Here is a 57,671-nt window from a genome sequence, read left to right on the forward strand (position 1 = left end):
CGACCACCCGAATCACGATATTGCCGCAAAACAGATGACCGGGTTTGGCGGGATGATTTCCTTTGTGCCACGGGGAGCCCGTTTTGAGGATGCGGTCCGGATTGTCGAAAACCTCCGGGTTTTCACCCTGGCGGAGTCGCTGGGCGGAGTGGAGAGCCTGGCGGGTCATCCGGCAAGCATGACGCACGCCAGCATCCCCAAGGATGAACGCGAGAAAAGCGGGGTAACCGATTCGCTGATCCGGCTCAGTGTGGGGATCGAGGATGCGGCCGACCTGACGGAAGATCTGGAAAGGGCGCTGGCGGCCATGAATCGGGATTGAAAGATTTGTAATTGAAGCCGCTGTGACGCGCTTCGATTGACGATTTTGTAAAAATATATGGGTCAGATTATGAAAAACCCATAATTTTGCGCGTATATTTTTGATTCAACAATCTCAGAAATTAATCATATGGCTGATTATAAAGACAAAATTGATGCCTTTATGGAGGAGGTTACCTCCCGGAACGGGCACGAGCCGGAATTCATCCAGGCCGTTCAGGAAGTAGCCGAAACGGTTATTCCCTACATCGCCGAACAGGAAATTTACAGCGGGAAGAACATCCTGCTGCGCATGGTGGAACCCGAACGGTTGATTTCCTTCCGGGTAGCCTGGGTGGACGACGACGGGGAAATCCACGTAAACCGCGGCTACCGGATCCAGATGAACTCGGCTATCGGACCATACAAAGGCGGCCTGCGTTTCCACCCTTCCGTTAACGCCAGCATCCTGAAATTCCTCGCCTTTGAACAGGTATTCAAGAACAGTCTCACCACGCTCCCGATGGGCGGGGGCAAGGGGGGCTCGGATTTTGACCCCAAAGGCAAGTCGGACGATGAGGTGATGCGCTTCTGCCACGCCTTCATGACGGAGCTTTGCCGGCACATCGGCCCGAATACTGACGTCCCCGCGGGGGATATCGGGGTAGGTGCGCGGGAAATCGGCTTCCTGTTTGGAATGTATAAGAAAATCCGCAACGAATTTACCGGTGTCCTCACCGGGAAAGGGCTCTCCTGGGGCGGCTCCAAGATCCGGCCGGAAGCCACGGGCTACGGCACAGTGTATTTTGCACAAAACATGCTCGAAACCCGAAACGACAGCATCGAGGGTAAAACGGTTGCGGTTTCGGGCTCCGGGAATGTGGCGCAATACGCAGCCGAGAAGGTATTGCAACTCGGCGGCAAGGTAGTAACCCTTTCGGATTCCGGGGGGCACATCCACGATCCGGACGGGATCGATGCGGAGAAACTCGCCTGGGTGATGGATTTGAAGAACAACCGGCGTGGCCGCATCTCCGAATATGTGAAACAATATCCGGGGGCAAGCTACCACAAAGGGAAGGCACCCTGGCATGTAGCCTGCCAGGTAGCCCTGCCGTGTGCCACACAGAATGAGCTGAACGGGGAGGACGCCAAAACGCTGATTAAAAACGGATGTATCTGCGTGGCAGAGGGCGCCAACATGCCCTCGACCCCGGAAGCGATCCACGCTTTCCACGACGCACGCATCCTCTTTGCACCCGGGAAGGCTTCGAATGCCGGCGGGGTGGCAACGTCCGGTCTGGAAATGAGTCAGAACTCCCTCCGCATCAGCTGGACGCGTGAAGAGGTGGACCAGCGCCTGAAAGGGATCATGTCGGATATCCACGACTCCTGCATTGAATACGGCAGGGAAGACGACGGATACTGCAACTATGTGAAAGGGGCCAATATCGCCGGCTTTGTCAAAGTTGCCGATGCCATGCTCGCCCAGGGGGTAATCTGACCGGACCTGGAAAACGGAACTCACAAACGCCTTTCCGGCCCAGTGCCGGGAAGGCGTTTTTTCTCTGGAAGGGGGTCCCTATATTTACGCCTCCATAGCGACACCCATGCCAACCTCCACCAAAGCCATCGTCCTGAGTTCCCTGAAGTACGGGGAATCCAGCCTGATCGTCAGGATGTATACGGAGGCCTCCGGCCGGCAAACCTATATGCTGAAGGGGATCCTCAAGCGGCGCAAGGGCGGGTTGCGACCCGGGTTTTTCCAACCGCTGACCCAACTGGAAATCGTGTCGGGAACGGTGCGTCCCGGCAGGCTGGGCTACCTCCGGGAGGCGTTGATCGCCTACCCGTATGCCACAGTCCACAGCGACATCCGCAAAGGGGCCATAGCCCTTTTCCTTTCCGAAGTACTCTCCGAGAGCATCCGGGAAGAGGAGACCAACCCGGAGCTCTTCAGCTACCTGGAACACACGCTCCAGTGGCTCGACCAGCACCAACGAATAGCCAATTTCCACATCCGTTTTCTGATGGGCCTGACGCGGTACCTCGGGTTCTATCCGGACCAGACGGACAGCCATGCCCCGTATTTTGACCTCTCAGAAGGAGCCTACTGCAGCAAGCCCGGCCTGAACCCCGTTCTGGCAGACGGGAACCTGGAAGCATTCAGGAATATTTTAGGCACAAATTTTGATGCAATTCACACGGTTGAATTGACACAGGCGGAGCGGCGCGAATTGCTGAATTCACTGATCCTGTACTATGAGATTCACCTTCAGGGATTCAAAAAACCACGTTCGTTAACGGTACTCGATGAAGTTTTTTCCTAACCGACCCATTCCAATCTGGCTCCTTTTTCTTTGGGCACCCCTGTTTATGGGCGCCCAGCAAATTACCATCCTGGATCGCGAAACCGGCGAACCGGTTGCGGATGTTGCGGTGTTTAACGCCCAGCGCAGCACGTCTGCCATCTCGGATGCCTCCGGGCAGGTGCCGATTTCGGGATTCGGGATGCGGGAACGCATCTTTTTCAGGCATATCGGCTACCAGCCCCTGAACCTTACCCGGAGGGCAATCGAGAACCAGGGGAACCGGGTGTATCTGGAAGTACAGGCCGAACAGTTACAGGAAGTGGTCATGTCCGTTTCCAAATGGCAGCAGCAGAAGCGGGAAGTCCCCCAGAAAATCGAAACGATCGGGGCGGCAGACGTCGCTTTCGGGAACCCCCAGACCGCTGCAGACCTGTTGCAGCAATCCGGTAAAATATTCGTCCAGAAAAGCCAGTACGGGGGCGGGAGCCCCATGATCCGGGGGTTTGCAACCAACCGGGTGCTGCTTGCCGTGGACGGGGTGCGCATGAACAATGCGATTTTTCGCGGGGGCAACCTCCAGAATGTCCTGTCCATCGACCCCTTCGCGGTTCGGAAAACCGAGGTGCTGTTTGGACCGGGATCGGTGATTTACGGCAGCGATGCAATTGGGGGCGTCATGAATTTCTACACCCGGGATGCGCTGCTTTCCCCGGGGGATTCCCTGATGGTGGCCGGCAGCCTGGAATACCGGACCGCCACGGCCTCCGGCGAACATACGGCCCATGGCCGGGTCAACCTCGGGTTCGAAAACTGGGGGATGCTCACAAGCCTTACATACAACCATTTCGGCGACCTGCGGATGGGCAGCCACGGGCCGGATTCTTACCTGAGGCGCCGCTACGTGGTGACGGAAGGGGGTACGGATCGCCTGGAAGACAACCCGAACCCGCTCCGCCAGGTACCCAGCGGATACGATCAGGTAAGCCTGATGCAAAAATTCCGGTATAAGCCGGCCCGCCAATGGGACTTCAACCTGGGGGTGCACTTTAGCGAAACCTCGGACTATGCCCGGTACGACCGCCTGATCCGCCCGGATTCCGACGGGGACGGCCTCCGGTCTGCCGAGTGGTATTACGGCCCCCAGAAATGGTTTATGGGGAATATCCGCATGGCCCATACGGGGGGGAACAAGTTTTACGAGGGCATGAAACTCAGCGCGGCCTACCAGTTTTTTGAAGAGAGCCGCAACGACCGGGATTTCGGGGAAGACATCCTGTATTCCACCCGGGAACGCGTGGGGGCCTACTCCCTGAACCTGGATTTTGAAACCCGTAAGGTCGGCGACCTGCGGTTGTACTACGGGGCCGAGTATATCGGGAATTCCGTCCGGTCCGACGGATCGGAGACCAACGTGCAGTCCGGTGTGCGGGATGGAGGCGCTTCCCGCTACCCGGATGGTTCCTCCTGGCAAACGGTGGCGGCCTACGTCAACGGGTCGTATCGGTTCAAGCCCAACCTGACGCTGCTGGCTGGGATGCGTTACAGTCACGTCTGGATCGATGCGGAATTCGACCCGACCTATTACGACTTCCCTTTTGAGGATGCAAACCTGGACAACGGGGCGCTCACCGGCAGCCTGGGAATCAGTTGGTTCCCCGGGAGGAATACCCAGGTCACCCTGAACGGTTCTACGGGTTTCCGGGCGCCGAACATCGACGATATCGGGAAGATATTCGATTCGGAGCCCGGTTCGGTGGTAGTGCCGAACCCGGACCTGGAACCCGAGTACGCCTACAACGCCGAATTGGGGGTGCGGCAGAATATCCGGGACCGGCTGGTTGTCAAAGGCTCGGTTTACTACACTTATCTGGTAGACGCGCTGGTACGGCGGGATTTCACCTTTAACGGGGAACGCACCATCCCCTACAACGGGGAACCCAGTAATGTACAGGCCATCCAGAATGCGGCCAAAGCCTATGTATACGGGGTGGAACTCGGTTTCGACGCCTCCCTGGCGGAACACTGGAGCCTGCTGGGCAACTACACGATTACCGAAGGGGTTGAGGAAGAGGAGGACGGCAGCGAGTCGCCCGCGCGGCATGCAGCCCCGGATTTTGCAGACCTGCACCTGGTCTATAGCAAATACCCGCTTAAGGCGTCCTTCTTCCTGAATTACAACGGGGAAGTACCCTTCGAGGACCTGGCCTTTTCCGAACGTAGCAAAACCTTTATTTACGCGTCGGATGCCGGGGGCAATCCCTTCAGCCCGGCCTGGTATACGCTGAATTTCCGGTCTTCCTATACCTTTCCGGGCGATTACCGCCTGACCCTCGCGGTAGAAAACCTCACAGACCAGCGCTACCGGCCGTATTCCTCCGGGATCGCAGCGGCCGGCATCAACGTCATTGCCGGGTTGTCCATGCGGTTCTAAAAAAAACCCGGGACCTGAAGGTTCCCGGGGTATTTAAATGGCGTTGGCTTCCACCGACATACAATTAGTTGTCGTCCACCGCGTCTTCCAGTTCCTCGCCGGCTTTCCGGATGCCTTCGCCTACTTTTTGGGCGCCCTCCTTCATGCCTTCACCAACCTCCTCGGCGCCTTCTTTCAGCTCTTCGCCGGCTTTTTCCATGGTATCCATGGTGTTCTCCAGGCCTTCGCGGATTTCATCGCTGTTCTCCTTGAGGTTTTTGCCGGCTTGTTCCAGGGATTCACCCACGGACTCGGCAGCTTCCCCTGCCTTCTCGGGGGTGTCGCGGCAACCGGTCATCAGACCCCCGGCCAGGGCAACTATCGCAAATGGTATCAGTAACTTTTTCATGATTTTAGTGTTTATGGTTCCTGCTACTATATACGGTTCCGGGCCCGTATTTGGATGCGCTGTGGTTGCCCGGCCCCGGCCCGCATCCATTTTCAGCCGGTTCAGGAACCGTCCTTACGGCTAAATTCACTAATTTTGCGCACTTTAACCGCACGATACAGCGCTCCGGATATGAAGAAGTTCAACGAGCACAAGCAACTGGACCTGCCCCGGGAAGCCGCGGAAATCCGCCGCTTCTGGAAGCAACACGACATCTTTGAAAAAAGCGTGTCCACCCGGGCCGATGGGAAACCGTTTATTTTCTACGAGGGCCCCCCTTCCGCCAACGGGATGCCGGGAATCCACCATGTGATGGCGCGGACCATCAAGGATATCTTCCCGCGGTATAAAACCATGAAGGGTTTCCAGGTAAAGCGGAAGGCCGGCTGGGATACGCACGGCCTCCCGGTGGAACTGGGCGTGGAGAAGGAGCTGGGCATCACCAAGGAGGATATCGGCACCAAAATCTCCGTTGAGGCATATAACGAAGCCTGTAAAAAGGCCGTGATGCGGTATACGGATGTCTGGAATAACCTGACCGAGCAGCTCGGCTACTGGGTGGACATGGAAGATCCCTATGTCACCTACAAGTCCAAATACATGGAAACCGTATGGTGGCTGCTAAAGCAAATCTACGATAAGGGGCTGATCTACAAAGGCTACACCATCCAGCCGTATTCCCCCAAGGCCGGAACGGGCCTGAGTTCGCACGAACTGAACCAGCCGGGGACCTACCAGGATGTGACGGATACCACGGTGACGGCACAGTTCCTGACGGTACCCGAAACCCTGCCGGATTTCCTTAAGGAAGCGGGGAAACCGGTTTATCTGCTGGCCTGGACCACTACCCCGTGGACGTTGCCTTCGAATACGGCCCTCACCGTGGGCGCCGATATCGATTACGTCCTGGTGGACACGTACAACCAGTACACTTTTGAGCCGACGCGGGTGGTGTTGGCAGAAGCCCTGGTAAGCAAGCAGTTTGGACCGAAATTCGAGGCGCAGGAGGCCGGGGAAGACCTGCCCGCTTACGACGGCAGCTCAAAAAAAGTCCCGTACAGGGTGTTGAAGTCGTTCAAGGGGAAGGAGCTGTTGGGAATCCGTTACGAGCAATTGCTCGACTACGCCCAGCCCTATCAGAACCCGGAAGATGCTTTCCGGGTGATCAGCGGGGACTTTGTCACTACCGAGGACGGAACGGGGATCGTCCATACGGCCCCGACTTTTGGGGCAGACGACATGCAGGTGGCCCGCGAAGCGAATCCGCCCATTCCCCCGATGCTCGTGTTGGACGAGCAGGGGAACCCGGTGCCGCTTGTGGACCTACAGGGGCGGTTCCGCCCGGAGATGGGGGACCTTGCCGGGAAATACGTAAAAAACGAATACTACGACGACGGGGAGGCCCCTGACCGCTCTGTGGACGTGGAAATCGCCATCCGCCTGAAGGAGGAGAACAAGGCCTTCAAGGTGGAAAAATACACGCACAGCTACCCGAATTGCTGGCGTACGGACAAGCCGATACTCTATTACCCGCTGGACTCCTGGTTTATCCGGATCACCGAGGTTCGCGACCGGATGTACGAACTGAACCAGGAAATCAACTGGAAACCCCGGGCCACCGGGGAAGGCCGGTTTGGCAACTGGCTGGCATCCGCCAACGACTGGAACCTGTCCCGCTCCCGGTACTGGGGGATTCCGCTGCCCATCTGGCGGACGGAAGACGGGAAAGAGCAGCGCATCATCGGCTCGGCGGCCGAGCTGAAGGAAGCGATCGGGGAGGCTGTGGCAGCCGGTATTATGGAGGCCGACCCCTTCCCGGATTTTACCCCCGGGGACTTGTCCGAGGAGAATTACGAACACATCGACCTGCACAAGAACAAGGTAGATCCGATTGTGCTGGTGTCCCCCTCCGGGAAACCCATGCGGCGCGAAGCGGACCTGATCGACGTGTGGTTTGACAGCGGCTCCATGCCCTATGCCCAGTGGCATTACCCGTTTGAGAACGCCGACCTGATCGACCAGGGGGCCTGCTTCCCGGCGGACTTTATCGCCGAGGGCGTAGACCAGACCCGCGGCTGGTTTTACACGCTCCACGCTATCGGCACGCTCGTATTCGATTCCATCGCTTATCGGAACGTGCTGTCCAACGGCCTGGTCCTGGACAAAGAGGGCAAGAAAATGTCCAAACGCCTCGGCAATGCCGTAGACCCGTTCCAAACCATGGACGACCACGGGCCGGATGCGACCCGTTGGTACATGATTGCCAACGCGAACCCCTGGGACAACCTGAAATTCGACATGGACGGCATCCTGGAGGTAAAACGCAAGTTTTTCGGGACGCTCTACAACACGTATTCCTTCTTTGCGCTCTATGCAAACATCGACCGGTTTACCTACGGGGAACCCGAGGTGCCCTACGTGGAACGCCCGGAAATCGACCGCTGGATTCTCTCGGAACTCAACACGCTTATCCTGAAGGTTGACGAGGCTTACGCCCAGTACGAACCCACCCGGGCAGCCCGGGCCATTTCGGACTTTGTCCAGGAAAACCTCAGTAACTGGTACGTTCGCCTCTGCCGGCGCAGGTTCTGGAAGGGGGAATACGGCCCGGATAAGATTTCCGCCTACCAGACCCTGTATACCTGCCTAGAAACTGTCGCGGCCCTGATGGCCCCCATTGCCCCGTTCTACTCGGACCGGCTCTACCAGGACCTTACCGGGGGAACCTCCCGGGAGGCGGCGGAAAGCGTCCACCTGGCCCGATTCCCCGAGGCGGATACCGGCCTGATCGACAAGGCCCTGGAAGACCGGATGGAGAAGGCCCAGACCATTTCCTCCCTGGTGCTTTCTATCCGGCAGAAGGAGAAGATCAAGGTGCGGCAACCGCTTCAGAAAGTGATGATCCCCGTGTTGGATCAGGCGCAGCGCCAGGCCATCGAGGCCGTATCCGACCTGATCCGGTCCGAGGTAAATGTCAAGGAAGTAGAATTGCTGGACGACGCCTCGGGAATCCTGGTGAAACGGATCAAACCGAACTTTAAAACCCTGGGCCCCCGGTTCGGCAAGGACATGAAAGCCATTGCCGGGGCGGTATCCCGTCTCGGGCAGGAGGATATCCAGAAAATTGAACGGGAAGGCGAAATTGTGCTTGAACTGGAAAATAAAAACATTATATTACAGTTACAAGATGTTGAGATCAGTTCCCAGGATATCGAAGGTTGGCTTGTGGCCTCCTCGGGCCCGATTACGGTGGCCCTCGATATCACCATCGACGAACAACTCCGGAAGGAAGGTATTGCGAGGGAGCTGGTCAACCGAATCCAGAACCTCCGGAAAGAGTCCGGCTTTGAGGTGACGGACCGGATTGACATAAAAATTTTAAAAGACGAAACCATTGAGAATGCCGTAAGGAGCAACCTGCAGTACATCAAATCCGAGACCCTCACTGCCCACCTGCAGTTCGAGGAACAGCTGGATGAGGGTACGGCGATTGCATTTGATGAAATCAACACGAAATTGCACATCCAAAAACACTGAGATTATGGCACAAGAAGATATCAAAGTTCGCTACTCGGATAAGGACCTGGAGGAATTCCGCGTGCTCATTGAGCAAAAGATCGAAAAGGCCAAGAGCCACCTGGAGCTCCTCAGGAGTTCCTATATGAATGACGGCAACAACGGGACGGACGACACGTCGCCCACCTTCAAGGCGTTTGAGGAAGGGTCGGAAACCATGAGCAAGGAAGCCAACACCCAGCTAGCCATCCGGCAGGAAAAATTTATCCGGGACCTGAAAAACGCCCTGTTGCGCATCGAAAACAAGACCTATGGCATTTGCCGGGTTACGGGCAAGCTCATCAATAAGGAACGGCTAAAACTCGTACCCCATGCCACGCTCAGTATCGAAGCGAAGAACATGCAGAAATAACCGCAAACGCCCTCCGGGGCGTTTTTTTGGCTACCTGCTCCTGGTTTTGATCCTGCTGGGGGGAGCCGGGATGCCGGGTGCCCTCGCCCAGAAACGCGTTGTAAAAACGCTTCTGGAACCGGAAATCCGGGACATCGCAATCGACGGCAGCCAGTGTTTTGCCATCTCCCTGGAAACCGCCCGCACCGACCGGGTCACCGTGGAGGCGAGCATGGAGGGGGAGTACCAGAGCGAGGTAGTTGTCCAGACGGAAAATGCCGGGAGCACGCTGATGATCCGGACGGGTTTCACCCCCGGTTTTGACTACCCCAACGACAAACTCGGCGCCCATAAGGTGCTCTCTGTACGCCTCCGGGTGGTCCTGCCCGAAGGCCAGCGGGTACGGCTTTCCGCCGGTCGGTGCCAGGTGGAGGCTTCGGGCAGCTACGAGCTGCTCGATGTGCATATCGAATCGGGGGGGTGCCGGATGGACCACCGGGCCACCACTACCCGCGTACAAACTTTTTCGGCCCCGATCACTGCCCGCATCGAAGAAGGGGATGTCTCGGCGGAATCCCGTCACGGTAAGGTCCGCGTCGATCCGATTCCCGGCGGCGACCCGAGCTATGAGCTGAAAAGCCACCTCGGGGATATCCGGGTGCATGCCGGCCGCTAAACCTTCAGGTGGAAAACCCCCCGGGTTTCCATATAATCCCTATTTTTGCCCCTATCAATTAGGCAGGATGCACCTGAAAAAATCCCTCTTCCTGGTCGCGGCGGTCCTGATCGTCGATCAGATCAGCAAAATCTACGTAAAAACCCATTTCCACCTGGAAGAATCCGTGGAGGTGTTTTCGTGGTTCAAAATTTACTTCATCGAAAACGAGGGAGCCGCCTGGGGGACCAAGCTCAGTGACATATTCCCCGTTTCCGAACGGAAAGCCAAACTCTTCCTGACACTATTCCGCTTACTGGCCATCGCGGGAATTGGCTACTGGTTGTGGGACCTCCTGAAGAAGCAGGCCAACCGGACCCTGGTCCTGGCCGTCAGCCTTATTTTCGCCGGGGCCGTGGGCAATATCATCGATTCGGTTTTCTACGGGGTGCTCTTCGACCACAGCTACGGGCAGGTGGCCACCTTTCTGGCAGAGGATAACTACGACAGCCTGTTCTACGGCAAGGTGGTGGACATGCTTTATTTCCCGATCATCGACAGCCGGTGGCCCGAATGGGTCCCCTGGCTGGGCGGCGATTCCTTCCGCTTTTTTGCCCCTGTGTTCAATATCGCCGATACGGCCATCAGCACCGGTGTCGGCATCCTGCTTGTCTTCAACAAAAAAGCGTTTTCCCCTGCCGGGGATGCTACGGCCCGGGAGGTGCAATAAGGCGGGGGGTTAAGAAGAAGCGTATGAAACGGCAGGAATCGATCTATTGGGAAGGAAGCGATCTAATCGTAAGAAAGCCGAGATTCGAACCTGCTTCAGCCCGCGCAATCAGAATTCATAAATAGTTTCCGGGGTAACGGCATAGTGCATCTGCAGGTCGCCGTCGTGCAGGTCTTCGATGGCAGGTACCGGGCCAAAGAACGACAAGCCGATCCGCAGGGCATCTTCCCGGCAATGCTGCAGGAAACGGTCGTAGTATCCCCCGCCGTAACCCACCCGATGCCCGCCGGCGTCAAATGCGAGCAGGGGGATAAAAACCACGTCCAGGGACTCCGGCGGAACTTCTTCCGCGCCTTCGGGTTCCGGAATCCCCCAGGGGCTCGTTATAAAGCGGGTTTCCGGGGTGGTCAGGTAGTGCTTGAGTTCCCCCTTGCCGACAACCCGGGGGATGACGATCTCCTTGCCCCGTTTCCGGAGTTCCGCTTGCAGGTAAGCCGTGTCGATTTCCTTTTTCGACCGGATCGGCAGGAAGAGGTGAAACCGGGTTTTCCCGGAGACAGGCAAATGAAAAACCCGCTCAGCAATTGCCTTGCTGGCGGCTTGATAGGTAGTGTCTGCTAGATTTTGCCGGAGTTGCAAAAAGTTCAATCGAAGCTCATTTTTCAACATCGCCCGTCGATTAAACGCCTGTTGTGGGGTGGGGGAGCATTTAATACAACTAGTCCTTAGCGGAAACCGCAAGGTAGATCTTGAAAAACAGCATCAATATGAGGTACATCCCCAGCGTAACGAGGTAATTATCCATATAAATGCCCGATTTTGACGCTTTAAAAATAAGTAAAAAAATCATCAGGGAAACTTTAAACGGTAATAATTTATCGATGAAATGCACAATTTTGACATTATTTTAACTTTTATGTGTGTAAAACAACACTTTTAAGGCCGTGCGCCATTCAATTCTCTGATCCTGAAGCCATGCCGGCTGTTTATCCTGAATATATTCCTGCCCTGTGCAAACTCCATGCAGTCCTTCCCATGCCCCTGCCCGGGAATGCAGGGCCGGAATTTCCGCCAGCCCGATTCCAGGACCCGGTATCCCGGCGAAATCTAAGGAGCTGTGAATTGGCCGAACCGTATCCATCTAAAATTGCCGGAAGCGTATCTTTGTAAGGAAAGCCGAGCAATGAGCCAAACCCCGCTGGAAATCCAATTGAAAACGCTGCCCGAAAGCCCGGGGGTGTATCAATTCTATGACGCAGACCAGCGAATGCTCTACGTCGGGAAAGCCAAGAACCTGAAGAAACGGGTCGGCTCCTACTTTACCAAGAAGCACGACAGCGGGAAGACCCGGGTACTCGTGAAAAAAATCCGTTCGATCCGGCATATCGTTGTGCCCACCGAATCGGATGCGCTGTTGCTCGAAAACAACCTGATCAAGGAACACCAGCCCCGGTACAACGTGCTCCTCCGGGATGATAAGTCCTATCCCTGGCTCTGTATCAAAAACGAACGCTTCCCCAGGATTTTCCCAACGCGGAACCGGATCGAAGACGGGTCTGAATATTTCGGGCCGTATACTTCCATGAAAACGGTGCGGGCACTCCTGGAGCTCATCCGGAGCGTCTACCCCCTGCGCACCTGCAACTACGACCTGGCCGCGGAGAAGATCCGGGACGGAAAGTACAAGGTATGCCTGGAATACCACCTGGGGAATTGCCTGGGACCCTGCGAAGGGTTGCAGGACGAGGCCTCCTACATGCGGCAGGTAGACGATATCCGGCAGATTATCCGGGGGAATTTCGGTTCGTCCCTTCAGTATTTCCGGCGCAGGATGAAGCAGCTGGCCGGGGAGACGCGGTTTGAAGAGGCCCAGCAGATCAAGGAGAAGGTGGAAATCCTGGAGAATTACCAGTCAAAGTCCACGGTGGTCCACCCCAAGATCACGGATGTCGATGTGTTTTCGATTGTGTCGGACCCCACCCATGCCTATGTGAACTACATGCAAATCGCCCACGGCCTGGTGGTCCGATCCCACACCATCGAGATAAAGAAAAAGCTCGAGGAGTCCGACGAGGACCTGCTGGCCCTTGCAATCGTCACACTCCGGGAGCGCTTCGGTTCGGATTCCGAGGAAGTCTACCTGCCCTTTGAAGTGCCGGTGGCCGGCCCGGTGCGGGTTACGGTGCCCAGCCGGGGCGACAAGCGCAAGATCGTGGAGCTATCCCTGCGCAACGCGAAGTTCTTCCGGCAGGAACGCTTTAAGCAGATCCGGATTACGGACCCGGACCGGCACGTGAACCGGCTGATGGAACAGATGAAGAAGGACCTGCGCCTATCGGAGGAGCCCCGGCATATTGAGTGTTTCGACAACTCGAATATCCAGGGGAGCAATCCCGTGGCGGCCTGCGTGGTGTTCCGGGACGGAAAGCCCTCGAAAAAGGAATACCGGCACTTCAATATCCGGACCGTGGAGGGACCGGACGATTTCGCATCGATGACTGAAGTGGTCCATCGCCGGTACCGGCGGATGCTCGACCAGGGGGACTCCCTGCCGCAACTCATCGTGGTCGACGGGGGAAAGGGCCAGCTGTCTGCCGCGCTGAAGAGCCTCGACGTACTCGGGTTGCGGGGGACCATTGCCATCATCGGGATCGCCAAACGGCTCGAGGAGATCTATTTCCCGAAGGATCCGATCCCGCTCTATCTGGACAAAAAATCGGAAACCCTCCGCGTTATCCAGCAACTGCGCAACGAGGCGCACCGGTTCGGGATCACCCACCACCGCAAGAAGCGCAGTATGGCGGCCATCAGCTCGGCCCTTGAACAGATTGACGGGGTGGGCGAAAAAACGGCCCGGCAGCTCCTGAGAAAATTCAAATCCGTAAAGCGGATACGGGCGGCTTCCGAGGCGGAACTCGCAGCCGAAGTAGGGCCTTCAAAAGCCCGGAAAATCTATGAAAGTTTGCGCGAATGAAGTACCTTCACACCATGCGCCCTCTGCCTATTATCTGCCTCTTACTGCTGGGTTTGGTCACCGGATTCGCCCAGGAAAATACTCTGGATGGAGACCTGAAGGTCGGGTTGGTCCTCAGCGGGGGCGGGGCCAAGGGGCTCGCCCATATCGGGGCGCTGCGGATGATCGAGGAGGCGGGTGTCCGGATTGACTATATCGGCGGTACGAGCATGGGGGCGATTGTCGGGGCGCTATATGCCTCCGGGTACTCGGCCCGGAAACTGGACTCCCTTTTCACAAATACGGATTTTACCAACCTCATCCAGGACAACCTGCCGCGAAGCGCCAAATCCTTTTACGAAAAAGAGGATACGGAGCGGTACGCCCTCACCCTGCCATTCACGGGCTTTAAAGTGTCTTTTCCTCCGGCGATTTCGGGGGGTCAGAACATCTACAACGAATTGGTGCAGGCGCTCTATCACGTAAAGGACGTGGAGGATTTCAGCCGCCTGCCGATCCCCTTCTTTTGCATCGCCACCGACGTGGAAACCGGGGAGGAAATCCTGCTGGACAGCGGTTACCTGCCGGAAGCGATCATGGCCAGCGGCACCTTTCCCTCCCTCTTTGAACCTACGGAGGTAGACGGGCGGATCTTAATCGATGGGGGCGTGCTCAACAACTACCCGGTGGACGAGGTCCGGGAACGTGGGGCCCAGGTGGTAATCGGGGTGGATGTGCAACACGGGCTCCGCGACCGGGAGGCGCTTTTGTCGGCCACGGAGATCCTCCTGCAAATCAACAATTACCGGACGGTCGGGAACATGGAGGAAAAAAGGGCGCGCACGGACATCTACATCAAGCCGGATATCCAGTCGTATTCCGTAATCGATTTCGGCCTGCGCGACACGATCATCGCCTCCGGGGTAAAAGCCGCCAAGAAACAATTCGACGAACTCCGCCGGGTGGCGGCCCGCCAAACCCGGAAACCCAGTCGCCGCCCGAACCTGCCTGTTGCGGATTCCATCGTCATCAACCGCCTGCTCATTACGGGGAACAACAACTACACCAGGGGATACGTCAAGGGAAAACTCCGCTTTGACCTGGCCGAGCCCATCCCCTTTGAGAAACTGCAACAGGGGATCAGCAACCTTTCCGCCACCGGAAACTTCAAGACGATCCGCTACAAACTGGTGTCCAACGGCCTGGGCCAGGACCTGATCCTGCAGTTGCAGGAAAACCCGACCAAGACCTTTATACGTATCGGGGCGCACTACGACGACCTCTACCAGAGCGCTGCCCTGATCAACCTGACCCGGAAGAGCTTCCTGTTGGATGATGACGTGGGTTCCCTGGACGTGATCCTGGGAGACAACATCCGGTACAACGCCGAGTACTACGTGGACAAGGGCACCTACTGGAGCTTCGGGCTGAACTCCCGCTTTAACGGGTTCGACCAGGAGATCAACTACGACCTGATCCGCAGCAACTTTGACGTGCCGGACGACGAGAACATCAACAACATCAACCTGGAGGTGGTCGACCTGACCAACCAGTTGTACCTGCAAACGGTGCTGCGGGAGGAATTTGCCTTTAGCCTGGGGTTGGAGCACAAGCTTTTAAAATATTCCACGGAGACCCTGAACCGGGTTCAGGAGCCCGGGGAGAACCCCCCGGCGCCTCGCGGCGGGCGGGTTTATTTTGAAAACAGCAATTATTTCAGCACCTACGGCAAACTGACCCTGGACACCTACGACGACCGGTATTTCCCCACACGCGGCCTGTACTTTGACGGGGATTTCCACTTCTATATCCTCTCTTCGGACTTTACGGGCAATTTCAAGGAGTTTTCCATCGCCAAGGCCCGGATGGGAACGGCCTTTCCGCTGGCGGGGAACCTGAGCCTGAACCTGGAGACCGAAGGCGGCTTTAAACTGGGGACCTCCAATGTTTCTACCTTCGATTTTGTCCTCGGGGGATACGGGAGCAGCCTGATCAACAATTTCACACCCTTTCTGGGCTATGACTTTCTGAGCCTGCCGGGCAACAGCTACGTGAAGGCCTATGCACGCGCCGACTGGGAATTCACCCAGAAAAACCACCTGCTGTTTGCCGCCAACTACTCGAACGTAGCCGACGACCTCTTCCGCACGGGCGATTGGTTTACGGCACCGGATTATTCGGGTTACGGCCTCGGGTACGCCTGGGAATCTTTTTTCGGCCCGGTGCAGGTGCTTTATTCCTGGTCGCCGGAAGGCAAGGACAATTTGTTCTTTGTGAGCATCGGTTACTGGTTCTGAATCCGGTGGCCGGCCAGCCGTGCGGTTGAAACGCAGCGTCTTTTTTACGATATTTGCAAAAAGCACAATATGAAGGGCAAACGGATCGATATCAGCTCCCACCTGCGGGCCATGTGGTGATGGAACTGCCTACCCTGCGATCCTGATGGGCCGCCCGGCCCGCAAGTGCTAATCTTATACCAAAATACCATGTCAACAAAAGATAATACTTCCCTGAATCTGCCGGTGGAAAATCCCGAGGCAGAGGATTTCCTGCCCTTGTTGGGTACGGACCACGTCGAACTCTATGTCGGGAATGCCAAACAGGCGGCCCATTACTATATGTCTGCCTGGGGATTCCAGCCGGAAGCCTATGCAGGCCTGGAAACCGGCCTCAAAGACCGGGTCTCCTACGTGCTCCGGCAGGACAAAATCCGGCTGGTGCTTACTTCGCCCCTGAAACCGGGTGGCGATATCAACCGGCATATCGAACGCCACGGGGATGGGGTCAAGGCCATTGCCCTGTGGGTGGACGATGCTCGCAAGAGCTTTGAGGAAACCGTCAAACGCGGGGCGGAACCCTATTTGGAGCCTGAAATCCGCGAAGATGACAACGGGAAAGTGACGCTTTCCGGTATCCATACCTACGGGGAGACCGTGCATATCTTTGTGGAGCGCTCGGGTTACGACGGCCCCTTCATGCCCGGATACCGGGCCTGGGAGCCGCATTACCGGGCGGAACCCACCGGCCTGAAATACATCGACCACATGGTGGGGAATGTCGGTTGGAACGAGATGAACAAGTGGTGTGAATTCTACGCCAAAGTGATGGGGTTTGCCCAGCTGATCTCCTTTGACGACAAAGATATTTCCACGGAGTACACCGCCCTGATGAGCAAGGTGATGAGCAACGGGAACGGCCGGATCAAATTCCCGATCAACGAGCCCGCCGAAGGCCGGAAGAAATCCCAGATCGAGGAGTACATCGAATTTTACAACGGGGCCGGGGTGCAGCATATGGCCCTGGCCACGGACAACATCATCAAGACGGTATCCGACCTGCGCGACCGGGGGGTGGAATTCCTCCGGGTCCCGGCCACCTACTACGAAGACGTACTGGACCGGGTGGGGGAGATCGACGAGAAACTGGAGCCGCTGCGAGACCTGGGCATCCTGATCGACCGGGATGAGGAGGGTTACCTGTTGCAGATCTTTACGAAGCCCATCCTGGACCGGCCAACGCTATTTATTGAAATCATCCAGCGCAAGGGCGCACGTTCCTTCGGGAAAGGCAACTTCAAGGCGCTTTTTGAGGCCATTGAACGCGAGCAGGAATCCCGGGGGACCCTGTAATTCGCCCTACGCCTGAAACCGGTTCCCGGAGCCGGGAAAATCAGGCGCCAGGCCCCTGATTTCTTAAAATTCGGGACGAAACTTATAAAGTATTGTTAAGTTCCGAGTTAAAGAGCGTTAAATATGTCGGCGGGGTCTGCTCCATATTGTATTTTTGGTGGCATAAGGGGTGGTTCCCTTATAAACTTTAAGTATTGGTTTTTCATAATTTAAAGTTTGGTTGGTTATTTAGGAAAAGCCCCGATCGCTTGATTGGGGCTTTTTTTATGCGTGCCTTTTTCGGCGCCAATGCAGCCCATTTTGGCGTGAGGCAGCCCTACTTACGGCGGAAAGGCAGAACTTCTTACGGCGGAAAGGCAGCGCTTCTTACGGCGGAAAGGCAGCACTTCCCGGGAATACGGCTGGAAATTTCCCGCAATACTTTGGAACAAATCTTGTTTATATAAGTGTTATGTGGCGGAATGAACCGCCCATGGTATTGTATTTTTAATGAAATTTGCCCTGATGAAATCCCTGACTCTCATAGTCCTCCTGATATTCTTCTGTGCGGATGCCGGCAGGTCCCAGGCAGACGCGGCCGGGACGCAGGCAGACGCGGGCACCTCCTATCTGGGCGATGTCCGGCCGGCACCTCCGGAGTACCCCGCCTTCAAGGCCGGGGAGTGGTTGAAATTCCGCATCCACTACGGTTTCCTCAACGCCAGTTACGCCACCCTGCACATCACTACCGACACCATTCGCGGCATCCCGGTCTACCACGTGGTGGGACGGGGCCGGACCACAGGTTTTGCCAGTATTTTCTTCAAGGTGGACGACACGTACGAAAGCTATTTCGGGCAAGAGGACGGCCGGCCCTACCGGTTTATCCGCAAGGTGGATGAAGGGGGGTATACCAAGGACATGGAGATCAACTTCGACTACCGAAAAGGCACCGCGCTCCTCCATGACAAGAAGAACGAAAAGAAGTTTAAGTTCGATATCGGCACCTCCATCCAGGACCTGATTTCGGCCTTTTATTACCTGAGGAACAACTACGATTCCAAAAGCCTGGTGGTGGGGGAGAGCATTGAGCTCAACATGCTTTACGACGACGACGGCATCTTCCCCTTTCGGTTGAAATTCCTCGGGCGGGAGACCGTGAAAACGAAATTCGGCAAGGTCCGTTGCCTGAAGTTCCGGCCTTATGTACAGTCCGGTCGTGTGTTTAAAGAACAGGAAAGCTTATCTTTGTGGGTGTCCGACGACCGGAACAAGATCCCGATCCGGATTGAAGCAGACCTGGCGGTGGGCTCAATCAAGGCGGACCTCGACGGGTACAATGCCCTGAGGAACCAGTTCCGGATCATTATGGATTAAGGCCCATCCATGGAGAACAAAGAGCGCACCGAATCCCAGATCCGGAAACTGGAAGCCAAGTACAGGGATTCCGGCCAGGACCTCTCCTCCTACCTCGACGGCCTGTTATACCAGCGGTACCTGACCTACTGGGATTACATCCACCTGGATACGCTGCTGAGCCTGCAGGTTCCCCGTACCCACTTCCCGGACGAGGAGATTTTCATCATGTACCACCAGATTACCGAGTTGTACTTTAAGCTCATCCTGCACGAAGAGCGGCAGATCGTGGACGACAAATCCCAGGATATCGGATTCTTCACCGAAAAGGTCAACCGGATTAACAATTATTACAAAGCGCTGATTTCCTCATTCAGCATCATGATTCGCGGGATGGAGCGGGAGCAGTTCCTCCGCTACCGGATGGCGCTGTTGCCGGCCAGCGGGTTTCAGTCTGCCCAGTACCGGATGATTGAATTGTATGCGACCCCCCTGGAGAACCTGGTACACCATTCCCAGCGGGAAGGCCTGGACCCGGATGCGGAGATCGAGGAGCTATACGAGAAAATTTACTGGAAAAAAGGGGCCACAGACAAGGATACCGGAGAGAAGACCCTGACCCTCAAACAATTCGAATACCGGTACACGCCGCGCTTTATCCGGATCGCCAACGAGGTGAAAGGGAATACCATTTATCATAAATACTTAAATTTGCCCACGGGGCTTCGGAATAATAAAGGGCTCACCCGTGCGTTACAACAAATGGACATCAACGCAAACGTTAACTGGCCGTTGATGCACATGGGGTCCGCTTACCGGTACCTGAATAAGGAAAAGGAGACCATCGAGGCTACGGGGGGGACCAACTGGAAGACCTTTCTGCCTCCGAGTTTCCAGAAGATTGTCTTCTTTCCGGAAGCCCACGACGAGAAAACATTGGAAAACTGGGGTAAAGAGTGGGTGGAGCACCACCTGAACCCTGAAAAACAGACCTGAAACGTATGCGAATATTCTGGGGCATTCTGGGGCTGGCGCTGGTGCTGGCTTCCTGCAAGGACCGGCCGTCCGAAACGGCCTTACCCGAATCGAAACCTGAAGAGCCTTTGGTTGCCGAACTGGCCCCGAGGCTCGAATACGGTTTCGACCTCAGGGAATTCGAGGTGGTCCAGGATACGATCCGCCGCGGGGACAGCTTTGGGGAGCTGATGCTCGCCAACAAGGTGGATTATCCGAAAATCGCACAGATATCCGAGAAATACCGCGACACCTTCGACGTGCGGAAGATACGGGTCGGGAAGCCCTACATGATTCTTAAATCCAAAGACACCGCCCAGGCCGCCCAGGTTTTTATCTATCAGAACGACCGGGTCAATTACACCGTGGTGGATTTTCGGGACTCGGCGGTAGCCTATAAGGAAAAACGCCCGGTTTCCTTCAGGGAACGGGAAGTAGCCGGGGTAATCCCGGAAGGGGGTTCGCTGTCCCTGGTCATCGACCAGCTGGGGGTGGATTACCAGGTGACCCTGGACCTGTCGCAGGTCTATGCCTGGACGGTAGACTTTTCGAAACTGGATGCCGGGGATAAATTCCGGATCATCTTTGACGAAAAATATATACAGGACAGCCTCTATGCCGGGGCCGGGCCCATCAAGGCGGCGTATTTTGAGCACGGGGGGAAACCGCTATACGCCTTTGCCTACCACAATGATTCCCTGGACATAATGGAATACTACGACGACCAGGCCGAAAACCTGCGGCGGACCTTCCTGAGCATGCCCATCCGGTTTGGCAGGCTGTCGTCCCGGTATAACCTCAAGCGACGGATCCGGTATTACGGATACAAGGTACGGCCCCACCGGGGTACCGACTATGCGGCACCGATTGGCACGCCCATCCTGGCGACAGCTGACGGCGTCGTTACGGAATCCACCCGTCGGGGCGGGAACGGCAAATACGTGAAGATTCGCCACAACGGCACTTACAGCACGCAATACCTGCACATGAAGGCCCAGAATGTAAAGCGGGGCGATTATGTGCGACAGGGCGACGTGATTGGCTGGATCGGGATGACCGGGAATACGGGAGGCCCGCACGTTTGCTACCGCTTCTGGAAAAATGGCCGCCAGGTAGACCCCCTGCGGGAGGAACTGCCAAAAGCCGAACCGCTCGCGGAGGCCAGGCAGCCCGAATATTTCGATTATATCAACCCGCTGAAGGAACAGCTCGACTGTATCCCCCTGGAACTGCACGAGCCGGCTCCTGATTCCGATGAACTCCTAACTTTCAACCAACCCGAACATGCCCTTTCCGAAAATTAATCCGAGTACCACCCAGGCATGGAACCAGCTCAGAGCCCATTACGAGAGAACACACAACCGCCACATTAAAGACCTTTTTGCCTCGGACCCGGAGCGCGCCTCCCGGATGAGCCTCCGGTGGAATGGTTTTTTCGTGGATTACTCCAAGAACCGCGTTGATGACGAAACCCTGGAACTGCTGTTGTCCCTGGCCGAGGCTTGCGATCTGGAGACGGCCATGGATGCCTATTTCGACGGAGAGGCCATCAACCAGACCGAGGGCCGTGCTGTTTTGCATACGGCCCTGAGGAACGGATCGGATTCCGGCCTGGAAATTGACGGGGAACCGGTGGAAAAGGAAGTCGGCAGGGTAAGGGAACACATGCGGGCTTTCTGTGAGGCCGTGATTAGCGGGGACAAAAAAGGATATACCGGAAAACCTTTTACCGACGTGGTAAACGTTGGGATTGGCGGGTCGGATTTGGGCCCGGTGATGGTAACCGAGGCCCTGCAGTTTTACAGCAACCACCTCCGCACGCATTTTGTGAGCAATGTAGACGGGGACCACGTACACGAAACGCTCCGGAAGCTCAATCCGGAAACCACCCTGTTTGTCATCGTCTCCAAGAGCTTTACCACCCAGGAGACCCTCAGCAATGCCCTGACGATAAAGAAATGGTTCCTGGAGCACGCCACGCAGGCCGACATTGCCAAACACTTTGCCGCCGTATCGACCAACACCGCAAAAATTGAGGAATTCGGCATCGCGGATGCGAACGTCTTTCCCATGTGGGACTGGGTGGGCGGCCGGTTTTCGCTCTGGAGCGCCGTGGGGTTGTCCATAGCGCTTTCCATAGGCTTTGACCAGTTTGAAGCCCTGCTTTCCGGGGCCCGGTCGATGGACCGGCATTTCCGGGAAGCGCCCTGGAAGGAGAATATCCCGGTGATCCTGGGCCTGCTGAGTATCTGGTACAACAATTTCCACGGCGCGGAAACCGAAGCGGTGATCCCCTATTCGCAGTACCTCCACCGGCTGCCTGCCTACCTGCAGCAGGGGATTATGGAAAGCAACGGCAAAAGCGTGGACCGCAACGGCGTACCCGTGGCCTACCAAACCGGGACAATTATCTGGGGGGAGCCGGGTACCAATTCCCAACACGCCTTTTTCCAGCTCATCCACCAGGGCACCAAACTCATCCCGGCCGATTTTATCGGTTTCCGGCATTCCCTCCACGGAGACAGGGAGCACCATCTAAAACTGATGGCTAATTTCTTTGCACAGACCGAGGCGCTGATGAACGGGAAGACCCCGGAAGCAGTGCGCGACGAACTCAGCGGTCAGGGCCTCGGTGACGACGCCCTGGAAAACCTGCTGCCCTTTAAGGTGTTTGAAGGGAACAAGCCCACCAACACAATCCTGATAGAGCGGCTGAGCCCGGAAAGCCTGGGCGCCCTGGTAGCGCTCTACGAGCACAAAATCTTTGTCCAGGGGGTTATCTGGAACATCTTCAGTTACGATCAGTGGGGGGTGGAGCTCGGCAAGCAGCTGGCCTCGACGATCCTCTCGGAACTCACCAGCGGGCAAGTTGGCAATCACGACACCTCCACATTGCAACTTTTGCAATATTTTAAGAGTTAACTTACCGAAGTCGCAACTGTTAACGCTATTGTATAACTTGTTGCGGATCAGCATAGTTTAGACAAATTTTGTGTTAAATTTGCCCCGGGGAATTTAACATTCCCTTAATGCTTAAGTGCGCAATCTGCGCCACTTTTGCACCACATTTCAAAACCAAAATAACACAGAACATGAAAAAATTAGCCTTAACCTTTATCCTGGTTTTTGCAGCTTTGGCCAGCCATGCTCAGGCGACGCTGACCGGGACCGTCACCGACGGGGAGATGGGTGGTCCGCTGCCCGGAGCTTCGGTTGTCGTTAAAGGGACAACCAACGGAACCACTACCGATTTTGACGGAAACTTTACCCTTGAAGCCAGTACGGATAGCGGGGTGCTCGTGGTCACCTATATCGGGTTTATGCCCCAGGAGGTTTCTTTCTCCGGGTCTGCAAGCCTGGGAACCATCCAGCTGATGCCCAATGTGGAAGTGCTGGAAGGCGTAATCGTAACCGGGGTACAGGATATCGCCAGGGACCGGGAAACACCGGTGGCAGTTTCCACCGTACGGGCCGAGGAGATCCAGCTTAAGTTGGGATCCCAGGAATTCCCGGAAATCCTCAACACAACCCCTTCTATCTACGCTACCAAGAGCGGGGGTGGATTCGGGGATGCCCGGGTGAACATCCGGGGTTTTGACACCAACAACTCGGCCGTGATGATCAACGGTATCCCGGTCAACGACATGGAAAACGGGCAGGTATACTGGAGTAACTGGGCCGGACTTTCGGACGTGACTTCGGCCATCCAGGTACAGCGGGGTCTGGGTTCTTCCAAACTCGCTATTTCCTCTGTCGGGGGTACGATCAACGTAATCACCAAGAGTTCCAAGCAAACCGAGGGCGGGTCCTTCGGCGCCACCGTAGGGAACAACGAGTACTTTAAATCCATCGCTTCCTATTCTTCCGGGATTCTGGAGAACGGGTTTTCCGCCTCCCTGCTGCTGAGCCGCACGGCGGGCAGCATGTATGCCGACGGGACCCAGTTTGAAGGCTATAACTTTTTCCTCGGCCTCGGGTACACTTCCGGGGACCACAACCTGGAATTCATGGTAACCGGCGCGCCCCAATGGCACCACCAGCGGAGCTTTGCCCCCTCGATTGCCGATTACATCCAGTACAGCGACAACGGGGTAGACCCGGACCGCCGCTACAACAGCGACTGGGGCTACCTGAACGGAAAGGAGTTCAGCTTCCGCCGGAACTTCTACCACAAGCCGGTGATCAGCCTGAACTGGACCTGGGATATCAACGAGGTCTCCACGCTGGAAACTTCCACCTACGCCTCTTTCGGCCGGGGTGGTGGAACCGGGGAGATCGGGCGTTCTGCCGGTGCCCGCCAATTTGACGGCCGCTGGAAAACCGCCAACGGGCTCGTGGACGTAGACCGGATCTTCGCGTACAACAGCGGGGCACCCGTCATGTTCGACGGCTCCATCGTACAGCGCGAGCAAACCAACGGCCTGTATGTGAACCAGGGAAGCGGCGACCGCTCGGATGCGAACGGGATTTCCCGTCGGGCTTCCATCAACTCCCACAACTGGTACGGGGTGCTTGCCAACCTGACCAACCAGTTCTCAGACCAGCTGACCGTCGATTTCGGTATCGACCTGCGTCGCTACACCGGATACCACTACCGCCGGGTGAACAACTTGCTCGGGGGGGATGCCTACCTGCAAACCGATAACCAGAACAACGACCCGAACCCGCTGTTCTTTGAAACCTACAATGCCAACCAGCCGTGGTGGGTATTCGGGGATATCGACGAGGAGGAGAAAATTGACTACTACAATACGGGCCTCGTAAACTGGATGGGTGTTTTCGGACAGGCGGAGTACCGCTTTACGGAAGACATCGTGGGCTTTGTCCAGGGATCGCTTTCCAACCAGGGCTTTGCCCGGGAGGAATTCTTCAACGAGGTACCTCCGGAGCAAACCGATTACGAGAACATCCTCGGCGGAAACGTCAAGGGGGGTGTTAACTGGAACATCGACGCGAACCACAACATCTTCGCCAATGCGGGCTATTACAGCAAGCAGCCGTTGTTCGACGCGGTTTACATCAACTTCTCCAACACGCTCAACCCGAACCTCACCAACGAGAAGATTACCGGGTTTGAACTCGGGTACGGTTACCGCAGCTCCATGTTCCGCGCGAACGTGAACCTGTACCGCACCAGCTGGAAAGACCGCTTTGAGTCTGTTTCCGCCACGTTCAATGCCGGGGAGCCGGATGAGATCCGAGGCAGCGCCAACCTGCTCGGGATTACCCAGGTACACACCGGGGTAGAGGTGGATGCGCAACTGCGGGTTGCCGACGCCCTGACCCTCACCGGGATGCTTTCTGTCGGAAACTGGCAATATCAGGACGATGTAAGTGCCACGTACTTCGACGCGGAGAACAACCCGATCGTCATCGACGGGGTAGAGCAGCAGGAGATCCTGCCGCTCGATGGTGTTAAGGTGGGCGATGCCGCCCAGTTCACCGCCTTTATCGGGGCCGACTACAATATCCTCGACAACCTGAGCGTGGACGCCGGCTACCGCTATGCCGACAACCTGTACGCCCAGTTTGACGCCACGGACGTCGGGGAGGAAGGCGCCCTGAAACTGCCGTCCTTTGGCCTGATGGATGCCGGCCTGACCTTCAGCATGCCTTTCCTGGAGAAGACCATGAGTTTCCGGCTGAACGTCAACAACGTCTTTGACAAAGTGTACATCGCCGAAGCGGATACAAACATTTTTGCCGAGCCGGGCGACGATACCTTTCAGGGGATCAACACGGCCAACCGGGTATTCTTTGGCTTCGGCCGTACCTGGAACGCCAGCCTGCGCTTCAACTTTTAATAATCGGGAATTTCCGGGAGGTCAACCCTCCCGGATTTCAAGGGAAAACCCCGGCGGTATCGCCGGGGTTTTTTTATGCCAAAAAGTAATACCTTTACGGGAAAACCGACTGCATGGAAATCTTACAAACCGTCCACTCCTACCTGGCCTATGTGGCCCTGGCACTTTTGTTCCTGGCCGTTGCCAATGCCCTCACAGGCCTGGCTAAAAACAGGATATTCACCATGGAGAAGGACTTGCGGCTGAGCCTATTTACATTGATTATCTGCCATATCCAGCTCCTGGTGGGGCTCGTGCTTTACTTTGTGTCCACCAATGGCTACAAAGCCCTGAGCGAACTCGGCATGGGCGGGATGAATGCGGCGGCCCGGTTACTGGCCGTGGAACACCCCCTGATCAATATTGTTGCCATTGCCCTGGTCACCGTGGGCTGGTCGCGCCATAAAAAGTTCCTGGACGGAAAGGGCAAATTCAAGAGTATTGCCATCTTTTACGGCCTGGGGCTCCTTTTGATCCTCAGCCGCATCCCCTGGGCCAACTGGTTTAACTGATTCTCCTTCTGCAAACAACTATAACCCATTTAAAACAACTTGTGATGAAATACATGTATTGCCTGATACTGGCCCTGGTATGCGCGCCCCTGGCGGCCCAGGAAACGGAATTGTTCAATGGCGAGGACCTGTCGGGCTGGACGGTCTACGGCACCGAAAAGTGGTATGTGGAAGACGGATTGTTGGTGTGCGAGAGCGGCCCGGACAAAGGGTACGGCTACCTGGCCACGGATAAGCACTACAAGGATTTTGTGCTGACCCTGGAATTCCTGCAGGAGTCCGACGGCAACAGCGGGGTCTTTATCCGCTCCACAGTAGACGGCACCAAGGTGTCCGGCTGGCAGGTGGAGGTGGCACCCCCGGGGCACGATACGGGCGGGGTCTACGAATCTTATGGCCGCGGCTGGCTCATCAAGCCCGAGGCGGGGAAACCCGATGTAAAGATGGGCGAGTGGAACACGATGAAAATCATGGTCTCCGGAGATACCATCACCTCCTGGCTGAACGGTACGGAAATGATTACGCTCACCGACGAGAAAATCGGCCAGGGCGAAGGCTCCATTGCCCTGCAGATCCACGACGGGGGCGGCATCAAGGTGAAATGGCGGAACATCGTCGTTACCGAGCCGCAGTAGGCACAAGCTCGAAGTAGGCCGTAGTTACCCCGTATTGATTCATCTGCGGGGTTCCGTTATTCGGGATTTTCCGGGACCCCACCGGAGTTTGCCGCTATTTCTTTACGTATCAGGAAGGCATACACCGGCAGGTGGTCGCTGTATCCGCCCTGGTAGGAACCGCCTGCATAGGTGCGGAACGGATAGCCCTTGTAGGGGCCCGAGGAGGTGAGCAGGTAGTCCGGGCGGAAAACCCGCGCTTTCCAGAAACGATACCCGGTTGTATCCCGGAACCAGTTTCCGTTGAACATGAGTTGGTCGAATAAATTCCAGCGATCCCCGTAGGCGAGGGAGCCGCTGCCTGCCAGGAAGAGCGGTTCCATGGGATTGAAAAATTCCCGCGATGCCAGGCTGTCCCGGCTGCTGCCCGAACCCAGGGTGAACCGGATGCTGGCATCCGTGGGGTCGTCGTTATAATCTCCCATCGAGACGAAGCGGGCATTCGGATCCAGCCGGAGGACGGAATCCAGGATGTCCCGCTGCAGCGATGCCGCTGCCCGGCGGTAAGCTTCCGTCGCCGCAACCCCGCCACTGCGGGAGGGCCAGTGGTTTACCGACAGATAGACGGGCTCTCCGTCCAACACCCCGTACACCAGTAATTGATCGCGCGTAAACCGGCGCCGGTTCCGGGTATCGTATAGCAACAGTCGCCGACTGGCACTTTCGATGGGGGTAAAACAGGCTTTTTTATACAGAAAAGCCACGTCAATCCCTCTCCGGTCCGGGGAATCGTAATGAACGACCCCGTATCCTTTGGTGCGCAGGGCTTCCTGCCCCAGGAGGTCTTCCAGCACCGCCCGGTTCTCCACTTCGCACAAACCGATCAAATCCGGCGAACGCATGGCAGTTTCCCGTCCGATGTCCGACAATACCCCTGCAATACGGCGGAGTTTCACCCGATACCGCTCCTCAGTCCATCGATCCTCCCCTTCCGGGGTCCTGGAATCATCTGCCGTAAGCGAATCGTCCCGCGTGTCGAAGAGGTTTTCCACATTGTAAAAAGCAAGGGTCCGGATGCGGTAGTGCCCGGGGGTTAATCCCTCTTGCTCCCTAGCATTCCCAGGGGATAAACCTGGTGCAGGGTCGGATTCCGGCGCGGGAAGGCCCGGCGGGAAACATCCCCGGAGCAGCAGGCCCAGTAAAACACAGGCAATCCCTCTTCTGGCGTTATACCAATTCATCTGCGGACAAATGTACTACGCGGCCACGCAGGGAACCTGCAGGCCCCCGTGTTACTATTGCATCCCGGAACCAGAACCGGCAGGGAAAATGCGAAAAGTAGCGGGCGTTTATATTCTATTCCTTTTATGGGTGGCAGCCCCCCGGGCCTTGTGCGCCCAGGAGTATCTCGTTCGGGGGCAGGTGCGGGACGACCGGAGCCGGGAAGCCCTGCCGGATGTTCGGGTTGAGGTAGTGGAACCTTCCGGGACGAGCGGATCCGTCCGGGCGGTATGGAGCGGGACAGACGGTCGTTTTACCCTGAAAACCGTCCGGGACAGTTTGATTATTTCCCTGGTTTGCGCGGGCTATGTTGCCCGGGAAATTACCGTTTCTGTCCGTGACCAGGGAATTACGGACCTTGGCATCCTGTATATGCGGCCGGAAATTACCTGGGATGACGAGGCGGAGGTGGTGCTCCTGTCCCGGGAACAGTTGGACGCCCCGGCGGATGCAGCGCTTTCCAGCCCCCTGCTGCACGCCCGGCAGGATGTGTTCCTGAATCGCGCTTCCTTCGATTTTAGTGCGGGTTTCTTCCGGTTGCGCGGGATGGACAACCGGGAAGTGTCCCTGAGGTTCAACGGGGTCCCTTTAAACGCTGTATATGACGGTCGGCCGGCATGGAGCAGCCTGGGAGGGCTTACGGATATTGCACGGAACCGGGTTTCGAGTGCCGGGCGGAATTACAATCCGGCCGGTTTTGGCCGGACCCTCGGACTCACGGATATCCGGGCATATCCCCCCCATCTCCGTAAAGGGATGCGGTTGACGGCATCCTCGAGTAACCGGAGCTATCGATACCGCCTAATGGCTACCTACGTTTCCCATCCGGGGAAGGCAGGCCTATCCTATATGGTTTCCGCCGGGTGGAGGTACGGGGCCTCCGGTTACGTTCGCGGAACGCCCTATCATTCCCATGCGGTCTATGCCTGTATGAACTGGACGCCGAACGCGCAGCATGCCTTCCGTCTGGGGGGGGTGTATGCAAATACGCGCAGGGGTCTTTCCACGGCCCTGACCCCTGAGGTAGCCGGCCTGATGGGAACTCGTTACAACCCGGGGTGGGGCCTGTCCGGGGGAGTCATCCGAAACGCGCGCCAGCGCCTGGAATCCGAGCCCCTGATATTTTTCAACCACGAATTTCGGGCCAGGGGCACCCGGTGGGAGACCGCTATCGGTTACCAGGTTCAGAATCAAACCCGAACACGGTTGAGTTATTTCGATGCAGCAAACCCGGACCCTGTGTATTATCGAAACCTTCCGTCTTTTTATTACAACAGCCCCATCGGGGCGAATTATTCGAATTCGAATCTTGCCCGGAAAGCTTTCGTTTCTAACCCGCAGATCAATTGGGATGCCGTCTATGCGGCGAACCGAAACCCGGAGCACCAGGGCCGTGCCCGCTATGCCGTCACAGGGGATTTCCGGCAGGGCGGCCGTTTGTATATCGGGAGCCGGGGAACTTTCCGGATCAGCCGGAATCTCCGGGCGGGCGCCGGCCTGGAATATTCCGACGCCAACCTGGACTTTGGCCGGCGGCTCGTGGATTTGCTGGGGGCGGAATACCATGTGGATTCTGACCCTTTCAGTGGTACGGGGAACGACCTCCTGGGGCCGGAACAAAAAACAGAGGGAATGACTGCCGGATACTCGTATTCCCTCAGGGCGCGGTCCATTCGGGGCTTTGCCCAGTTTCATGCGGCTGTGGGCCGTTGGGAGGCCTGGGGGGGAATCCAGGGAGGGACTACCCGGTACCACCGCGAAGGCCTTTATCAAAACGGTCGGTATCCCCAATCTTCACTGGGCCGAGGAGATAACCTGGATTTTAAGTCCTTGTCCGTTCGGGCAGGGGCCGGCTACCGGTTTTCGGGCAGACATGGGATGCACGGGGTTTTCGGCCTGTCCCATCGCCCGCCATTCTTATCCGAAGCCTATGTAGACCCGAGGGAGAACAACCGCCCGTTTCCCTCGGAAGCGACCGGGAAAATCCTGGGGGGAGCCCTGACGTACTGGATGCGGTACCCCAGGATCAAGGGACGGGTTACCGCCTATTATTCCCGGTTTTCCGACCAGCGGTCTGCCCGGTCCTACTATGCCGAAACAGCCCATGGTTCGGCCTTTTTCCGGGAAATTACCACCGGCTTGGCAGCCCTGCACCGGGGCGTTGAAACCGGCCTGGAGTATCAGTTGGGGCCGGCCGTAACGGCAACTTTCGCCTCAGCATTGGGCACCTTCACCTATTCGGGCCGGCCGCGATTGCGGATGTACTATTTCCCGGATCCCCGGGAACCCACAAACCTGCCCGGAGCGGGAGTCTGGGATGCGGGGAACGCCCGGCTGGATGGCCTGCAGATTTCCGGCGGACCTACAGTGGCGGGTTCACTGGGGGTTCGATACCGGGACCCGGGCTACTGGTGGCTGGACGTCCGGGCCAATTACCTGGGGCGCCAGTACGAAAGCCTGGCCCTGCTGCGGTATGTACCGGATTTCCGCCGGGACCCGGAGGGAGTCGCAGCCCCTCTATCGGAAGATGACCCCGTAATACAGAGAATATGGGAGCAACGGCCGCTTCCGGGATATTACCTCCTGAATATCAGCCTGGGAAAGTCCTGGTTGTTCGAAGGGCATTATATCGGGGCATTTGTCGGGGTAAACAATGCCTTCGACACGAGACACCTCACTGGCGGATACCAGCAGGGTCGCCTGGCTACTTATGCAGATTATCTAGAAGACCGCCAAAGCGGCCACCCTTCTTTCGGGAGTCGCTACTGGTATGGGTATGGTAGAACGTATTATTTAAATGTGACATGGAGTTTTTAAATCGAATCTGGAATTTATCGGGAAGGGTAGTGTTAATCTTTGCCCTGGTCCAATCCACAGGTTGCGAACCCTCGGATCCGAATCCGGGGACAGGGTCGGATTGCGAGGACGTGAATGAGGCATCTGTCGGTTTCCCGGAGCTGTTTCGAATGTATACGGGGACCCCAACGGAAATTACCGTCGAGAGGTACCTGACCGGCGTGGTGGCATCCTCCGACCGGGAAGGCAATATTTTTGGCACCATCTATATCCAGGACCTGGCGGAGAACCCCCGTTCAGGCATTGCCCTGAAGACGGATCTGGTGGGTTCCGATGCGCTGTTCCCGCCGGGAACCCGCGTGAGGCTCTGGTTGCCCGGGCTGTATCTCGGGCTTCAGGATTCCGGGTATGCCCTGGGGACCCCCAGGGAAGTTTTCGGGAATATCTTCCTGGATCGTTTACCGGCTTTGGCAACTGCAGAACGCCTGGCCCCCGATTGCGGGGATTTCGAGGGGATCCAACCCACTGCGGTCCGGGCAGAAAGCCTCGATTCAACCCTGGTCCATACGCTGGTCCGAATCCAGGACGTGGAGGTCGATCCGGAGTTTAAATCACGGCCCTTTGCCGAAACGGAAGAAGAAACCCTGGTCCCACTGCTGAGCTGCACAGGGACCCGACTGGGCCTGGTCAATAGCGGGTATTCCGAATTTCGCGATGAAGAATTGCCCGCGGGTAGCGGGACGGCGACGGGGATTCTCCTGGGGGAAGCGCCCGAATACCGTTTGTTGCTTCGTTTCGCATCCGATCTGGATATGGAGGCCCCGGCGTGTCCGGACCGTTACCCACCCGTGAGCTCGGATCGCCTGTTTATCTCCGAGCTTGCAGATCCCGACAATGAAACAGGTGCCCGGTTCCTGGAATTGTACAATGCGGGCGACCAGCCGATCGACCTCAAGGGCTGGAGCCTGCAGCGGTACACGAATTCCAATCCGGAACCCGGGAACCCGTTCAACCTGGACGGTTTCAGGATAGAACCCGGGGGCACCCTTGTATGCACGTCGAATCCCGAAACTTTTGAGGCCGTGTACGGCTTTTCGGCCGACGCGGTGTTATCTTCCAATGGACCTGCCGATTCCAACGGGGACGATAACCTGGTCCTTATTGACCCGTTCGGCAACCGGGTGGATATTTTTGGAGTCCCGGGGGAGGACGGGTCCGGGACATCCCACGAATTCGAGGATGGTGGGGCATTCCGCCGGGGCGAGGTATTTCGGGCCAACCCGGAGTTCAATCCGGGGGAATGGGAGATATACAACGACAGCGGCGGCCATGGCACGGAAAAGAGGCCGCTGCAGGCACCGGAAGACTTCACACCCGGTTCCCACAACCTGAACCGAGGAGGGAAACTTCACGGGGATCTACCCAAGGACGTAAAACGACGAAATCGGGCAGTAGCTGCGATTTGGGAATAATGCCTGAAAGCGCGTATCAGGCTATCCAATATTCTGTATTTTTGAAGCTATGGACACGACGCAATTCTTTGAAAAAATCCGGGAGGGCAACCTCGATGAGGTCAAAAGCGCCCTGGCTGCCGACCCACAGTTGCTCAACGCCCGGGACCAGCGGGGTTCCACGCCCCTGGTCCTTGCGGCCTACTACAACCAGAACGAGGTGGTGGCTTGCCTGCTGGAAAAGGGGGCTCCCATAGACGAAAAAGACGGCTCGGGGAATACGGCCCTGATGGGGGTTTGTTTCAAGGGTTATACGGACACGGCTAAACTGCTTATAGATTCGGGGGCAGACGTGAATGCGCGCAACGGTATGGGGATGACCTGCCTGATCTTTGCTGTGACCTTCAACCAGGAGGGGATTGCACGCCTTTTGGTGGAAAACGGGGCGGATGTCAACGCCATCGACGCCCGGGGCGAATCCGCTTTGGACCACGCCCGGAACCAGGGCCGGGAAGGCCTGGTGGAATTCCTGGAATCCCACAGCTGATTTGCCGGAAATGGAATTGGACATCGCCCTGGTACAAACCTCCCTCCTCTGGGAAGACCCGCCCGGGAACCGGGCACGGCTCGGGGAGTTGCTCCTTCCCTTAAGGGGAAACACAGACCTGATTGTCCTGCCCGAAATGTTCAGCAGCGGCTTTACGATGGATCCCAGGCACATGGAGGAAGGCGAGGCGGCAAAAACCCTGGACTGGATGCGGGAAGAAGCTGCCGCAGCCGGGGCCGCCCTGTGCGGCAGTCTGGTATGGCCGCAGGAAGACCGGTTTACCAACCGGTTCATTTTCGTGGAGCCCGACGGGAAGTACCACACCTACGACAAACGCCACACGTTCACCCTCGCCGGGGAAGACAAGGTCTACGCACGGGGTACGAAAAATATCCGAATTTCCTACCGCGGGTTTGCCATCCGGCCCCAGGTGTGTTACGACCTGCGTTTCCCCGTGTGGAGCCGCAATACGGACGACTACGACATGCTGGTCTATGTAGCCAACTGGCCCGAGGCGCGCATAGCCGCCTGGGATACCCTGCTCAGGGCCCGAGCCATCGAAAACATGGCCTTTGTAATCGGGGTAAACCGGGTGGGCTCGGACCCGAACGGCCTGAGCTATGTGGGGCATTCGGCCGCTTACGATCCGCTTGGCAAGCAGCTGGCCTACTCGGAGCGTGAAGAAATCGTCAGGGTCCGGATAGACCGGGAGGAACTCGTGGCTTCCCGGAAGCAACTGCGTTTCCTGGCAGACCGGGATTCCTTTACTCCCGGATGGTGAAAGTTTCTACTTTTTCCCAGTTTGCACGCAGTTCCACTGGGGCGGGATAGTGCGCCACGCGCTCCGGCTGCCGTCGTTCCAGGTAACTGCCCGTATCCCATTCCCCATTGCCATTCGTATCAAAGACCACGCGAATCCGGTAGGTGTCCGGCCGGAGCCAGGGGAAGCTCAACTCCCCCGCTTCCTGCACCGCCCGGCTGCGGATGACATTCCCGGACCTGTCGGTAATCTCCACGAGCATCGGGTAGGCGGTGGCCCCGGCAAGCTGGAGGCGAAGCGTCCCGAATTCCGTTGGGCTGCCCATGGTATACCGGTTCACCAGCGTATCGTTCGTGTCCCCGAAAAAGTCTGTAAGCGCCCCGGGCTTTGCCCGGATGCTGTAGGTCTTTTCCCGTTGTTTTTCAAAGGCCAGGTACAGCCGGTTGTATACGGTGTCCAGCCGGGCGCTGAACGGCACGGGTACGGTGTCCTGATCTACCAGCTCCAGGCGGCTTGTATCGGTGGCCACCAAGGGAAGGTTGGATTCCAGGTACACCGAGTCCAGCGGGGTCAGCTGACCCCGCCCGGACCAGGATACCCGCAGGGAATCCCGGGGGACGTCCAGGGGTTTTACGGAAAAGGTGTCGATGCGCTCCTCCAGGCGCGGGTGGCGCAGGGTAAAGACCATGGAATCCGGTTCCCAGGGGGTAAACCAGAAATTCAGGCTGTCCTTGTCGGGTACCCGGGCAAGGAGCGTGCGCACACTGTCCGGCACGGGGGTCAGCAGCCGGAGTTCCGGGGCCTCCCCGCCCGTATAGGGGAACAGGATGCGGTTGTCTGCTGCATAGGTGGGTTTCCGGGCGCTGTAGGCCGGGGTTTCCCGAAAGAGCGTCAGCACATAGGTGGAATCCGTGGGCAGGGTGATGGTGTCTTCCACAAAGCCGATTTTATCCGCATTCGGGTTAAAGACATTGTTCTTGGCTTCGTCTCGGATGGCAAACAATTTGTACCGGCCCGCCTTGAGGTTTTCCAGGCGGAAGATTACCGCGCTGTCCAGCGTATTGGTGAGGTAGTACGGGGGTTTTTTATAAATGGTGGAATCTGTGTAGGCGCTGTCCAGTTCATAGAGCATCACGCTGATAAACGGATCCGGCTCCAGATTGTAGGCATCGCTCACCACCCCGGTCAGGCTCAGGGAGTCGATGTAATCGCCGGTGGAAAACACATAGGTGAGCAGGTTGTAGGGGTTCTGTTCGTTGTTGTCCACCACGCTTTGGCCAAAGTTCAGCGTATAGGTGGTGTTGGGCAGGAGTGTATCGGTGATCTTCACCTGCAGGTATTTGGCCGTATTCCCCAGGGGGGTAATCTCCGGCGGGTATTTCAGGGGCGGGGAGATAATCAGCTGTTTATCGAGGTCTACCACGCGGATATACTCGTCAAAATACAGCCGGATGCGTTCCGCGTCAAAATTCGTGGTGCGGTTTGGGGGGTCGGCCCGCTCCAGCACCGGGGGGGTAACGTCCTTGGGCCCGCCGCTGGGGGTGCCGCGCCGGCCGCACTGGATAAGCGCCAGGACCAGGAATAGGGCGAAAAGGGCTGCCGAAAGGCGACGGAGCATCTCCATAAACAGGGGTTATTCAGCCACAAAGAAACAACTTAATGCCGAAACGGGAAACTAGGGAACCGTGGCCAGGGCGGCGAGCAGCAGGGTTGTCCGGGATAGGGGGGCAAAGGCTTCCGCACAGGCTTCCAGTGTAGACCCCGTAGTGATTACATCGTCTACCAGCAGGATGCGGCGCCCTTCCAGCTCCTCCGGATTTCGCAGGGAGAAAGCCCCCCGGATTCCCTCCCAGCGATTCCATCGGTTCCGGGCGGTCTGTGTCCGGGAATGGGCTGTTCGGACCAGGTGTCCCTCCGAGTACCGGGCCCCCAGGTGGGCGGCAATCCGGCGGGCAAACCGGGAACATTGGTTATAGCCCCGTTGGCGTCGTTTTCTCGGGTGAAGCGGGACAGGCATGACAAAATCCAGGTTTTGCAGGGCCGGTTCCGCCCGGAGTTGCATCCCGTACCAGTCCCCGAACAGGTCCCCGAGTTGTTCCCTCCCCTGGTATTTGAGTTGGTGGATGAGTTTTTGGACGAGCCCGCCCGGGCTGTAAAACAGGAAAGCCGAGGTTTTTTCAACGGCTCTTTGTCCGAAAAATAGCCGGTCTACGGGGTTTTCGGACTGGAAATCGTACTCGGTCAGCGGCAATTCATCCCGACAAAATGCACACAGGTGGGACTCTCCCCGATATAAGTGCGCATTACATCCAAAACACCGGCAGGGTATCAGGAAGGTCTCTAGGTCATTTACTATTTTTGATACTTTGGCAAACATTTTAACCCGGTCAAACGTTAACCTACTGTAGCCCGCTCTGAATGAACCTCCAGGAGAAGACATTTAACTACAAAATCATATTCGCGGCCCTTGTGGCCGTTATTGTCGGGATCCTGATCGCGTTCTACTACAGCTATGCGCAATCCCAGACCGAAATCAACTACCTGGAACAGGAGAAAAACCTCCTGGTTAAGGACCTGACGCTCATGCAGACGGAGGTAGACCGGCTTTCCGCCCTGAACGAGGTCAATGAAATTGAGCTGTCGGACAGCCGCGCACGCGTACAGACCCTTCTGGACTCGGTGGGTCGCCTGAATTACGACATCGCCAAGCTTCGCGAATATCGCAAGGAACTCCGCAATCTGGAAGCACGTTTTGACAGCATCAAATTGCGCAACAACTACCTGCAGTATACCAACCTGCAGATAACCGAAAAATACGAGGAAACCCGGAGGCAGATCGAAGAGCTCCGCGGGCGCAGCAGCAGCCTGGCCGAAGCGGAAGCCCTCCTGCGGGAGCGAAACCGGCAACTCAGCCAGGAGCTCCGCCGCAAGAGTTACCTGGTTCTGGAAAACCCGGAAGGCAGCGGGTTCCGCCTGCGGAACAACCGTCCCATCAAAACGAACAAGGCCTCCACCATCGAGAAATTGCGGGGCTGCGTCACCATTGTGGCCGACCCGAATGCCGGGGCCGAGGAGAAAGTCCTCTACTTCCAGTTCCTGGGGCCGGACATGGGGGTTATTGAAGACAACGCCAATATCGTTTCCGTCAACGGGAATATCTACAGCAAGCGGGTGGAGCTGATTTATGTGGGGGAGGAATTGAATGTTTGCGACTTCATCACCGTGCCCGAGGGGTCCCTTCGGGAGGGCATCTACACCCTCAATGTCTTTGAAGACGAGAAACTGCTCAGCACTACCGAATTTCAGCTGAAGTAATTCGGCCGCATTTTCCCCTGAATATTCTATTTTTGCCCAATGGCAAAACAAGAAGACGACTTTAAACGGGTCATTTCCCATGCCAAGGAGTATGGGTACGTGGTCCAGTCGAGTGAAATATACGACGGGCTCAGCGCCGTATACGACTATGCGCAGAACGGGGCCGAACTCAAGAAGAACATCCGGGAATACTGGTGGCGGGCCATGGTGCAGCTGCACGAGAATATCGTGGGCATCGACGCGGCCATCTTTATGCACCCCACTACCTGGAAGGCCTCCGGGCACGTGGATGCGTTCAATGACCCGCTCATAGACAACAAGGATTCCAAGAAACGCTACCGGGCCGATGTCCTGATCGAAGATTATGTGGCCAAACTGGAAGCGAAAGTGGAAAAGGAGGTGGATAAGGCCGCCAAACGGTTTGGAGACGCCTTCGACCGGGAACAATTCGTCTCCACGCACCCCCGGGTAGTGAAGTACCTGGAACAGGCCGATACGATAATCAAGCGGATGGCGCGTTCCCTGGAGCAGGAAGACCTGGCGGATGTAAAAGCGCTGATCGAGGAACTCGAAATCACCTGCCCGGTATCCGGCTCCCGCAACTGGACGGACGTCAAGCAGTTCAACCTGATGTTTGGCACAAAGCTCGGGGCCAGCGCGGATTCCGCCATGGACCTGTACCTCCGCCCGGAAACCGCGCAGGGGATTTTTGTCAATTTCCTGAATGTCCAGAAATCCGGGCGGATGAAAATTCCCTTCGGGATCGCCCAGGTGGGGAAGGCCTTCCGAAATGAAATCGTCGCCCGGCAGTTTATCTTCCGCATGCGGGAATTCGAACAGATGGAGATGCAATTCTTTATCCGGCCGGGCGAGCAGAAGAAATGGTACGAGCACTGGAAGGCGGCCCGGATGCAGTGGCACCTTTCCCTGGGGCTGGGTGAGGAGAATTACCGCTTCCACGATCACGAGAAACTGGCCCACTACGCCGACGCGGCCGCCGATATCGAATTCCGGTTCCCCTTTGGTTTCAAGGAGCTCGAAGGGATCCACTCCCGCACGGATTTTGACCTGGCCAACCACGAAAAATATTCGGGAAAGAAGCTCCAGTACTTTGATCCGGAGCTGAACGAACACTATACGCCCTACGTGGTGGAAACCTCCATCGGCCTGGACCGGATGTTCCTGGCCGTATTTTCGCACTGCCTCCAGGAGGAAGACCTCGGGGACGGGAATACGCGGACGGTCTTGAGGCTCCCGGGGGTGTTGGCGCCAACCAAGGCGGCCATCCTGCCGTTGATCAAACGGGACGGCCTGCCGGAACTCGCCCGGGAAATCCTGGACGATCTGAAATGGGATTTCAACGTGCAATACGACGAAAAGGATGCGGTTGGGCGGCGCTATCGGCGCCAGGACGCCGCCGGCACGCCCATTTGCATCACGGTAGACCACCAGTCGCTCGAAGACCGGACGGTCACGCTCCGGCACCGCGACTCCATGGAACAGGAGCGCGTGCCCATCGACCAACTCGGATCGCTTATCGGGCGGGAAGTAGATATGAAGGAGTGGCTCCGGAAGCTATCCGGGGCATAGGGCGCTGAAAACCCGGGGTTGCACATAATTCACAAACTGGCGGCGAGCAATATCCCCATATAGTAGTTGCGGTCGTTCCCGGGGTAGTAGTAGCGGGGGTCGGACCCCCCGAAGCCCGTGGCGTTGATCAGGACGGAACTCGCATAGCGGGTGTTGGTCAGGTTGTTCACCCCGAATTCCAGGCCCGCCCGGATTTGCCGCCCCAGGGGCAGCGTGTACCCCGTCTGCAAATTGACCAGCCCATAGGGATCGCTGAAAAGCGAATTGCTATCCGTCAGCGGGATGGGATCCACATACTGGTAGCTCCCGTTTACATACCAGCCGGCATCCCCGGCCAGACGCACCCCGGCGTATACCCGGTTTCTGGGGACCCCCGTCAGGCGGTTTCCCGAATAATCCTCATCCTGGTCCGTAAAATCCCGGAAATTATGCGCATTCAGCGTGTAGGAAAGAAAAGGGGTTACCGAGTAGCCGGCCCCCGGTCGGACACGGTACTCCCAACTCACTTCCAGGCCGTTGTGGCGGGTACTCCCCGCATTCCTCCCAATGTACTGGTCCTGGCCCACGCGCTGTGCAACCAGCAGGTCCCGGATGTCCATCGTATAGGCGGCCGCCGTTAGCTGCATCCGCGTATCCCGGGAGGCCCAATGCACCCCCGCTTCGTAATTCCACCCCTTTTCCTGCCCGATATCCGGGTTGATCCGGCCTTCCGGGCTGAGGGATTCCTCCAGGCTCGGATTGCTGAAGCCCCGGCTCACGTTCAGGTAGGTGAAGAACGCCTCCCGCCACGAATACCTGAGGTCCAAACTGGGCAGCAATACGGGGTCGAAGTCGCGGGCAGCCGAACGGTTGTCGGGACCCTCCCCGGACAGGTCCCGGAAATCGTAGCGCGTATCGTTCAGGCCCAGGCCCACCCGGATCCCCAGGGCCCCGGTAGCCTGCCAGTCCAGGCTGCCGAACAGGAAGTCCTGACGGCGGAATTCCTTGTTGTCGCTGAGTTGCTCGCCCTGCAGGCTGCCCTGCCCGTTGTTTTCCTCATAGCGGTTTTCGTAGGTCCCCCAGGAGTACTCGTCCCGGTAGAGTTCCCCCCCGATGCGCGCCCGAACCGGCCCCCCGCCCAGGCGGAAACCCGTCTCAAGGACAGACCGCAGCCCAAACCCAAAGGTGAATTCGTCCAGGATGTTGAATGGCCGGGGCTCGTAGTGGTCCAGGTAGCTGAAGAATACGCTGGTGGTCAGCGAAGTCCCGGAGCCCAGGCCGATCCGGTCGGACAGCCCCAAAAGCGTGTATTTATTGGCTTCGTAACCTTTGGCCTGGGCCCAGGTAAATGCGGCCCTGGTGGGATTCGTCTCGTAATCCGACCGATTCAGGGAACTGGGGATTTCAGCGGTGTAATCGATGTAATTGGCCAGCAGGTTCAACCGGTGCCGTTCCCCGGCGTCGAATCCCAGGTTGAGCAGCAGGCCGTCCCGCTCAAAAGCGTTGTTTTCCCGATAGCCCTGGGTGGTCAGCCGGTTGTAGCGGACCTCGGCCCGCAGCGTACTGTCGGCATGGGTCAGGGCCAGGTTGGTCTTAAAGAGCCCGTAGGACCCCGCACTTGTCCGGCTTCTGAGGTGGGTACCCGGTTGGCCGGCCGGGTCGGACTGCAACAGGATGGCCCCCCCGAGGGCTCCCCCGTAGGCAGCCGATTTGGGCCCTTTGACTACCCGGATACTGCTGAGGTTTTCCAGGTCGAAGGCTTCCAGGGCCGATACACCCGTGCCGTTGGTGACGGGGATCTCGTTGAAATACATCCGGAGTTTATCCGTGCCGAACGGGGTGCGTGCCCCGACCCCCCGGATGGTGATCCGGTTTGTGTTGAGTGCCCCGGAGAGGAAATACAGGCCCGGAACCTGGTTGAGGGTTCCCGCAAAGTCCACCGGGTTCTGCTGCCGGATGGCACGGGAGGTGACAATTTCGGAAGGAACCAGCCCCAGGGGGGAGGCGGCGGTTCGCTCTACCTGCAGGATCACCTCGTTCAGGCCGATAACCGAATCCCGGGGCTGGTCCTGGCTGCAAAGGGAATAAAAGGAAAGGAGGAGCAGGAGGGTGGCGCGGGTTTTCATCTTCGGGGTTAAGTCCCAAAGATACGCCTGCGGCTACTTTCGGCAAAATTTGCGGGGGCAGGCCTCCTGGCCGAAAGCGGCAGGCTTCCCGGCGGAAAGCGGCAGGCTTCCCGGAAAAATTAAATTCACCGGGTCATTGGCATTCCGGGCTAAAAGCGCACCCCGATATTGAGCCCTGCCCGGAAGATAAAGTCTTCCTGGTAAGGTTCCGGGTTCAGGCTCCGTCCCACCCCGCCGTACAATTCCAGGGTAAACCGCTGGGAACGCGTGGTCCACTTGCTGCCGGCCCCAAGGCCCAGGGCAAACCCGTTATAGCGTTCGGCAACCCGGGTCCCGGGGGCGGAGGCAATTTCTTCCTCCCCTTTGTAATAGAGGCCAAAAGCTTCCGCAAAGAAACCGGATCTTGGGGCGTAACCGAAATAGGCCCGCAGGTTCGGGCCGATCCCGAAGTTCCCGTTGTAGTCGTACCGGTCGTTGTCCCAGTAAACGGTGCCCCCCAGGCTCACATCGTCGCCCAGGAAGCGTTCATAGGATAGCTCGGCGGCCCCGGTGGCCAGGAACAGGCCGGCGTTCAACTTCAGTTCGTGGTCCGGACCGAAGGGCGGGTAGGCCTGGGCGGCCAGGCTGCCGGCACCCAGCAGCAACATGAGGAGTAACAGCGGTTGTTTCATCCTTTTTCGGGGGTACAGATCAAAGAGTATTCCATTTTTCAGGGCGAAAGCGAAATTTCGGTGCGAGACCATTAAAACTACATATTTCCAATGGAACGGAGGAAGGTTTCCGCCCTTGGCCGCCAATGCCTATTTTTGCACGAAAATCAACCGGTTGAAAATTGCATCTTATAATGTGAACGGTATCCGGGCGGCCATCCGGAAGGGGTTTCTGGATTGGCTCGTACTGGCCGGGCCGGATGTCATCTGCCTGCAGGAAACCAAGGCGATGAAGGAACAACTGGACCTGGAAGCCTTTGAGAAGGCCGGGTATCCGTATCACTACTGGTTTAGCGCCGAAAAGAAAGGGTATAGCGGGGTGGCCATCCTCTCCCGCCAGCGACCCGACCATGTGGCCTACGGCACGGGGATCGGCTATATGGACGCTGAGGGGAGGAATATCCGTGCAGACTTCGGCGGGGTTTCCATTATGAGCCTCTACCTGCCTTCCGGCACGAATATCGCCCGCCTGGACCACAAGCTGCAATACATGGCGGATTTCCAGGCGTACGTGGACAGCCTGAAGCGTGAAATCCCGGAACTGGTTATTTGCGGCGATTACAACATTTGCCATCGGCCCATCGATATCCACGACCCGGTACGCAACAAGAACGTGTCCGGGTTCCTGCCTGTGGAACGGGAATGGATCGGGAATTTTATCGACAGCGGGTTTATCGACAGCTTCCGGCATTTCAATCCGGATCCCCACCATTATACCTGGTGGACCTACCGGGCCGGGGCGCGGGCCAAAAACAAAGGTTGGCGCCTGGATTACGGGATGGTCAGCCGGCCGCTGGAAGACCGGCTCGCCCGCTCGGTGATCCTGCCGGAAGCCCGCCACAGCGACCATTGCCCCATTATGCTTGAACTCAGCGAATCATACTGAAATACCTGAATCCTATGGAATACACCCACCTGCCGCATACCGACATCGAAGTAAGTAAAATTTGCCTCGGCACCATGACATGGGGCCGGCAGAATACGGAATCGGAGGGCCATGCCCAGATGGATTATGCGCTGGATCGGGGCGTCAATTTCTTTGATACTGCCGAATTGTATCCCGTTCCAGCCCATAAGGACTACCATTCCCATACGGAGATGATCATTGGCAACTGGTTTTCAAAAACCGGCAACCGGGACCAGGTGGTCCTGGCTACCAAGATTGCGGGGCCTGCGGCTTTCACAAAATTTATCCGGACCACCGGGTTCAGCCCGGAATCCATCCGGGAGGCCGTAGACGGGAGCCTGAAGCGCCTGAAGACGGATTATATTGACCTTTACCAGTTGCACTGGCCGGAGCGCAGCACGAACTACTTTGGAAAACGCGGTTACTTCCCGGACTACAAGGATCACTGGGAAGACAATATTCACCTGGTCCTCGTTACACTGGCCGATTTGGTGCGGCAAGGGAAGATCCGCCATGTTGGGTTGTCGAATGAAACGCCCTGGGGGGTCATGCGTTACCTGGAGGAGGCCAAGGTCCACCACAACCTGCCGCGGATGATTAGCATCCAGAATCCGTACAGCCTGCTCAACCGGCTGTTCGAAGTGGGGCTGGCTGAAATCTCCCACCGTTCGGACATCGGCCTGCTGGCGTATTCGCCCCTCGGGTTCGGGACGCTGAGCGGGAAATACCTGGATGGGGAACCGCCCGAAAACTCACGGATTGCCCTGTTCCCGAATTACGACCGGTACAGCGGGGAAACGGCGGTAGAAGCCACCCGGGCCTACAGGGATATTGCCTCCTCTTTCGGCCTCAGCCTCGCCCAGATGGCATTGGCATTCGTCAACAGCCGACCCTTCCTGACCAGCAACATCATTGGAGCTACATCCCTGGAACAGTTAAAGGAGAACATCGACAGCATCGATATCCGCCTGTCGGAAGAAATTTTGGAGGCCATCGAGGAGGTGCACCAGCGGTTCCCGAACCCGGCGCCCTAGGGACGGGCGGCCCGGGAGCCAATGGCTTTGCGGCCGGGTGTGCAAGGCCGGAAGGGGCGTCAGGCCCCCGCATTTTAGAGGGTTAATCGAAAAGCGCCCGGACGAGTTCTTCTACCTTGGCCACTTTCCGCACGTCGATCCCCGGTGTTTTCAGGGAGATCTTGGCGTTGGCGGACACATAGATGGTCTCGAAACCGAGCTTGGAAGCCTCCCCCACGCGCTGGTCAATCCGGGGCACCGGCCGGATCTCGCCGGCCAGGCCGATTTCCCCCGCAAAACACACCCCTTTGGGCACCGGGATGTCTGCGTTGCTCGATAGGATAGCCGCCAGCACGGCCAGGTCGATGGCCGGGTCGTCTACCTGTATCCCCCCGGTGATATTCAGAAAGACATCCTTGGCTGCCAGCTTGAAGCCGGCTCGTTTTTCCAGGACCGCCAGGAGCATGTTCAGCCTCTTGGCCGGGAACCCGGTGGCCGAACGCTGGGGTGTGCCGTAGACCGCTGTACTGACCAGAGCCTGGATTTCGATCAGCAGCGGCCGGAGCCCTTCGACGGTAGCCGCCACGGCCGTGCCGCTCAGGGATTCGCCGGATCGGGAAATCAGGATTTCCGACGGGTTCACCACCCCGTGCAGTCCGTCGCCCTTCATTTCATAGATTCCCAGTTCGGAAGTGTTTCCAAACCGGTTTTTCAGGGCGCGCACAATGCGGAACAGGTGGTTTCGGTCCCCTTCGAATTGCAATACGGTGTCCACCATGTGCTCGAGGATCTTCGGCCCCGCGATGCTGCCTTCTTTGGTGATGTGGCCAATCAGGATCACAGGCGTATGGGATTCCTTGGCAAATTTGATCAGTTCGGCTGTGCACTCCCGGATCTGGGAGACACTGCCCGCTCCGGCCTCCAGGTAATCGGAATGCAGGGTCTGTATGGAATCGACAATCACCAGCTCGGGCTCCAGGGCGGTAATTTGTTTGAAGATCCGGTTGGTATTCGTCTCGGTGAGGATATAGCAGGAATCCGCATCGGGCCGGATGCGTTGTGCGCGCATGGCTATTTGCCGCTGGCTTTCCTCCCCGGAGACATACAGGGTGCGCAGGGCGACCTTCAGGGCCATTTGCAGCATCAGCGTGCTCTTGCCGATCCCGGGTTCTCCCCCAATCAGCGTGAGGGAGCCGGGCACCAGGCCGCCCCCGAGTACCCGGTCGAGTTCCGGGTCGCCGCTGGAAAGCCGCATTTCCCGGTCGGTGGGGATTTCGCCAAGGCGTACGGGTTTTGAACTACGCGCCGGGGCCTCGGACGATTTCCAGTCCCGGGTGTCGGGCTTCTGGAGCAATTCTTCCGCGAGGGTATTCCACTCTTTGCACGAATTGCACTGCCCGGACCACTTGGGGAACTGGGCGCCGCAATTCTGGCAGAAATAGGCTGTTTTGGTCTTGGCCATCCGGGTTGGGTATGGGGCTAAAGATAGACCCCCCCGACGGAATTTCCAAGGTAGGCGACCAGGCGGTTCAGAAGCCGAAATCGGCCTTGAGCGCGTCCATTTTTTCCAGGGCCATCTCCTTGGTGAGGAAATCTATTTCCTCCATCCCAAAGGATTTTTCAAAGGTGCGCAGGGCTTTTTTCGGTTCCCCCATCTGTTCGTAGTATTCCCCTTCAAAGTAGAAGCCGAGCATCGTCTGCGGGAACTGCTCCTTGCAGATATCCGACAGCGGTTTGAGGGATTCGTAATCCTGTTTTTTGCGGATGCCGGCGTACACGGCCAGGACGTCGTTCAGGGCAACTGGCTGCCGGAAGCCGAAGAGGTCCTCGATGGTCTGGTACTTGTTGTTCAGGTAGTCGATGACCGGGTCGGTCGAAGCGAGGATCTGCTCCCGGTATTCCTTTGGGCTGATGGGGCGGAAGATGCTGAATGTCCGGTCCCAGGCCTTGCCAATCCCGTAGGTAGCGATGGAAACCTCGTCGGCAGTGTCGTATTTGTCGTAGTAATAGGAGAGTCCGTCGCGCTGTACCTGCTGCATGTTGCTGTTGAGCAGGTCCACCGCCGAATTGTCGCCCTCGGAGATCCCCTCGGAGATCAGGTGGTAGAAAATGGGTTGTTCGATCTCGCTTAGCCGGGCGGGTACCCGCGATTCCATTTCCGGGGCCAGCAGGGGGGAGATGCTGATGTACGCGTCGAACAGGGACGCTTCTTTAAAGAGGTAGAAATTCCCGAAGTTGGCCGTGATATCGTACCCCACAAACATCTTGAACGGGGCCAGGTTATAGGCGCTGTTCATATACGGTATAATCTCCAGCCCGAGGAATTCGTAAAACAGCTTGCCTTTTTCGGAGGGCAACCCGGAGGTTTCCTCAAAGGCGCAGTCGTACCAGCGCAGGTCGTCGTCCTCCTGGTCGATGCCCACGATAAGCGCTTCGGGCATCCCCTGGTACTTGCTGTAGTAGCGGGCGGTTGCCACTACCTGGTCGAACAGGCGTTCCGCGTCGAGGACGATGACCAGCGGATAGGACTTTTCCGGCGTATAGTCCTCCGGGATGTAATAGGATACCCCCCGGCGTTCCTGGAGTTTAAAGGATTCGAAGATTTCTTTTTTGACCTGGGCGGCACATGGCGCCAGCGTGGCGATGGCCAGCAGGGTCAGGAGCAGGCGTTTCATGAAGTTCGGTTTTTGGCTGGGGGGATTATTTACCCCTGTTCCATAACGGCAGCAGCAGGAAAGATATTGCACCGAATAGCACCACCATGAGGGTCTGTGCAATCCAGATGATCCAGCCAAAGGCATCGGCGGAATTGGCGCTGATGCCGAAAAGCATCAGGGCCTGTGCCACGGCAATCGGGTAGAGCCCGAGGCCGCCTGGGGTGGCGGTCATCGCAAAGGCCCCGGCTATAAAAGCCACCAACAGCTCCCAGAAATTCAGGGAAAGCGTTTCCGGAACGGTGTATTTGATGATCCAGAACATGCCGATATAAGCCGCCCAGATAAACAACGTATGCCCCAGGAAGGCCCACTTTCGCTTCATTCGGAAGATGCTCATCACCCCTTCCAGCAAACCGCGGACGAAGCCCCGCATTTTCTGTGCAAAAGCCCATTTGGATTTCCTAAGGAAGGCGCGGAAAACAAACAACCCGACGATGCCTCCGCCCAAAAGCAGGGCGCTTGCGGTGAGCCCGAGGCCGTTTTCGCTCAGGTAGCCCATGATGATGTCTGTTTGGGAAGCGAGGGCCAGCAGGATGATCAGCAGGAGCATGAGCAGGTCGATGACCCGTTCGGTGACAATGGTGCCGAAGCCTTTCTGGAAGGGGACCCCTTCATAGGTTGCCAGGGCGGTTGCCCGCAGGAATTCCCCGGAACGCGGGATGCCCAGGTTGGCCAGGTAGGCCATCAGGATAATCAGGATGTTGTTCCGCAACCGGGGGGAATACCCGATGGGCTCCAGGAGGTAATTCCAGCGGATGGCCCGCGAGATGTGGCTCAGAATGCCGATCAGGATGGACATCCCCACCCAGAACAGGTCGGCCTCGCGGATATACCGGACAATTTCCCGCCGGTCCGCCGGGGAAGTCATGTTGTAGGAATACCAAATAAGGAATACGCCCAGTGCGATGGGCAGGATAACCTTGAGCGCTTTTTTTACCGAAGCGTCCAAGGTCAGTTGAGCAGGTTCGTCTCCTCGTTGGGGAATACCAGGGCGGGATTGAAGGCCTTTGCGGACTCCACATCCATCCAGGCGTAGGTGATCAGGATGAGGATGTCCCCGACCGCCACCTTGCGCGCAGCCGCGCCGTTCAGGGTCAGTTCGCCGCTGCCCCTCGGGCCGGGGATGGCGTAGGTTTCCAGGCGTTCGCCATTGTTGTTGTTTACAATCTGGACTTTTTCACCCTGGATAATGTTTGCCGCGTCCATAAGATCCTCGTCGATGGTGATCGACCCGATATAATTCAGGTCGGCGCCCGTGACGCGGACCCGGTGAATCTTAGACTTGACTACTTCTATTTGCATGGGGCAAAGATACTTAATTCAGGGCGAGGTTGTCGATGAGCCGCACTCCTCCGAGGTAGGCCGCCAAAAACGCCCGGTACTTTTTATTCCTGTTTTTCCGCTGCACGGGCTTCAGGCTCCGGGCATCGGCAATTTCAATATATTCCAGTTCAAAATCGGGATGGGCTGCAAATGCCTCCTCCACGTACTGCTTGACTTTCAGTGCACTTTTCGTGCCAAAACGCTTTTTGGCTTCCTGCAGGGTTTTGTGGATAAATGCGGCCTCTTCCCTGAGTCGTTTTGTCAGTCTCCCGTTCCGGGAACTCATCGCCAGGCCGTCCGCTTCGCGGATGATCGGGCACCCGATGATTTCTACCGGGAGCCGGGTGGATTCCACCAGTTTCCGGATAACCTGCAACTGCTGGTAGTCTTTTTCCCCAAAATAGGCCCGGTGCGGGGAGATGAGCCGCAACAAAGCTTCCACTATGGTCCCCACGCCGTCAAAATGACCGTCCCGGAAGGCGCCTTCCATCACCTGGTCGAGCCCCCGGAAGTTGTATTTCCTGGAAACCACCGAATCCCCGTACATTTCGGATACTGCAGGGGCAAAAACGTGCAAATCCCCGGAAATGTCCCGTAGCTTGTCCAGGTCGCTTTCCAGGGTGCGGGGATACTTGTCCAGGTCTTCCGGGTTGTTGAACTGGGTGGGGTTGACGAAAATACTCACGATCACCACGTCGTTTTCGTCCAGTGCGCGGCGGACGATTTCGAGGTGGCCCCGGTGCAGGGCACCCATTGTGGGCACCAGGCCGAGGGTCTTTCCCGATTCCCGGACGGACAGAGCGAATTCCCGGATCTCCGATTTGGTTTTCAAGGGCTTCATTGGCGTGGAAAACAGCGTGCAAACTTACTATAATTACGGGTATTCTGCATAAATTTTGTAATTTTGCAGCTACGTTTTCACTCGAAACAAAATTCCGCCTCTATGAATGGAAAAAAGATATTGTTCGTATCTTCTGAATTAGTACCCTACCTACCCGAGAACGAAGTATCCCTGATGTCCTATGAAGCGCCCCGGATGGTGAACAGCAATGGCGGACAGATACGGATCTTCATGCCCAGATACGGAAATATCAACGAGCGCAGGCACCAGCTGCACGAAGTTATCCGCCTTTCCGGGATGAACCTCGTGATCAACGATATGGATATGCCGCTGATCATCAAGGTGGCCTCCATACCCAAGGAGCGCATCCAGGTCTATTTTATCGATAACGAGGAGTATTTTAAGCGGAAAGCGACCTTTACGGACGAAAACGGGGAACTTTTCCCGGACAACGACGAGCGGGCCATCTTTTTTGCCAAAGGCGTGGTGGAAACGGTCAAGAAACTGAATTGGGCCCCGGATATCATCCACGTTCACGGATGGATGGCTTCCCTCTTGCCCATGTACCTCCGCAAGGTATACGCCGACGAGCCGCTTTTTGCGGACAGTAAAATCGTCACGTCCATCTATGGGGTTGGATTTGACGGGCACCTGAATAAGGACCTCGGGAAGAAAATCGCCTTCGACAAGGTGGGGGATGACAACCTGAGTGGCCTGGATAACCCCACCTACAATAATTTGTTAAAAGTAGCCGTAGATCACTCCGACGCGGTTATCTTAGCCGCCGAAGATATTCCCGATGACCTGACGGAATATGTAGCCAACCTGAAGAAACCGGTATTGCCTTACGTCCCCCTGCAGGAGTTCGAAGAGGCGTATGCAAATTTTTATAATACCGAAGTTTTAAACTAAGCCTACATGAAGCGATTCGCAATTTCCGTTTTGGCGGGCGTATGCCTTGTTATAACGGCTGCATCCTGTGAAGAGGAAACGCTTACCATCGGGGAGGGCGTTATTGGGGGCGAGCCATTTGGAACGGGTACCGCTTACTACGACGTCTTTGCCTATAACCACAATATCACGGCCGTGCCCACCAACCGGTTGCCCATCTACCAGCTGGGGGTGTTCAACGATCCGGTCTATGGCCGGACGGAATCCCGGATCACTGCCCAGTTGAACCTTCCCAACAATACGGGGAACCCGACCTTTGGCATTTACTCCCAGGCTGCCGAGGACAGCGACCCGGATATCCCGCAGGAGAACGAAACGGTTACTGAGGTTCGCCTGTACCTTCCTTACTTTATCGATGGCACCGCGGATTCCGATTCGGACGGGGTGATCGACGAGCTGGACGAGGAGCCCAACGACTCCACCAACGACAGCGACGGGGACGGCATTTCCAATGCCCAGGAAACCGCTGCCGGAACGGATCCGCTGAACCCGGATACGGACGGGGACGGGACCCCGGACGGCGCCGATACGGAAACCGTGGGGAACACCTACCCGAATGTGCGGGAGTTGGACAGCATATACGGGAACCGGGACCAGCCCTTCACCTTCCGGGTAGAGCGGAATACGTTTTTCCTCAGCGACCTGGACCCGGATAGCGGGTTTCAGGAATCCCGGCCCTATTTCTCCGACCAGCAGATCAGCCCGGACTTTGTTTCCGACCTGTTGTTCGAAGGCCAGCTTACCATTTCCAACGAAGAAATCCTGATATTCAACGAGGATGACCCGGAGACCGAGGAGGATGAATCGCTCACCCTGAGCGAGCGCCTTCCCCCAGGGATCGTCGTTTACCTGGATACGCAATTTTTTCAGGAAAACATCCTGGACAAAGAAGGCGGCCCGGAACTCCTCAGCAATATCAACTTCCGGGAATTCATCCGGGGGCTCCACCTGAGCCTGACCCCGGCCGGGAACGAAGAACTGATGATGTTGCTGGACCTCACCGATGCGCGCCTTAGAATTTCCTATGAGTACGACCAGGCGGACGAGACGGAGCCTGCCGAAAGCACCTATACGCTGCGCCTGCTGACCGGCGGGGGAACCCAGGCCATTAACGGCAATGCGATCAATACCCAGCTGAGCGAGGCGTACCCGGCAGAGATCGCCGATGCGCTCGGGGCAGCGGACCCGGCTTCGCGCATTTACATCAAGGGCGGGGCCGGCACGTATGCCGAACTCGACCTGTTTGAACGGGACGGGCAGGAGAACATCATCAACCAGATCAAGCAGAACGACTGGCTGATCAATTCGGCTTACCTCGTTTTCCACGTGGACCGGGAAACCCTGGATGCCGCCGGCAACACCTACGAGCCGCCGCGGCTCTACGTCTACAATGCCGAAACAAACAGGCCCCTCTACAACCGACTGACCGAAAATAGCGTTGCGGAAAGCCCTTCAGGGGTTTTCCTGAATTACGACGGTTTCCTCGAGGAAGAAGGGGGGAAGGGCATCCGCTACCGCGTAAACATCACCGAACACATCAACAACCTCATCATCCGCGACTCGGCCAATGCCCGCCTGGGGGTTGCCAACACCCCGGACCTGCGGATTACCGGTACGGACGAGCTGATGGTGCCTGCTGAAGACGGCGGCCTGAAGGAACTTCCCGTGAGCGGCACGATCAGCCCCCTGGGGACCGTGCTCTACGGCGGGGACTCCGGCATTGGGGAAGCCAACCGGCTCCGCCTGGAAATCCATTACACGGAAATCGACCCCTGAGGATATACCAATTGCGGATAAAACCCGTTTTACAACTAGAATTTACAGGGGGAATACCCCGATTCCCCTATTTTTGGTATACGTAAAACCCTATTGGAGTCACTATGTGCGGAATAGTCGGATACATCGGTCACCGGGACGCTTACCCGGTCATCATCAAAGGATTGCAACGCCTGGAATACCGGGGCTACGACAGTGCCGGGATCGCCCTGTTTGACGGGGAACAGATCAACCTGTCCAAAACCAAGGGGAAGGTAGACGACCTCAAAGCCCGGAGCGAAAAGGAAATATCCCTGGCCGGCCACCTGGGAATCGGCCACACGCGCTGGGCCACCCACGGGGTACCCAACGACTGCAATGCCCACCCGCACACCTCCAACTCGGGCAACCTGGTGATCATCCACAACGGGATTATCGAGAATTATGAGGCGATCAAAAAGGAGCTCGTCAAAAGGGGCTATTCCTTTGAGTCGGACACGGACACCGAGGTGCTCGTCAACTTGATCGAGGAAGTCAAGTCCAAAGAAAATGTAAAACTCGGGAAGGCCGTGCAGATTGCCCTGAACCAGGTGGTTGGCGCATACGCCATTGCGGTCTTCGACCGGTCCAAGCCGGACGAGATCGTGGTTGCCAAGCTCGGCAGCCCGCTGGCCATCGGGGTGGGGGATGACGAATTTTTTATCGCCTCGGACGCCTCGCCTTTTATCGAATACACGAACAACGCGGTGTACCTGGAAGATGAGGAGATGGCCGTGGTACGCCTCGGCAAGGAGATCAAACTCCGGAAGATCAAGGACGATTCCATCGCCTATCCGCTCGTACAGGAACTGCAGCTCAACCTGGAGGCTATTGAAAAAGGCGGGTACGAGCACTTTATGCTCAAGGAGATCTACGAACAGCCCCATGCCATCAAAGACACATTCCGCGGCAGGCTCCGGGCAGACCAGGGGCTGATCCGCATGGCCGGGATTGACCAGAACCTGGAGCGGTTCCTGAATGCCAACCGGATTATCATTGTGGCCTGCGGCACCTCCTGGCATGCCGGCCTGGTGGCGGAATACATCTTCGAAGACCTGGCCCGGATACCCGTTGAGGTGGAATACGCCTCTGAATTCCGGTATCGGAACCCGGTTATTTCCGATAAGGACGTATTGATAGCCATCTCACAATCCGGGGAGACGGCAGACACCCTGGCCGCCATCAAACTGGCCAAGGAGCGCGGCGCATTCGTGTTTGGCGTTTGCAATGTGGTGGGATCCTCCATCGCCCGGGAAACCCATGCGGGGGCCTATACGCACGCCGGACCCGAAATCGGGGTGGCCTCCACCAAGGCATTTACCACCCAGATCACCGTCCTGACGCTCATGGCGCTGAAACTCGCCAAGGCCAGCGGCACGCTTTCCGAATCGCGGCTGCACGAGATGTTGTCGGAACTCGAAGGGATTCCCGCCAAGGTGGAAAAAGCCCTGGAGTCCAACGCACTGATCGAGATCATCTCGGATGTCTACAAGGATTCCACCAACTGCCTCTACCTGGGAAGGGGGTACAACTTCCCGGTTGCCCTGGAAGGCGCCCTGAAACTCAAGGAGATCAGTTACATACATGCAGAGGGCTACCCGGCTGCCGAAATGAAGCACGGGCCGATTGCCCTGATCGACGAACAGATGCCGGTGATTGTCATCGCCACCCGGAGGGGCCACTACGAGAAAGTGGTGAGCAACATCCAGGAAATCAAGTCGCGCAAGGGGAAGATTATCGCGATAGTCACCGAAGGGGACGAGCAGGTCCGCGACCTGGCGGACCACGTCATCGAGGTGCCCGAGTCCTCCGAAAGCCTGTCCCCCCTGCTGACCACCATCCCGCTTCAGCTCCTTTCCTACCATATTGCCGTGATGCGCGGCTGCAACGTGGACCAGCCCAGGAACCTCGCCAAGTCTGTAACCGTGGAGTAACATCCGCTTGCCGGACTTTTGGCCGTCAACCGTCCAACTGCTGTTCCCGTACCGGATTTAGTGTGCTGCGGATACCCGGGGGATGCTAAAAACCACGTCGCTACCCCTTCCCGTCTTTTTGTCAAAATCTGAATAGGCCTGCCGGTCAATTGCCATATTGTTATTATGCATGCATAATTTTACGAAATATGCATTGGGGGTCTCGAAAAATTGGTATCTTGGCTTAAAACCCTCTTAACACAAACTAAACGAATGAGAACATTTTTCCTGTTTTCCATGCTCCTATTGGGCATGGGGACCTATGCGCAGACTGTTGTTTCAGGAACTGTTACGGATACCAATGGAGAACCCGTGCCAGGCGCAAACATCGTGATCGTGGGAAAGGCCATTGGCACCACTACGGATTTTGACGGGAACTTCTCCCTGGAAACCTCTGAAATGCCGCCCTTCGACTTGCGGATAACCAGTATCGGGTACACCGAAGGCAGCGCCCGGGTGGAATCCAGCGGCCAAACGCTGGCCATCACGCTTTCCGAAGCCCAGACCTTCCTGGACGAAGTAGTCATCTCGGCCTCCCGGACCCCGGAGCGGATATTCGAATCCCCGGTTTCCGTGGAGCGGTTTGGCCTGCAGGACATCGCCGCCACTACGGCCCCTTCCTTTTACGACGGGCTGCAAAACCTTAAAGGGGTGGACATCAACACAAACAGCCTTACCTTCCAATCGGTGAATACGCGCGGGTTTGCCACGTTTGCGAACAACCGCTTTATGCAGCTGGTAGACGGGATGGACAACACGGCACCCGGCCTGAACTTTGTTCTCGGGAACCTGGTGGGGATGTCGGAGCTCGAGGTGCAAAGCGTGGAAATTCTCCCGGGTGCGTCATCGGCTCTCTACGGGGCGGGCGCCTTCAACGGGATCTTGTTTATGACCAGTAAAAACCCCTTCGACTACCAGGGGATCAGCGCCTACTTTAAAACCGGATTCACCCAGCAGGATGCCGCCGGCACGAACCCCTATTACGATTTCGGGATCCGGGCAGCCCACGCCTTTAACGATAAGCTGGCCGTAAAAGCCAATTTCTCCTACTTGCAAGGGGAAGACTGGCACGCCAACAGCACCGTGGACCTGGCGCGCCCCGGGGCGGACCGGACAGATCCGGCCTACGACGGCCTGAATGTCTACGGGGACGAGGTGAGCACGCTGCTGAATTTTGACGCAGCTGCCGGATTGCCCTCGGGGACTGTCGGAACAGCCCTGGTATCCCGTACCGGTTACCAGGAGGCCGACCTGCTCAATTACAACGCCCAGAGTGTCAAGACGGATTTCTCGGTATACTACCGGCCCTGGGCAAACGATTTTGAGATTATTTACAATGGCCGGGTGGGTCGCGGCAATACGATTTACCAGGGTGCCAACCGGTACGCCATCCGCGATTTCATCCTGCAGCAGCACCGCCTGGAGTTCCGCAACGACAATTTCTTCCTGAGGGGATATATCACCTCTGAGAATGCCGGGAATTCCTATGATACGCGGTTTGCCGCCATCAACGTAAACCGGCGATGGAAGTCCGATACGCAATGGTTTACCGATTACGCCGAGACCTATATCGGGGCGCGGCTCGGAGTAGGCACGGGGGTTCAGCTGGACGAAGAAACGGCACATGCCGTTGCCCGCCAGGCAGCCGACCAGGGGCGGTTTGTCCCGGGAACCCGGGAATTTGACCGGGCCCTGGCACAGGTCACTGCCGACGGGGACCTGACCACCGGCGCGAAGTTTATCGACAACACCAAATTCCGCCATGTAGACGCGAACTATAATTTCACCCACCTGACTTCGGAAATTGCCGAAATCCAGATTGGGGGTTCCTTCCGGGAATATGTGCTGAACTCCAGCGGGACGATTTTCACGGATACGGACGGCCCGATTTCCTACAACGAATACGGGGCTTACCTGCAAGTGCAGAAGAAACTCCTGGACGAGCGGATCAAGCTCACGGGCTCTGTCCGCTACGACAAGAACCAATTTTTTGACTGGTTCTTTTCGCCGAGGCTCTCCATCCTGACCGTCCTCGGGCCGGAGAAGAACCACAACCTCCGCGTATCCGTCCAGCAGGGCTTCCGGAACCCGACTACCCAGGACCTGTTTATCGGCCTGAATGCGGGCCGGGCCATCCTCGTGGGGGCTGCCCCGGACAACCTGGACCGGGATGTGCGGAATTTTGACCTGAGTACTTCCGGGGCTGCCCTTACCGGCAGCAGCCAGGCGCGGATCGTGGGTCGGGCCGCCTACGAAAACGCTTTTTCCCTGGCCTCCGTAAATGCCGGGGCACCCGCAGCGGTAGAGACGCCCCTGGTCCAGCCCGAGGAAATAACTGCGTACGAAGCGGGCTACCGGGGTAAAGTCGGCAAGGTGGCCATCGATATCAGCGGTTTCTACAACAAATACCAGAATTTTATCTCGAATACCACAGTGGTCGTGCCGTTTTACGGGCAGGCCGGGGACGGCGGCCTCTCGCTGCTCGCGCTGCAGAACGGGGATTTCTTCCCGTACCAGACCTATACGAATTCCCCCGTGGACATCGAGGCATACGGGGTCAATGCCGGATTCGACGCAAAACTGCCGGGCGGTTTCGACCTCGGGGCCAGCTACAGTTATATCGAACAGGAGTTCGACCAGGCGGCCTTCCCGGACTTCCGCACAAATTTCAACTCGCCCAACCACAAGGTGAAAGCCAGTTTCGGCCACAGGGAACTCTTTAAGAATTTCGGCTTTAATGTGAATTACCGCTGGAGCGACAGCTATCTGTGGCAGAATACCTTTGCAGACGGGATCATTGACGCCTATACCGTTTTGGATGCACAGGTGAACTACACCATCCCCTCCCTGGATTCCATCATCAAAGTAGGCGGATCCAACATCCTGGGCGAAGAGTATTTTTCGGCTGTAGGGACGGGTGCAGTCGGCTCGATTTTCTACGTGTCCTGGACGGTGAACCCGTAAGGAGTCACATACGAGAAGAAAACGCCGGCACGCTGGCGTTTTTTTTATGGTAAAAAGCGGTCCCCGGCGTTCCTTTTTTTAAAGGAATACCCTATCTTTGCAGCCGAAAAAACAGCGCCTTACATTAACAGGTAGATAAATAACACGCAATGGCAAAGCAATCAGGTAAAGTATCCCAGATTATCGGCCCGGTAATCGATGTGGAATTCCCTTCGGGGGCTGAACTCCCCAAGATTTACGACTCCCTTGAAATCAAACGCGAGGACGGTTCGGTCCTTGTACTGGAGGTTCAGTCGCACATCGGCGAGAATTCCGTCCGCACCATTTCCATGGACTCGACGGATGGTTTGGGCCGGGGTACCGAAGCCGTCGCTACCGGAGCAGCTATCCAGATGCCCATCGGCGATGCGGTTTACGGCCGGCTCTTCAACGTCATCGGAGATGCCATCGATGGCCTGGGCAACCTGCCCAAAGCCGGCAAGGACGGCCTGCCGATCCACCGGGAAGCCCCGAAATTCGAAGACCTCTCCACTTCTACAGAAGTCCTGTTTACCGGGATCAAGGTCATCGACCTCATTGAGCCTTATGCCAAAGGGGGTAAGATCGGATTGTTCGGCGGAGCCGGGGTTGGAAAGACCGTATTGATCCAGGAGCTTATCAACAACATCGCCAAAGGCCACGGGGGCCTCTCCGTTTTTGCCGGAGTAGGGGAGCGCACGCGGGAAGGGAACGACCTGCTGCGGGAAATGCTCGAGTCCGGAATTATCAAATACGGGGACGACTTTTTGCATTCCATGGAAGAAGGCGGCTGGGACCTGAAAAAGGTCGATAAGAAAGCCATGAAGGAATCCAAGGCCACCTTCGTATTCGGACAGATGAACGAACCTCCGGGAGCCCGTGCCCGGGTAGCCCTTTCCGGGCTGACCATCGCCGAGTATTTCCGCGATGGGGCAGGGGAAGGCCAGGGGAAGGACGTCCTCTTCTTTGTCGACAACATCTTCCGTTTTACCCAGGCCGGCTCCGAGGTTTCCGCCCTGCTGGGACGGATGCCTTCCGCGGTGGGATACCAGCCCACGCTGGCCACCGAGATGGGGGCCATGCAGGAGCGGATTACTTCCACCAAGCGCGGCTCGATTACCTCCGTACAGGCGGTATACGTACCGGCGGATGACCTTACCGACCCGGCACCCGCAACCACGTTTGCCCACCTGGACGCCAACACGGTACTGTCCCGGAAAATTGCCGAGCTCGGTATCTACCCGGCGGTAGACCCGCTGGATTCCACTTCCCGGATCCTTACACCGGAGATCCTCGGCAAGGAGCACTACGATTGCGCACAGCGCGTCAAGGAGTTGCTGCAGCGCTACAAGGAACTGCAGGACATCATCGCCATCCTCGGTATGGAAGAACTCTCTGAGGAAGACAAGCAGGCGGTAGCACGTGCCCGCCGGGTGCAGCGTTTCCTCTCGCAGCCCTTCCACGTTGCCGAACAATTTACCGGTATCCCCGGTACATTCGTGGACATCAAGGATGCCATCAAAGGATTCAACATGATCATGGACGGGGAGCTCGACCACCTGCCCGAAGCGGCTTTCAACCTGAAAGGGACCATTGAGGAAGCCATCGAAGCCGGTGAGAAAATGCTGGCCGAGGCCTGATCTGCAGATTAACTGAACCAGTATTTGTTATGCACCTAGAAATCGTCAGCCCTGAGGCAACCTTATTTTCCGGAGAAGTTACTTCCGTAACCGTCCCGGGCATCAACGGGGAATTCCAGATGCTGGAAAACCACGCCCCGATCGTATCCCTCCTGCAAAGCGGGGAGGTCCGGTTTGCGGGAAACACCGGGTTGGACGAGGAGTTCGAGGATCGCTTTCGCAAAGGCGCGGATGGCAAAACCATCCTGCCCATCCGGAGCGGCACCGTCGAGCTGAAAAACAACCGGGTGATCGTTTTAGCTGACTAATTCAA

At 57.1% G+C, this 57,671-nt stretch carries 44 protein-coding genes (1 of these 44 cut by a window edge); 32 read left to right on the plus strand and 12 right to left on the minus strand.

Annotation, left to right across the window (positions count from 1 at the left end; all coding sequences use genetic code 11):
- The 4 genes from RB2501_RS04370 to RB2501_RS04385 all read left to right on the plus strand — a co-directional run.
- Positions 1–322, plus strand: the final stretch of a protein-coding gene (locus RB2501_RS04370; RefSeq protein ID WP_015753539.1) for a cystathionine gamma-synthase. Its footprint begins 845 nt before the window's first position; only the last 322 of its 1,167 coding nucleotides appear in the window; its start codon lies off the left edge, out of view; its stop codon occupies positions 320–322.
- 129 nt (positions 323–451) lie between these two features.
- Positions 452–1,804: an NADP-specific glutamate dehydrogenase gene (gene gdhA, locus RB2501_RS04375; protein ID WP_015753540.1), complete on the plus strand. Its 1,353-nt coding sequence runs from the start codon at positions 452–454 to the stop codon at positions 1,802–1,804.
- Positions 1,805–1,910: 106 nt separating this feature from the next.
- A complete protein-coding gene (gene recO, locus RB2501_RS04380; protein WP_015753541.1) occupies positions 1,911–2,630 on the plus strand; it encodes a DNA repair protein RecO in 720 nt (239 codons plus the stop codon).
- The gene (locus RB2501_RS04385) at positions 2,614–5,043 is read left to right on the plus strand and encodes a TonB-dependent receptor plug domain-containing protein (protein WP_041326987.1); all 2,430 of its coding nucleotides are present in this window, start codon (positions 2,614–2,616) and stop codon (positions 5,041–5,043) included. Before recO ends, RB2501_RS04385 begins: the two co-directional genes overlap by 17 nt.
- A gap of 64 nt (positions 5,044–5,107) precedes the next feature.
- Here the strand turns inward: RB2501_RS04385 and RB2501_RS04390 are convergent, their stop codons facing one another.
- The gene (locus RB2501_RS04390) at positions 5,108–5,431 is read right to left on the minus strand and encodes a DUF4175 domain-containing protein (RefSeq protein WP_148214290.1); all 324 of its coding nucleotides are present in this window, start codon (positions 5,429–5,431) and stop codon (positions 5,108–5,110) included.
- A gap of 171 nt (positions 5,432–5,602) precedes the next feature.
- Between RB2501_RS04390 and ileS the strand changes: the two genes are divergently transcribed.
- The 4 genes from ileS to RB2501_RS04410 all read left to right on the plus strand — a co-directional run bounded on the left by ileS (position 5,603) and on the right by RB2501_RS04410 (position 10,762).
- Positions 5,603–9,007, plus strand: coding sequence for an isoleucine--tRNA ligase (gene ileS / locus RB2501_RS04395; protein WP_015753544.1), 3,405 nt, complete (start codon positions 5,603–5,605; stop codon positions 9,005–9,007).
- Positions 9,008–9,011: 4 nt separating this feature from the next.
- Positions 9,012–9,398: a TraR/DksA family transcriptional regulator gene (locus tag RB2501_RS04400; protein WP_015753545.1), complete on the plus strand. Its 387-nt coding sequence runs from the start codon at positions 9,012–9,014 to the stop codon at positions 9,396–9,398.
- Positions 9,358–10,053 (plus strand): DUF4097 family beta strand repeat-containing protein, encoded by a 696-nt coding sequence (locus tag RB2501_RS04405; RefSeq protein ID WP_148214291.1) that lies wholly within the window; start codon positions 9,358–9,360, stop codon positions 10,051–10,053. Before RB2501_RS04400 ends, RB2501_RS04405 begins: the two co-directional genes overlap by 41 nt.
- A gap of 67 nt (positions 10,054–10,120) precedes the next feature.
- Complete coding sequence (locus RB2501_RS04410) at positions 10,121–10,762, plus strand: lipoprotein signal peptidase (protein WP_015753547.1); 642 nt, start codon at positions 10,121–10,123, stop codon at positions 10,760–10,762.
- Between the two features lie 108 nt (positions 10,763–10,870).
- Here the strand turns inward: RB2501_RS04410 and RB2501_RS04415 are convergent, their stop codons facing one another.
- Entirely contained in the window at positions 10,871–11,431 is a 561-nt protein-coding gene (locus RB2501_RS04415) for a 5-formyltetrahydrofolate cyclo-ligase (protein ID WP_015753548.1), read from the minus strand.
- Positions 11,432–11,945: 514 nt separating this feature from the next.
- Between RB2501_RS04415 and uvrC the strand changes: the two genes are divergently transcribed.
- From uvrC to RB2501_RS04470, 10 genes are all read left to right on the plus strand, one after another.
- Complete coding sequence (gene uvrC, locus RB2501_RS04420) at positions 11,946–13,736, plus strand: excinuclease ABC subunit UvrC (RefSeq protein WP_015753550.1); 1,791 nt, start codon at positions 11,946–11,948, stop codon at positions 13,734–13,736.
- A complete protein-coding gene (locus tag RB2501_RS04425; RefSeq protein ID WP_015753551.1) occupies positions 13,733–16,012 on the plus strand; it encodes a patatin-like phospholipase family protein in 2,280 nt (759 codons plus the stop codon). Before uvrC ends, RB2501_RS04425 begins: the two co-directional genes overlap by 4 nt.
- Before the next feature lie 189 nt (positions 16,013–16,201).
- A complete protein-coding gene (gene hppD / locus RB2501_RS04430; protein WP_015753552.1) occupies positions 16,202–17,344 on the plus strand; it encodes a 4-hydroxyphenylpyruvate dioxygenase in 1,143 nt (380 codons plus the stop codon).
- Between the two features lie 504 nt (positions 17,345–17,848).
- Positions 17,849–18,700 carry a DUF3108 domain-containing protein gene (locus tag RB2501_RS04440; RefSeq protein WP_148214292.1) on the plus strand — a complete coding sequence of 284 codons (852 nt, stop codon included), beginning with the start codon at positions 17,849–17,851 and terminating at the stop codon, positions 18,698–18,700.
- Positions 18,701–18,709: 9 nt separating this feature from the next.
- The gene (locus tag RB2501_RS04445) at positions 18,710–19,675 is read left to right on the plus strand and encodes a tryptophan 2,3-dioxygenase family protein (protein ID WP_015753555.1); all 966 of its coding nucleotides are present in this window, start codon (positions 18,710–18,712) and stop codon (positions 19,673–19,675) included.
- Positions 19,676–19,680: 5 nt separating this feature from the next.
- On the plus strand, positions 19,681–20,997 hold the full coding sequence (locus tag RB2501_RS04450) for a peptidoglycan DD-metalloendopeptidase family protein (RefSeq protein ID WP_015753556.1): 1,317 nt from the start codon (positions 19,681–19,683) through the stop codon (positions 20,995–20,997).
- Positions 20,978–22,615, plus strand: coding sequence for a glucose-6-phosphate isomerase (pgi, locus tag RB2501_RS04455; protein WP_015753557.1), 1,638 nt, complete (start codon positions 20,978–20,980; stop codon positions 22,613–22,615). Before RB2501_RS04450 ends, pgi begins: the two co-directional genes overlap by 20 nt.
- Before the next feature lie 170 nt (positions 22,616–22,785).
- A complete protein-coding gene (locus tag RB2501_RS04460; protein ID WP_015753558.1) occupies positions 22,786–25,497 on the plus strand; it encodes a TonB-dependent receptor in 2,712 nt (903 codons plus the stop codon).
- Positions 25,498–25,610: 113 nt separating this feature from the next.
- Positions 25,611–26,048: a hypothetical protein gene (locus RB2501_RS04465; protein WP_015753559.1), complete on the plus strand. Its 438-nt coding sequence runs from the start codon at positions 25,611–25,613 to the stop codon at positions 26,046–26,048.
- A 44-nt stretch (positions 26,049–26,092) separates the two neighbouring features.
- Positions 26,093–26,683, plus strand: coding sequence for a 3-keto-disaccharide hydrolase (locus tag RB2501_RS04470; RefSeq protein WP_015753560.1), 591 nt, complete (start codon positions 26,093–26,095; stop codon positions 26,681–26,683).
- Between the two features lie 56 nt (positions 26,684–26,739).
- On the opposite strand, the gene RB2501_RS04475 is transcribed toward RB2501_RS04470, so the two are convergent.
- Complete coding sequence (locus tag RB2501_RS04475; RefSeq protein WP_238528104.1) at positions 26,740–27,714, minus strand: endonuclease/exonuclease/phosphatase family protein; 975 nt, start codon at positions 27,712–27,714, stop codon at positions 26,740–26,742.
- A 277-nt stretch (positions 27,715–27,991) separates the two neighbouring features.
- Here RB2501_RS04475 and RB2501_RS04480 point away from each other — a divergent pair, with 277 nt between their 5' ends.
- Genes RB2501_RS04480 through RB2501_RS04495 form a run of 4 tightly spaced genes read left to right on the plus strand, consistent with a single transcriptional unit; the run spans position 27,992 to position 33,518 of the window.
- Positions 27,992–30,760: a TonB-dependent receptor gene (locus RB2501_RS04480; RefSeq protein WP_148214293.1), complete on the plus strand. Its 2,769-nt coding sequence runs from the start codon at positions 27,992–27,994 to the stop codon at positions 30,758–30,760.
- A gap of 29 nt (positions 30,761–30,789) precedes the next feature.
- Positions 30,790–32,211 (plus strand): DUF5689 domain-containing protein, encoded by a 1,422-nt coding sequence (locus RB2501_RS04485; RefSeq protein ID WP_187289183.1) that lies wholly within the window; start codon positions 30,790–30,792, stop codon positions 32,209–32,211.
- 49 nt (positions 32,212–32,260) lie between these two features.
- A complete protein-coding gene (locus RB2501_RS04490; protein WP_015753564.1) occupies positions 32,261–32,737 on the plus strand; it encodes an ankyrin repeat domain-containing protein in 477 nt (158 codons plus the stop codon).
- A 10-nt stretch (positions 32,738–32,747) separates the two neighbouring features.
- Complete coding sequence (locus tag RB2501_RS04495) at positions 32,748–33,518, plus strand: nitrilase family protein (protein ID WP_015753565.1); 771 nt, start codon at positions 32,748–32,750, stop codon at positions 33,516–33,518.
- On the opposite strand, the gene RB2501_RS04500 is transcribed toward RB2501_RS04495, so the two are convergent.
- Together RB2501_RS04500 and RB2501_RS04505 are read right to left on the minus strand one after the other, a co-directional pair.
- Positions 33,502–35,121 (minus strand): Ig-like domain-containing protein, encoded by a 1,620-nt coding sequence (locus RB2501_RS04500; RefSeq protein WP_015753566.1) that lies wholly within the window; start codon positions 35,119–35,121, stop codon positions 33,502–33,504. The two genes, RB2501_RS04495 and RB2501_RS04500, sit on opposite strands and share 17 nt — an antisense overlap.
- Before the next feature lie 51 nt (positions 35,122–35,172).
- The gene (locus RB2501_RS04505) at positions 35,173–35,748 is read right to left on the minus strand and encodes a ComF family protein (RefSeq protein WP_015753567.1); all 576 of its coding nucleotides are present in this window, start codon (positions 35,746–35,748) and stop codon (positions 35,173–35,175) included.
- 167 nt (positions 35,749–35,915) lie between these two features.
- Between RB2501_RS04505 and RB2501_RS04510 the strand changes: the two genes are divergently transcribed.
- The gene (locus RB2501_RS04510) at positions 35,916–36,812 is read left to right on the plus strand and encodes a hypothetical protein (RefSeq protein ID WP_015753568.1); all 897 of its coding nucleotides are present in this window, start codon (positions 35,916–35,918) and stop codon (positions 36,810–36,812) included.
- A gap of 39 nt (positions 36,813–36,851) precedes the next feature.
- A complete protein-coding gene (locus RB2501_RS04515; protein ID WP_015753569.1) occupies positions 36,852–38,402 on the plus strand; it encodes a glycine--tRNA ligase in 1,551 nt (516 codons plus the stop codon).
- A 29-nt stretch (positions 38,403–38,431) separates the two neighbouring features.
- Here RB2501_RS04515 and RB2501_RS04520 read toward each other — a convergent pair whose 3' ends face one another.
- Together RB2501_RS04520 and RB2501_RS04525 are read right to left on the minus strand one after the other, a co-directional pair.
- Positions 38,432–40,507: a TonB-dependent receptor family protein gene (locus RB2501_RS04520; RefSeq protein WP_015753570.1), complete on the minus strand. Its 2,076-nt coding sequence runs from the start codon at positions 40,505–40,507 to the stop codon at positions 38,432–38,434.
- Positions 40,508–40,656: 149 nt separating this feature from the next.
- Positions 40,657–41,178, minus strand: a complete 522-nt coding sequence (locus RB2501_RS04525; protein WP_041327494.1) for a hypothetical protein — start codon at positions 41,176–41,178, stop codon at positions 40,657–40,659.
- A 154-nt stretch (positions 41,179–41,332) separates the two neighbouring features.
- On the opposite strand from RB2501_RS04525, the gene RB2501_RS04530 reads away from it, so the two are divergent.
- Both RB2501_RS04530 and RB2501_RS04535 read left to right on the plus strand, forming a co-directional pair.
- Complete coding sequence (locus RB2501_RS04530; RefSeq protein ID WP_041327495.1) at positions 41,333–42,103, plus strand: exodeoxyribonuclease III; 771 nt, start codon at positions 41,333–41,335, stop codon at positions 42,101–42,103.
- Positions 42,104–42,117: 14 nt separating this feature from the next.
- A complete protein-coding gene (locus RB2501_RS04535) occupies positions 42,118–43,158 on the plus strand; it encodes an NADP(H)-dependent aldo-keto reductase (protein WP_015753573.1) in 1,041 nt (346 codons plus the stop codon).
- Positions 43,159–43,240: 82 nt separating this feature from the next.
- On the opposite strand, the gene radA is transcribed toward RB2501_RS04535, so the two are convergent.
- The 5 genes from radA to panC form a co-directional block, all read right to left on the minus strand.
- A complete protein-coding gene (gene radA, locus RB2501_RS04540) occupies positions 43,241–44,599 on the minus strand; it encodes a DNA repair protein RadA (RefSeq protein WP_015753574.1) in 1,359 nt (452 codons plus the stop codon).
- A gap of 67 nt (positions 44,600–44,666) precedes the next feature.
- The gene (locus RB2501_RS04545) at positions 44,667–45,812 is read right to left on the minus strand and encodes an alpha/beta hydrolase (RefSeq protein WP_015753575.1); all 1,146 of its coding nucleotides are present in this window, start codon (positions 45,810–45,812) and stop codon (positions 44,667–44,669) included.
- 25 nt (positions 45,813–45,837) lie between these two features.
- Positions 45,838–46,803: a lysylphosphatidylglycerol synthase transmembrane domain-containing protein gene (locus RB2501_RS04550; RefSeq protein WP_015753576.1), complete on the minus strand. Its 966-nt coding sequence runs from the start codon at positions 46,801–46,803 to the stop codon at positions 45,838–45,840.
- Positions 46,804–46,805: 2 nt separating this feature from the next.
- Entirely contained in the window at positions 46,806–47,156 is a 351-nt protein-coding gene (gene panD / locus RB2501_RS04555; RefSeq protein WP_015753577.1) for an aspartate 1-decarboxylase, read from the minus strand.
- Positions 47,157–47,169: 13 nt separating this feature from the next.
- Positions 47,170–48,018 carry a pantoate--beta-alanine ligase gene (gene panC, locus RB2501_RS04560; RefSeq protein ID WP_015753578.1) on the minus strand — a complete coding sequence of 283 codons (849 nt, stop codon included), beginning with the start codon at positions 48,016–48,018 and terminating at the stop codon, positions 47,170–47,172.
- A 102-nt stretch (positions 48,019–48,120) separates the two neighbouring features.
- Here panC and RB2501_RS04565 point away from each other — a divergent pair, with 102 nt between their 5' ends.
- The 6 genes from RB2501_RS04565 to RB2501_RS04590 all read left to right on the plus strand — a co-directional run bounded on the left by RB2501_RS04565 (position 48,121) and on the right by RB2501_RS04590 (position 57,666).
- Positions 48,121–48,930 (plus strand): glycogen/starch synthase, encoded by an 810-nt coding sequence (locus RB2501_RS04565; protein WP_015753579.1) that lies wholly within the window; start codon positions 48,121–48,123, stop codon positions 48,928–48,930.
- 6 nt (positions 48,931–48,936) lie between these two features.
- Positions 48,937–50,745: a DUF4270 domain-containing protein gene (locus RB2501_RS04570; RefSeq protein WP_015753580.1), complete on the plus strand. Its 1,809-nt coding sequence runs from the start codon at positions 48,937–48,939 to the stop codon at positions 50,743–50,745.
- A 104-nt stretch (positions 50,746–50,849) separates the two neighbouring features.
- Positions 50,850–52,697 carry a glutamine--fructose-6-phosphate transaminase (isomerizing) gene (glmS, locus tag RB2501_RS04575; protein WP_015753581.1) on the plus strand — a complete coding sequence of 616 codons (1,848 nt, stop codon included), beginning with the start codon at positions 50,850–50,852 and terminating at the stop codon, positions 52,695–52,697.
- A 252-nt stretch (positions 52,698–52,949) separates the two neighbouring features.
- Positions 52,950–55,700 carry a TonB-dependent receptor gene (locus tag RB2501_RS04580; RefSeq protein WP_015753583.1) on the plus strand — a complete coding sequence of 917 codons (2,751 nt, stop codon included), beginning with the start codon at positions 52,950–52,952 and terminating at the stop codon, positions 55,698–55,700.
- 149 nt (positions 55,701–55,849) lie between these two features.
- Complete coding sequence (atpD, locus tag RB2501_RS04585) at positions 55,850–57,358, plus strand: F0F1 ATP synthase subunit beta (RefSeq protein ID WP_015753584.1); 1,509 nt, start codon at positions 55,850–55,852, stop codon at positions 57,356–57,358.
- 29 nt (positions 57,359–57,387) lie between these two features.
- Positions 57,388–57,666, plus strand: coding sequence for a F0F1 ATP synthase subunit epsilon (locus tag RB2501_RS04590; protein ID WP_015753585.1), 279 nt, complete (start codon positions 57,388–57,390; stop codon positions 57,664–57,666).
- Positions 57,667–57,671: the final 5 nt, after the last annotated feature.

It is taken from the genome of Robiginitalea biformata HTCC2501 (assembly GCF_000024125.1).
Lineage (GTDB): Bacteria > Bacteroidota > Bacteroidia > Flavobacteriales > Flavobacteriaceae > Robiginitalea > Robiginitalea biformata.

Bases quoted from the DNA above. Each gene is read 5' to 3' on its own strand.
- panD (WP_015753577.1), bottom strand. From the start codon at position 47,156: ATGCAAATAGAAGTAGTCAAGTCTAAGATTCACCGGGTCCGCGTCACG.
- RB2501_RS04400 (WP_015753545.1), top strand. From the start codon at position 9,012: ATGGCACAAGAAGATATCAAAGTTCGCTACTCGGATAAGGACCTGGAG.
- RB2501_RS04480 (WP_148214293.1), top strand. From the start codon at position 27,992: ATGCGAAAAGTAGCGGGCGTTTATATTCTATTCCTTTTATGGGTGGCA.
- RB2501_RS04385 (WP_041326987.1), top strand. From the start codon at position 2,614: ATGAAGTTTTTTCCTAACCGACCCATTCCAATCTGGCTCCTTTTTCTT.
- RB2501_RS04590 (WP_015753585.1), top strand. From the start codon at position 57,388: ATGCACCTAGAAATCGTCAGCCCTGAGGCAACCTTATTTTCCGGAGAA.
- RB2501_RS04405 (WP_148214291.1), top strand. From the start codon at position 9,358: ATGCCACGCTCAGTATCGAAGCGAAGAACATGCAGAAATAACCGCAAA.
- uvrC (WP_015753550.1), top strand. From the start codon at position 11,946: ATGAGCCAAACCCCGCTGGAAATCCAATTGAAAACGCTGCCCGAAAGC.
- RB2501_RS04570 (WP_015753580.1), top strand. From the start codon at position 48,937: ATGAAGCGATTCGCAATTTCCGTTTTGGCGGGCGTATGCCTTGTTATA.
- RB2501_RS04495 (WP_015753565.1), top strand. From the start codon at position 32,748: ATGGAATTGGACATCGCCCTGGTACAAACCTCCCTCCTCTGGGAAGAC.
- RB2501_RS04535 (WP_015753573.1), top strand. From the start codon at position 42,118: ATGGAATACACCCACCTGCCGCATACCGACATCGAAGTAAGTAAAATT.
- RB2501_RS04470 (WP_015753560.1), top strand. From the start codon at position 26,093: ATGAAATACATGTATTGCCTGATACTGGCCCTGGTATGCGCGCCCCTG.
- pgi (WP_015753557.1), top strand. From the start codon at position 20,978: ATGCCCTTTCCGAAAATTAATCCGAGTACCACCCAGGCATGGAACCAG.
- glmS (WP_015753581.1), top strand. From the start codon at position 50,850: ATGTGCGGAATAGTCGGATACATCGGTCACCGGGACGCTTACCCGGTC.
- RB2501_RS04545 (WP_015753575.1), bottom strand. From the start codon at position 45,812: ATGAAACGCCTGCTCCTGACCCTGCTGGCCATCGCCACGCTGGCGCCA.
- RB2501_RS04465 (WP_015753559.1), top strand. From the start codon at position 25,611: ATGGAAATCTTACAAACCGTCCACTCCTACCTGGCCTATGTGGCCCTG.
- RB2501_RS04390 (WP_148214290.1), bottom strand. From the start codon at position 5,431: ATGAAAAAGTTACTGATACCATTTGCGATAGTTGCCCTGGCCGGGGGT.
- recO (WP_015753541.1), top strand. From the start codon at position 1,911: ATGCCAACCTCCACCAAAGCCATCGTCCTGAGTTCCCTGAAGTACGGG.
- RB2501_RS04580 (WP_015753583.1), top strand. From the start codon at position 52,950: ATGAGAACATTTTTCCTGTTTTCCATGCTCCTATTGGGCATGGGGACC.
- RB2501_RS04460 (WP_015753558.1), top strand. From the start codon at position 22,786: ATGAAAAAATTAGCCTTAACCTTTATCCTGGTTTTTGCAGCTTTGGCC.
- RB2501_RS04490 (WP_015753564.1), top strand. From the start codon at position 32,261: ATGGACACGACGCAATTCTTTGAAAAAATCCGGGAGGGCAACCTCGAT.
- radA (WP_015753574.1), bottom strand. From the start codon at position 44,599: ATGGCCAAGACCAAAACAGCCTATTTCTGCCAGAATTGCGGCGCCCAG.
- hppD (WP_015753552.1), top strand. From the start codon at position 16,202: ATGTCAACAAAAGATAATACTTCCCTGAATCTGCCGGTGGAAAATCCC.
- atpD (WP_015753584.1), top strand. From the start codon at position 55,850: ATGGCAAAGCAATCAGGTAAAGTATCCCAGATTATCGGCCCGGTAATC.
- RB2501_RS04445 (WP_015753555.1), top strand. From the start codon at position 18,710: ATGGAGAACAAAGAGCGCACCGAATCCCAGATCCGGAAACTGGAAGCC.
- RB2501_RS04565 (WP_015753579.1), top strand. From the start codon at position 48,121: ATGAATGGAAAAAAGATATTGTTCGTATCTTCTGAATTAGTACCCTAC.
- RB2501_RS04450 (WP_015753556.1), top strand. From the start codon at position 19,681: ATGCGAATATTCTGGGGCATTCTGGGGCTGGCGCTGGTGCTGGCTTCC.
- RB2501_RS04515 (WP_015753569.1), top strand. From the start codon at position 36,852: ATGGCAAAACAAGAAGACGACTTTAAACGGGTCATTTCCCATGCCAAG.
- RB2501_RS04510 (WP_015753568.1), top strand. From the start codon at position 35,916: ATGAACCTCCAGGAGAAGACATTTAACTACAAAATCATATTCGCGGCC.
- RB2501_RS04440 (WP_148214292.1), top strand. From the start codon at position 17,849: ATGAAATCCCTGACTCTCATAGTCCTCCTGATATTCTTCTGTGCGGAT.
- RB2501_RS04525 (WP_041327494.1), bottom strand. From the start codon at position 41,178: ATGAAACAACCGCTGTTACTCCTCATGTTGCTGCTGGGTGCCGGCAGC.
- ileS (WP_015753544.1), top strand. From the start codon at position 5,603: ATGAAGAAGTTCAACGAGCACAAGCAACTGGACCTGCCCCGGGAAGCC.
- RB2501_RS04425 (WP_015753551.1), top strand. From the start codon at position 13,733: ATGAAGTACCTTCACACCATGCGCCCTCTGCCTATTATCTGCCTCTTA.
- gdhA (WP_015753540.1), top strand. From the start codon at position 452: ATGGCTGATTATAAAGACAAAATTGATGCCTTTATGGAGGAGGTTACC.
- RB2501_RS04520 (WP_015753570.1), bottom strand. From the start codon at position 40,507: ATGAAAACCCGCGCCACCCTCCTGCTCCTCCTTTCCTTTTATTCCCTT.
- RB2501_RS04500 (WP_015753566.1), bottom strand. From the start codon at position 35,121: ATGGAGATGCTCCGTCGCCTTTCGGCAGCCCTTTTCGCCCTATTCCTG.
- RB2501_RS04410 (WP_015753547.1), top strand. From the start codon at position 10,121: ATGCACCTGAAAAAATCCCTCTTCCTGGTCGCGGCGGTCCTGATCGTC.
- panC (WP_015753578.1), bottom strand. From the start codon at position 48,018: ATGAAGCCCTTGAAAACCAAATCGGAGATCCGGGAATTCGCTCTGTCC.
- RB2501_RS04415 (WP_015753548.1), bottom strand. From the start codon at position 11,431: ATGTTGAAAAATGAGCTTCGATTGAACTTTTTGCAACTCCGGCAAAAT.